This is a genomic window from Kushneria sp. Sum13, from assembly GCF_052692355.1.
This window is the reverse complement of record NZ_CP199847.1, coordinates 973,207-1,030,732: the sequence shown is the minus strand read 5'-3', so window position 1 is coordinate 1,030,732 and position 57,526 is coordinate 973,207. Positions and strand designations below refer to the sequence as shown.

The 57,526-nt window shown below is 58.1% G+C and carries 52 protein-coding genes, 1 tRNA gene and 1 pseudogene (2 of these 54 running past the window's edge); 19 read left to right on the top strand and 35 right to left on the bottom strand.

Features of this window, described 5'->3' with window-relative positions:
• A protein-coding gene (pgi, locus tag ACUN8C_RS04780) for a glucose-6-phosphate isomerase (protein ID WP_445621155.1) crosses the window boundary here: on the bottom strand, positions 1–406 show its beginning. Its footprint begins 1,238 nt before the window's first position; 406 of the gene's 1,644 nt are visible here — the first part of the coding sequence; it begins with the start codon at positions 404–406; its stop codon lies off the left edge, out of view.
• Between the two features lie 189 nt (positions 407–595).
• On the opposite strand from pgi, the gene cmoA reads away from it, so the two are divergent.
• From cmoA to ACUN8C_RS04765, 3 genes are all read left to right on the top strand, one after another.
• Positions 596–1,330, top strand: a complete 735-nt coding sequence (gene cmoA, locus ACUN8C_RS04775) for a carboxy-S-adenosyl-L-methionine synthase CmoA (RefSeq protein WP_445621154.1) — start codon at positions 596–598, stop codon at positions 1,328–1,330.
• Between the two features lie 38 nt (positions 1,331–1,368).
• Positions 1,369–2,352, top strand: a complete 984-nt coding sequence (gene cmoB / locus ACUN8C_RS04770) for a tRNA 5-methoxyuridine(34)/uridine 5-oxyacetic acid(34) synthase CmoB (protein ID WP_445621153.1) — start codon at positions 1,369–1,371, stop codon at positions 2,350–2,352.
• A 144-nt stretch (positions 2,353–2,496) separates the two neighbouring features.
• Positions 2,497–3,471 carry a hypothetical protein gene (locus ACUN8C_RS04765; RefSeq protein WP_445621152.1) on the top strand — a complete coding sequence of 325 codons (975 nt, stop codon included), beginning with the start codon at positions 2,497–2,499 and terminating at the stop codon, positions 3,469–3,471.
• Here ACUN8C_RS04765 and ACUN8C_RS04760 read toward each other — a convergent pair.
• The 8 genes from ACUN8C_RS04760 to ACUN8C_RS04725 form a co-directional block, all read right to left on the bottom strand.
• The gene (locus ACUN8C_RS04760; RefSeq protein ID WP_445621151.1) at positions 3,406–3,966 is read right to left on the bottom strand and encodes a methylated-DNA--[protein]-cysteine S-methyltransferase; all 561 of its coding nucleotides are present in this window, start codon (positions 3,964–3,966) and stop codon (positions 3,406–3,408) included. The two genes, ACUN8C_RS04765 and ACUN8C_RS04760, sit on opposite strands and share 66 nt — an antisense overlap.
• Positions 3,963–5,486 carry a DNA-3-methyladenine glycosylase 2 family protein gene (locus ACUN8C_RS04755; protein ID WP_445621150.1) on the bottom strand — a complete coding sequence of 508 codons (1,524 nt, stop codon included), beginning with the start codon at positions 5,484–5,486 and terminating at the stop codon, positions 3,963–3,965. Before ACUN8C_RS04755 ends, ACUN8C_RS04760 begins: the two co-directional genes overlap by 4 nt.
• 74 nt (positions 5,487–5,560) lie before the next feature.
• Positions 5,561–6,715, bottom strand: coding sequence for a porin (locus ACUN8C_RS04750; protein WP_445621149.1), 1,155 nt, complete (start codon positions 6,713–6,715; stop codon positions 5,561–5,563).
• A 214-nt stretch (positions 6,716–6,929) separates the two neighbouring features.
• Positions 6,930–8,354: a sulfate adenylyltransferase subunit CysN gene (gene cysN / locus ACUN8C_RS04745; RefSeq protein WP_445621148.1), complete on the bottom strand. Its 1,425-nt coding sequence runs from the start codon at positions 8,352–8,354 to the stop codon at positions 6,930–6,932.
• A gap of 7 nt (positions 8,355–8,361) precedes the next feature.
• Complete coding sequence (gene cysD / locus ACUN8C_RS04740) at positions 8,362–9,273, bottom strand: sulfate adenylyltransferase subunit CysD (RefSeq protein ID WP_108843251.1); 912 nt, start codon at positions 9,271–9,273, stop codon at positions 8,362–8,364.
• 191 nt (positions 9,274–9,464) lie between these two features.
• Positions 9,465–10,214, bottom strand: coding sequence for a metallophosphoesterase (locus tag ACUN8C_RS04735; RefSeq protein WP_445621147.1), 750 nt, complete (start codon positions 10,212–10,214; stop codon positions 9,465–9,467).
• 117 nt (positions 10,215–10,331) lie between these two features.
• Entirely contained in the window at positions 10,332–10,781 is a 450-nt protein-coding gene (locus tag ACUN8C_RS04730) for a DUF1249 domain-containing protein (protein ID WP_108843249.1), read from the bottom strand.
• Positions 10,782–10,785: 4 nt separating this feature from the next.
• Positions 10,786–11,415 (bottom strand): NUDIX domain-containing protein, encoded by a 630-nt coding sequence (locus tag ACUN8C_RS04725; RefSeq protein WP_445621146.1) that lies wholly within the window; start codon positions 11,413–11,415, stop codon positions 10,786–10,788.
• Between the two features lie 217 nt (positions 11,416–11,632).
• On the opposite strand from ACUN8C_RS04725, the gene greB reads away from it, so the two are divergent.
• The gene (gene greB, locus ACUN8C_RS04720) at positions 11,633–12,166 is read left to right on the top strand and encodes a transcription elongation factor GreB (protein ID WP_445621145.1); all 534 of its coding nucleotides are present in this window, start codon (positions 11,633–11,635) and stop codon (positions 12,164–12,166) included.
• Here the strand turns inward: greB and ACUN8C_RS04715 are convergent.
• The 3 genes from ACUN8C_RS04715 to ACUN8C_RS04705 all read right to left on the bottom strand — a co-directional run bounded on the left by ACUN8C_RS04715 (position 12,163) and on the right by ACUN8C_RS04705 (position 15,220).
• Complete coding sequence (locus tag ACUN8C_RS04715; protein ID WP_445621144.1) at positions 12,163–13,350, bottom strand: glycosyltransferase family 4 protein; 1,188 nt, start codon at positions 13,348–13,350, stop codon at positions 12,163–12,165. The two genes, greB and ACUN8C_RS04715, sit on opposite strands and share 4 nt — an antisense overlap.
• 12 nt (positions 13,351–13,362) lie before the next feature.
• Entirely contained in the window at positions 13,363–14,337 is a 975-nt protein-coding gene (locus tag ACUN8C_RS04710) for a methyltransferase (RefSeq protein WP_445621143.1), read from the bottom strand.
• Positions 14,338–14,449: 112 nt separating this feature from the next.
• Entirely contained in the window at positions 14,450–15,220 is a 771-nt protein-coding gene (locus ACUN8C_RS04705; protein ID WP_445621142.1) for a methyltransferase domain-containing protein, read from the bottom strand.
• A gap of 74 nt (positions 15,221–15,294) precedes the next feature.
• On the opposite strand from ACUN8C_RS04705, the gene ACUN8C_RS04700 reads away from it, so the two are divergent.
• A tRNA-Arg gene (locus ACUN8C_RS04700) sits at positions 15,295–15,371 on the top strand.
• 32 nt (positions 15,372–15,403) lie between these two features.
• Here the strand turns inward: ACUN8C_RS04700 and ACUN8C_RS04695 are convergent.
• The gene (locus tag ACUN8C_RS04695) at positions 15,404–15,826 is read right to left on the bottom strand and encodes a GNAT family acetyltransferase (protein WP_445621141.1); all 423 of its coding nucleotides are present in this window, start codon (positions 15,824–15,826) and stop codon (positions 15,404–15,406) included.
• A gap of 274 nt (positions 15,827–16,100) precedes the next feature.
• On the opposite strand from ACUN8C_RS04695, the gene ACUN8C_RS04690 reads away from it, so the two are divergent.
• Positions 16,101–16,418, top strand: coding sequence for a carboxymuconolactone decarboxylase family protein (locus tag ACUN8C_RS04690; RefSeq protein WP_445621140.1), 318 nt, complete (start codon positions 16,101–16,103; stop codon positions 16,416–16,418).
• 1,300 nt (positions 16,419–17,718) lie between these two features.
• The gene (locus ACUN8C_RS04685; RefSeq protein ID WP_445621139.1) at positions 17,719–21,453 is read left to right on the top strand and encodes a hypothetical protein; all 3,735 of its coding nucleotides are present in this window, start codon (positions 17,719–17,721) and stop codon (positions 21,451–21,453) included.
• A 237-nt stretch (positions 21,454–21,690) separates the two neighbouring features.
• Here the strand turns inward: ACUN8C_RS04685 and ACUN8C_RS04680 are convergent.
• From ACUN8C_RS04680 to ACUN8C_RS04670, 3 genes and pseudogenes are all read right to left on the bottom strand, one after another.
• Positions 21,691–22,044 (bottom strand): annotated as a pseudogene (locus ACUN8C_RS04680) (GNAT family acetyltransferase); the annotation flags it as partial.
• Positions 22,045–22,188: 144 nt separating this feature from the next.
• Positions 22,189–22,686: a GNAT family N-acetyltransferase gene (locus tag ACUN8C_RS04675; RefSeq protein WP_445621138.1), complete on the bottom strand. Its 498-nt coding sequence runs from the start codon at positions 22,684–22,686 to the stop codon at positions 22,189–22,191.
• Between the two features lie 134 nt (positions 22,687–22,820).
• On the bottom strand, positions 22,821–23,201 hold the full coding sequence (locus tag ACUN8C_RS04670; RefSeq protein WP_445621137.1) for a hypothetical protein: 381 nt from the start codon (positions 23,199–23,201) through the stop codon (positions 22,821–22,823).
• Between the two features lie 146 nt (positions 23,202–23,347).
• Here ACUN8C_RS04670 and ACUN8C_RS04665 point away from each other — a divergent pair, with 146 nt between their 5' ends.
• Positions 23,348–23,953: an HAD family hydrolase gene (locus ACUN8C_RS04665; protein ID WP_445621136.1), complete on the top strand. Its 606-nt coding sequence runs from the start codon at positions 23,348–23,350 to the stop codon at positions 23,951–23,953.
• 30 nt (positions 23,954–23,983) lie between these two features.
• Here the strand turns inward: ACUN8C_RS04665 and uraH are convergent, their stop codons facing one another.
• Positions 23,984–24,409 (bottom strand): hydroxyisourate hydrolase, encoded by a 426-nt coding sequence (gene uraH / locus ACUN8C_RS04660; RefSeq protein WP_445621135.1) that lies wholly within the window; start codon positions 24,407–24,409, stop codon positions 23,984–23,986.
• 257 nt (positions 24,410–24,666) lie between these two features.
• Between uraH and ACUN8C_RS04655 the strand changes: the two genes are divergently transcribed.
• The 3 genes from ACUN8C_RS04655 to ACUN8C_RS04645 are packed head-to-tail and all read left to right on the top strand — an operon-like array spanning position 24,667 to position 27,973.
• A complete protein-coding gene (locus ACUN8C_RS04655) occupies positions 24,667–25,353 on the top strand; it encodes a heavy metal response regulator transcription factor (RefSeq protein WP_445621134.1) in 687 nt (228 codons plus the stop codon).
• Positions 25,350–26,726 (top strand): heavy metal sensor histidine kinase, encoded by a 1,377-nt coding sequence (locus ACUN8C_RS04650; protein WP_445621133.1) that lies wholly within the window; start codon positions 25,350–25,352, stop codon positions 26,724–26,726. The genes ACUN8C_RS04655 and ACUN8C_RS04650 overlap by 4 nt, the downstream gene beginning before the upstream one ends.
• Before the next feature lie 56 nt (positions 26,727–26,782).
• A complete protein-coding gene (locus tag ACUN8C_RS04645) occupies positions 26,783–27,973 on the top strand; it encodes a CynX/NimT family MFS transporter (RefSeq protein ID WP_445621132.1) in 1,191 nt (396 codons plus the stop codon).
• Between the two features lie 88 nt (positions 27,974–28,061).
• Here the strand turns inward: ACUN8C_RS04645 and nspC are convergent, their stop codons facing one another.
• Positions 28,062–29,219, bottom strand: coding sequence for a carboxynorspermidine decarboxylase (gene nspC, locus ACUN8C_RS04640; protein ID WP_445621131.1), 1,158 nt, complete (start codon positions 29,217–29,219; stop codon positions 28,062–28,064).
• Between the two features lie 6 nt (positions 29,220–29,225).
• On the bottom strand, positions 29,226–30,425 hold the full coding sequence (locus ACUN8C_RS04635) for a saccharopine dehydrogenase family protein (RefSeq protein ID WP_445621130.1): 1,200 nt from the start codon (positions 30,423–30,425) through the stop codon (positions 29,226–29,228).
• Between the two features lie 335 nt (positions 30,426–30,760).
• On the opposite strand from ACUN8C_RS04635, the gene frmR reads away from it, so the two are divergent.
• Positions 30,761–31,036: a formaldehyde-responsive transcriptional repressor FrmR gene (frmR, locus tag ACUN8C_RS04630; protein WP_445621129.1), complete on the top strand. Its 276-nt coding sequence runs from the start codon at positions 30,761–30,763 to the stop codon at positions 31,034–31,036.
• A 46-nt stretch (positions 31,037–31,082) separates the two neighbouring features.
• On the top strand, positions 31,083–32,192 hold the full coding sequence (locus ACUN8C_RS04625) for an S-(hydroxymethyl)glutathione dehydrogenase/class III alcohol dehydrogenase (RefSeq protein ID WP_108843233.1): 1,110 nt from the start codon (positions 31,083–31,085) through the stop codon (positions 32,190–32,192).
• A 173-nt stretch (positions 32,193–32,365) separates the two neighbouring features.
• Here ACUN8C_RS04625 and ACUN8C_RS04620 read toward each other — a convergent pair whose 3' ends face one another.
• Complete coding sequence (locus ACUN8C_RS04620; RefSeq protein WP_445621128.1) at positions 32,366–34,690, bottom strand: putative bifunctional diguanylate cyclase/phosphodiesterase; 2,325 nt, start codon at positions 34,688–34,690, stop codon at positions 32,366–32,368.
• A gap of 182 nt (positions 34,691–34,872) precedes the next feature.
• On the opposite strand from ACUN8C_RS04620, the gene ACUN8C_RS04615 reads away from it, so the two are divergent.
• The gene (locus tag ACUN8C_RS04615) at positions 34,873–36,279 is read left to right on the top strand and encodes a methyl-accepting chemotaxis protein (RefSeq protein WP_445621127.1); all 1,407 of its coding nucleotides are present in this window, start codon (positions 34,873–34,875) and stop codon (positions 36,277–36,279) included.
• Positions 36,280–36,385: 106 nt separating this feature from the next.
• Here the strand turns inward: ACUN8C_RS04615 and ACUN8C_RS04610 are convergent, their stop codons facing one another.
• Positions 36,386–36,952 (bottom strand): gamma-glutamylcyclotransferase, encoded by a 567-nt coding sequence (locus ACUN8C_RS04610; protein ID WP_445621126.1) that lies wholly within the window; start codon positions 36,950–36,952, stop codon positions 36,386–36,388.
• Between the two features lie 74 nt (positions 36,953–37,026).
• Positions 37,027–37,392, bottom strand: coding sequence for a hypothetical protein (locus ACUN8C_RS04605; protein ID WP_445621125.1), 366 nt, complete (start codon positions 37,390–37,392; stop codon positions 37,027–37,029).
• 385 nt (positions 37,393–37,777) lie between these two features.
• On the opposite strand from ACUN8C_RS04605, the gene ACUN8C_RS04600 reads away from it, so the two are divergent.
• Positions 37,778–38,167 (top strand): hypothetical protein, encoded by a 390-nt coding sequence (locus ACUN8C_RS04600; protein ID WP_445621124.1) that lies wholly within the window; start codon positions 37,778–37,780, stop codon positions 38,165–38,167.
• Positions 38,168–38,430: 263 nt separating this feature from the next.
• Here the strand turns inward: ACUN8C_RS04600 and ACUN8C_RS04595 are convergent, their stop codons facing one another.
• From ACUN8C_RS04595 to lgt, 8 genes are all read right to left on the bottom strand, one after another.
• A complete protein-coding gene (locus tag ACUN8C_RS04595) occupies positions 38,431–40,527 on the bottom strand; it encodes an FUSC family protein (RefSeq protein WP_445621123.1) in 2,097 nt (698 codons plus the stop codon).
• A gap of 2 nt (positions 40,528–40,529) precedes the next feature.
• A complete protein-coding gene (locus tag ACUN8C_RS04590) occupies positions 40,530–41,507 on the bottom strand; it encodes an efflux RND transporter periplasmic adaptor subunit (RefSeq protein WP_445621122.1) in 978 nt (325 codons plus the stop codon).
• A 13-nt stretch (positions 41,508–41,520) separates the two neighbouring features.
• Positions 41,521–41,754 (bottom strand): DUF1656 domain-containing protein, encoded by a 234-nt coding sequence (locus tag ACUN8C_RS04585; RefSeq protein ID WP_243409230.1) that lies wholly within the window; start codon positions 41,752–41,754, stop codon positions 41,521–41,523.
• 321 nt (positions 41,755–42,075) lie between these two features.
• On the bottom strand, positions 42,076–43,257 hold the full coding sequence (locus ACUN8C_RS04580; RefSeq protein WP_445621121.1) for a porin: 1,182 nt from the start codon (positions 43,255–43,257) through the stop codon (positions 42,076–42,078).
• A gap of 379 nt (positions 43,258–43,636) precedes the next feature.
• A complete protein-coding gene (locus ACUN8C_RS04575) occupies positions 43,637–44,416 on the bottom strand; it encodes a ProQ/FINO family protein (RefSeq protein WP_445621120.1) in 780 nt (259 codons plus the stop codon).
• 99 nt (positions 44,417–44,515) lie between these two features.
• Entirely contained in the window at positions 44,516–45,043 is a 528-nt protein-coding gene (locus ACUN8C_RS04570) for a dihydrofolate reductase (protein WP_445621119.1), read from the bottom strand.
• A gap of 20 nt (positions 45,044–45,063) precedes the next feature.
• The gene (locus ACUN8C_RS04565) at positions 45,064–45,858 is read right to left on the bottom strand and encodes a thymidylate synthase (protein WP_445621118.1); all 795 of its coding nucleotides are present in this window, start codon (positions 45,856–45,858) and stop codon (positions 45,064–45,066) included.
• A gap of 13 nt (positions 45,859–45,871) precedes the next feature.
• Positions 45,872–46,675 carry a prolipoprotein diacylglyceryl transferase gene (gene lgt / locus ACUN8C_RS04560; protein ID WP_445621117.1) on the bottom strand — a complete coding sequence of 268 codons (804 nt, stop codon included), beginning with the start codon at positions 46,673–46,675 and terminating at the stop codon, positions 45,872–45,874.
• 174 nt (positions 46,676–46,849) lie between these two features.
• Here lgt and ACUN8C_RS04555 point away from each other — a divergent pair, with 174 nt between their 5' ends.
• Positions 46,850–48,388: an ATP-binding protein gene (locus ACUN8C_RS04555; RefSeq protein WP_445621116.1), complete on the top strand. Its 1,539-nt coding sequence runs from the start codon at positions 46,850–46,852 to the stop codon at positions 48,386–48,388.
• Positions 48,385–49,725 (top strand): sigma-54-dependent transcriptional regulator, encoded by a 1,341-nt coding sequence (locus ACUN8C_RS04550; protein WP_445621115.1) that lies wholly within the window; start codon positions 48,385–48,387, stop codon positions 49,723–49,725. Before ACUN8C_RS04555 ends, ACUN8C_RS04550 begins: the two co-directional genes overlap by 4 nt.
• 44 nt (positions 49,726–49,769) lie before the next feature.
• On the opposite strand, the gene ACUN8C_RS04545 is transcribed toward ACUN8C_RS04550, so the two are convergent.
• From ACUN8C_RS04545 to ACUN8C_RS04535, 3 genes are all read right to left on the bottom strand, one after another.
• Positions 49,770–50,804, bottom strand: coding sequence for an acyltransferase family protein (locus ACUN8C_RS04545; protein ID WP_445621114.1), 1,035 nt, complete (start codon positions 50,802–50,804; stop codon positions 49,770–49,772).
• A 225-nt stretch (positions 50,805–51,029) separates the two neighbouring features.
• A complete protein-coding gene (ptsP, locus tag ACUN8C_RS04540; protein ID WP_445621113.1) occupies positions 51,030–53,291 on the bottom strand; it encodes a phosphoenolpyruvate--protein phosphotransferase in 2,262 nt (753 codons plus the stop codon).
• Between the two features lie 79 nt (positions 53,292–53,370).
• Complete coding sequence (locus tag ACUN8C_RS04535) at positions 53,371–53,871, bottom strand: RNA pyrophosphohydrolase (RefSeq protein WP_445621112.1); 501 nt, start codon at positions 53,869–53,871, stop codon at positions 53,371–53,373.
• A gap of 174 nt (positions 53,872–54,045) precedes the next feature.
• On the opposite strand from ACUN8C_RS04535, the gene ACUN8C_RS04530 reads away from it, so the two are divergent.
• A complete protein-coding gene (locus ACUN8C_RS04530) occupies positions 54,046–54,726 on the top strand; it encodes an HAD family hydrolase (protein ID WP_445621111.1) in 681 nt (226 codons plus the stop codon).
• Positions 54,727–54,970: 244 nt separating this feature from the next.
• Complete coding sequence (locus tag ACUN8C_RS04525; protein WP_445621110.1) at positions 54,971–56,440, top strand: FAD-dependent oxidoreductase; 1,470 nt, start codon at positions 54,971–54,973, stop codon at positions 56,438–56,440.
• An 85-nt stretch (positions 56,441–56,525) separates the two neighbouring features.
• Here ACUN8C_RS04525 and ACUN8C_RS04520 read toward each other — a convergent pair whose 3' ends face one another.
• The gene (locus ACUN8C_RS04520; protein WP_445621109.1) at positions 56,526–57,053 is read right to left on the bottom strand and encodes a disulfide bond formation protein B; all 528 of its coding nucleotides are present in this window, start codon (positions 57,051–57,053) and stop codon (positions 56,526–56,528) included.
• Between the two features lie 34 nt (positions 57,054–57,087).
• Positions 57,088–57,526, bottom strand: partial view of a glutamate--cysteine ligase gene (gene gshA / locus ACUN8C_RS04515; RefSeq protein ID WP_445621108.1) — the 3' end only. 1,217 nt of this gene lie beyond the right edge of the window; the window shows 439 of its 1,656 coding nt (coding positions 1,218–1,656); its start codon lies off the right edge, out of view; its stop codon occupies positions 57,088–57,090.

Below are 57,526 nucleotides of genomic sequence, written 5' to 3'. Positions count from 1 at the left end.
CACGCCACTGACCGGCCTGAAGCTTTTCGACCATCTGTTGCATGCGGTCGAGACTGTCATGCACATCGGCCTGAACGTCTTCCCCTTCAACGTGAAACTCGCCGCCCTGCGGCAGACGCAGCGCCGTATGCAGGGCCGGCCGATCTTCGGTCAGGTTGACACGACGACCGGACAGCAGGCGCTCAACGGCGGCTTCCACCCCGGCCTCACGGGCCAGGTTCAGCAGCAGATCCAGGGTCTCCTGACGAATGCGCTGCTTGGAGAAATCAAGCGTAAGTCCGGCAGCCTGACGGGAGAAGGCGTCAAAGCGCCCATCCTGTTCAAACAGGGTGGTCAGGTGCACATCGCGCATGGTATCGCGATGACTTTCCAGCGCTTTCCAGGCCGTGTTTTGACGAATTGACATCCTTGCTCTTCCTCCGTGATAGGTGCAGCTTTCATGCTCAAAGCGTAACATGGTCGGCCATGAAGACCGCCCCTGTTTGATGTTCATTCTGACAGACGGTGCGTCCGACACGCAGCGGGTCTCTATCAGACCACTGTCTGCATGACCGAACAACCTTCTCTCAGAGTCTGATAGATCGTGGGTACCCCGATGACCGACGTCTCCCGACGCGACGCCCTTTTTTCGACACCGCTGGATCAGGTTACCGATTTTTCCTTTGACGAACGCGTGGTCGACTGCTTTCCCGACATGATCCGCCGCTCGGTGCCAGGCTATGCCCAGATCACCAGCATGGCCGGTGTTATCGCTGCACGCCACTTGAGCCCCGGTGCCCACATTCTGGATCTGGGCTGCTCGCTGGGCGCCTCGACCCTGTCCATCTGTCAGCGCCTGGGGCCCGAGGCTTTCACTCTGCAGGCGATCGATCTCTCACAGCCCATGGTCGACAAGGCCCGCGGCCTTCTCGCACAGCAGGCGCCCGAGCATCGCATCGAGGTACTGCAGGGCGATATCCGCGACTGTCCGCTGCCCCGGGCCGGAATGATCATGGTCAATTTTACGTTACAGTTTCTTGACCCGAGCGAGCGTGACCAGGTGATTCAACGCCTGTATGACGCCCTCATGCCCAGCGGGGTGCTGCTGCTGTCGGAAAAGATTCTGGGCGAGCCGGGCCAGGAATCGCTTTTGATCGACCTGCACCATGACTTCAAGCGCGCCAACGGCTATTCGGATCTTGAGATCAGCCAGAAACGTACGGCGCTTGAAGACGTCATGATTCCGGACCGGCTTTCCACCCATCATGAGCGACTGGCCCACACGGGCTTCACGCGCCATGACACCTGGTTTCAGTATCTCAACTTTGCCTCGATACTGGCCTTTAAATAAGTTATCTCCCTTTTATCCTCACCAGCCCGGACCTCTGCATGTCGATTGATGCGCGTCATCTTCCCCTTTATCACGCCTTTCTCGAACAGGGGCTGGAAAGCTGGCTTGCCCGCCTGCCCGAGCAGCTGGCACGCGGTCTGGATCGTCAACGATTCGGCGATCTTCCCGCCTGGGAGCGCGCGGTCAAACGCCTGCCCGCACTGGAAGTGGAACAGGTGCATCTGACGCAGGATACGGTGAGCGTGGAGGCCATCATGGACGCCTCCAGCCGCCGGCAGTGCGACAATCTTTTGAAGATTCTGGCCCCCTGGCGCAAGGGACCCTACCGGGTCGGCGAGATCACCATCGATACCGAATGGCGTTCGGACTGGAAGTGGCAGCGTCTGGCGCCGCACCTGAGTGATCTCAAGGGTCGGCGCGTGCTCGATGTCGGCGGCGGCAACGGCTATCACGGCTGGCGCATGGCCGGGGCCGGGGCTGACTTTGTGCTCGTGATTGACCCGTCACCGCGCTTTTACTGGCAGTTTCATGCCATTCGCCATTTCATGGGGGAAGCCGGGCGCAATGTGCATTTTCTTCCGGTCGGTATCGAGGAAGTGCCTCCGCGGCTGGCCGCCTTTGATACGGTCTTTTCCATGGGCGTGCTCTATCACCGCCCGTCCCCCATCGATCATCTGCGCGAACTGTATGACACGCTGCGCCCGGGCGGTGAGCTGGTGCTTGAAACGCTGGTGGTGGAAGGCGATGAGCATCAGGTACTGGTCCCGGGCGAGCGCTACGCACAGATGCCCAACGTCTGGTTTCTGCCCTCCTCAAAAGCGCTTGTACACTGGCTCGGCCGGGTAGGCTTTCAAAACCCGCGGGTGGTCGATGAAGCCAACACCACGCTGGACGAGCAGCGCGCCACCGAGTGGATGACCTTCCAGTCACTGGCCGATTTTCTCGACCCCGAGGATACGAGCCGTACGATCGAAGGCTACCCGGCGCCGAGACGGGCCGTGGTCATCGCGACAAAACCCTGACACGGCGCTGAAACGCTCGACATTCGATCAGGGCCAGCGACCTGCTGAACGATACGCGTGGTTTTTGCTTGATGGCTTTTTGCAAATGGTTATCATTAGCAAAATAAACCCTGTATCCATCCATCACGCTGCGAGGGTTGCCGCATGCACCAGGCCGACGTTGTGTTTGAAGCGTTTGAGGAAGCACGTCTGCGGGCCCCGCATCTGGAATGTCGCACGCTGGCAGCGCTGCTGGACTGTAGCGAAGGGGACATTCAGGCCTCGCGGCTGGGGCGTGGAGTGCACTCACTGGCCCTGACGCCCTGTGATCTGGTCATGATGCTGCCGCAGCTGGGCCAGGTTCAGATTGTAACCCGAAGCTCGCACGCGGCACTGTCGAGCCGGCTGGAGGGCTGTCACATTCACGCCGATCAGCGCCATGCCAGTCTCTGGAATGATCGGGCACTGACCATGCAGCTTCTGCTGCCCTGCTGGTACTGGGTCAGCCTGTCCCGTGAACGGCCCTCGCCAACGGCTGAGGAAGTGCCCTGCCTGCAGGTGTTCGACCGTTTCGGCCATGTGCTGCACCAGCTGTATGGCCTGACGCCAGAAGCCTCCGGCTGGACCATGCTTGAATACTTCGCCACCCTCAAACGCCCCGGTTTTACCCGCTGCATCGACATTGCCCACGACTGCCCGAAGGCGCATCGTCCGGCACTGCTCGCGTCATGGCGTGCCCTGTGCGGCGCAGAGGATTTCTCGCGGCTGCTGTCGCATCACCGAATGCGACGCGTGGAGGCCAACCGCGCCGTAGCAGGACACTTCAGCACGTCAGTGGCGCCCGAGCGCTTCATCATGGCGCTGGCAGCTGCCTGTCGGCGTACGCAGCCCACCCGGGCCAGTCTGATCCACGCCGGCGGCGCCCATCATCATCGCGCCCGTTTCAAACACTTTCATCAGGGCAGCCGCGACACGCTTCGCCTTGAAAGCGATCACCTGACCCTGTCTCTCGACAGCAGCGCCCTGTATGAGGCCTGGCAGGTTGTGCGGCCCGGTCCCGAAGGGCTTACCACCTCACTGGAAGCGTTCGACGCCAGCGGCGAGATGATGCTCGCCCTCGATCTGGCGGAGTGCCGCTGACCCTTCCGGGCGCCCTTCCAGCGCCAGCAGGTGCGCCTTGCGCGCCAGCCCGCCGGCGTAACCGGTAAGCGCACCGCCACCGGCCAGCACACGATGACAGGGCACGATCATCGAGATCGGATTGCGGCCGACCGCACTGCCCACTGCCCGCGCATGGCCTCGCGACAAACCAAGTGACCGCGCCAGCGCGCCATAGGTGAGAATCTCGCCAAACTCGATGCCTTCCAGACGCTGCCAGACGCGCTGCTGGAAGGGGCTGCCCGGCAGCGACAGCGGCAGCTCAAAGCGCTGTCGAGCCCCCGCGAGATATTCTTCGATCTCCTCGCCGGCCTGACGCATTACCGCTGACGAACTCTGTTTGATCGGCATAAAGGGCCCCTGCGCCGAGCTCGGGAAATGCTTCTGATCATGGAAAAAAACGCCGGTCAGGTACTCCGACTCGACGCGCAGCACGATATCCCCCAGTGCCGAGGGCATCACGGCATATTCCATCATGATGGTGACTCCTCGTTCGACGGCGCCGGCTCGATATCCACCGGCTCCGCCAACGGTAAAATGGCATTGTTCGAATGGGCAGCAGATGACGCAGCGTGCCAGAGCCGAATGGCCGCATAGGCACGCCACGGCGACCAGACAGCAGAGATTGCCGCTGCCTCCCGGGCGCTGCGACAGCCCATGGCCCTTTTGAGTACCAGATCGCCCGCCGGGAAGGCATCCGGCCAGGCCAGCGCCCGCATGGCCACATATTGCGCTGTCCAGTCACCGATACCACGAATGTCCTGCAGACCTGCCATGCCTGCCGCCACCGGCGCGCCCGGACTCAACACCAGCGCCCCGCTGTCCATCGCTTTCGCCACGGCGATGATGGCCTCGGCCCGAATGCGCAACAGCCCCAGTGCGATCAGGGCCTCGGGCGCCTGCGCCGCCAGCACCACGGGGGGTGGGAACACAAAACGCCCCGGATGCTCCTGCAGCGGCTCACCAAATCTGGCCACCAGTGCCTCCAGCACCTGCCGCGCCCGAGCGGTCGTGATCTGCTGGCCAACGATGGCGCGCACCGCCATCTCGAAGCCGGTGACGGCGCCGGGCACCCGGATGCCGGTGCTCGCAGGCACCAGTCCCTTTAGATGCGCCTCGACCAGCGCCATGGGCGCGTCCAGATCAAACAGGTGACGCACAATGTTGAGTACCTCTCCCATGACCGGCACCAGCGTGACCGGCAGGGTCAGCGCCAGCTGTCCCGGGGCAACATGGGTCACGGATATCCAGCCAGTGTGTTTGATCCGCCCGCCGACACTGTCCTTTTCGATCATCAGACTGCGCTGCCAACACCCTGTCTCGATCTGCTCGAGCCCCTCGACCTGTCGGACCGCCAGAAAGTCGAGCATGGCCGCCCAGTCCAGCGGCGGCTGATAGGCCATCGCCAGCGTGATTGATGAGCCGGCAGCCCCGGCACACCCACCCCGACGAAGACGACCGGGCGACATGCGATAGTGTGTTTGGAAAAGCGCATTCAGCCGACGCTGGCTGCCAAAGCCCGCGGCCAGCGCAATCTCGCTGATGGGCAGTGCGGTATCGGTCAGCAGTCGCTTGGCCAGCAACAGGCGTCGGGTTCTGGCCACATCGAACATTGTCACACCAAATGTGGCCCTGAACAGACGCCGCAGATGACGGTCGCTGACCCCGATCCGGCGCGCCAGCGCGGCACTGCCGTCGTGATCCAGAAAGCCGTTGTCGATCATGACCATGGCTGCCTGTGCCAGCTGATCACGGGCATCCATCATCGCAAGCCCTGGCGCCAGTTCCGGGCGGCAGCGCAGACATGGGCGAAACCCGGCCTGCTCGGCGGCGGCCGGGTGTGTAAAAAAACGGCAGTGATCAGGTTTCGGACAGCGCACACGACAGATCGGCCGGCAATAGATACCGGTCGACGTCACCCCGACGACAAACTGACCGTCAAAGCGGCGGTCGCGGGAGGCCAGAGCCTGATAGCAGACATCGGGAGCAAGGTTCATGCCCCCAATATATCGCGTCTGATGCTCAGGCATTGGCCGTTTACGGACATGTGATTGGCGACGTGCAGCGGTGCTCAGAAGTCGTAGCGCAGTCTGGCCAGTACCGAGTCGGGCTCACTGTCCGAAGTGTTGGCAAAGATGCGCTCAAGATCCAGGCGGAAGCCGTGGTTGAACTGGGTGGTCACCCCCAGCACCTGATGGTTGGTCTGGCTGTCGGCGCTGCCCAGCCGCTTCAGGCGATCGCCGGCCACAAAGGGCTTGATGCTCTGCACCCAGTCGTTGTCGAGCTGGAAACTGTAGCGCGCGATGTACTCTACCCCGTAGGCGTCGCTGGCAAGGTAGTCATTGAGCCCATCAGCGGCAGGGTCGGGCACGAAATCGTCGTAATAACCCGCACCTACGGCGAGATACCAGTCACCGCCCGTCCAGGTCAGGGAACTGCCGGTGAGCTGCTGACGAAAGGACTGCTGATCGCCGCTGCCCTTGATCTCGGCGGAGGTATTGGCATAGGCCGCGCCCAGCGTCAGATCATCGGTCAAATGCCATCTGAAGCCGATGGAGCCCCCATTGCGACGGCGATAATCAAACGGTCCGTCCAGATGCAGGTCATCATCGGGAAACAGCCAGCCCGCAAAGACCGTGAAGTCTTCAGTGCCGTTGGAATAGCGCAGGCTCTTGCGGGCGCGATAGGAGCCATCGTAGCTGCCATCGATGCCCACCCCCGGCGCCTGAGCAAACTGGTTGTAATCCCAGACGTCCGTGCTGACCCCAACGGTGTCGTAATAGACACTGTTCTGCTTGCCGGCGGTCAGCCGGCCGTAACGGTCGCTTTCAAACCCGAAATAGATCTGTCGGCGGGTCGTCGCACTATCGGAGCTATCCTGATCGTAGTGATCATCCCAGCCCATGACCTTCGCCGTGTTCACGCCCAGCTCGCCATAGCTCAAAAGCGTCAGATCATCACTGACGTGATAGTTGACGTGCAGCCGAAAGCGCGTGCCGCCGTCATAGCCGCGATGCTTGTAGCTCCCCTCATCCGACCCGCCCAGTTCATTGAAATACTGCGCCCGCACACTGCCGCCGACCTTGACCTCGACACGATCAAGCCCGGTCTCCGGGGACTCGGTGGGTGACAACAGCGTGACTTCCGCCCGGACAGCACCTGCCTGCATCAGTACCAGACCGCCCGTCAGCCCCAGCACTACCCCCCGCCCTTTCCCGATATTCATGGTCAATCCCGATCATCACGATAAAAAACGCCGAGCAGGTCAGGGCGCACGCTGTCTGACGGCTTGAGAAGCGGGGGGAGTATAGTGAGACAACACAACGATTTGAAACCGGACACGCCAACGAATTGACCGCGGGTTACCTCGCCGCTGCGCAAAGACACCAGCAAAAACGCCCGGCACAGGGCCGGGCGTCGTTCGAACGATTGCTACAGCGTCAGCGCTTGAAGATGTCGCGCACGTCACGCGCTTCCCAGTGCGGGAAGTGGCGACGGATCAGGTCGTTGAATTCGACCTCAAAGGCCTGCCAGTCAACAGCGCCACTACCTTCAGCATTATCAGCGGCCTTGCGAATCATGCCGGCGCCGACCGTCAGATTGGTCAGGCGGTCGATGACAATAAAGCTGCCGGTACCGGGGCTGGTGTCGTAGGCATCCACCGGCACGGGCTGGGTCAGCGTAACCTGACAGCGGCCGATCTCGTTGAGCGCCAGCCGCTCGGTATCGTAATGCTCCAGCGTATTGACGTCGATACTGTAGTCAATCGCGCTGATCTGGCCGCTGACATCCCGCGTGGCCAGCTTGAAGTCATAGCCGCGACCGGGCGTCATTTCGCGCTCGTTCATCCAGACGATGTCGGCCACAAAGGCATTGGACATCGGCAGTTCGGTGTCAGAGGCCACCAGCCAGTCACCGCGGGAGATATCAACCTCATCGGCGAGCGTGACGGTAATGGCCTGACCGGGCCACGCCTCGTCAAGATCGCCATCAAAGGTCACGATGCGCTCGACCGTGGAGACCTTGCCGGAAGGCAGGACCTTCACCTGCTGTCCCGGGCGCAGTACGCCGGCCTGCAGCGTGCCGGCATAGCCGCGAAAATCCAGATTGGGACGATTGACGTACTGCACCGGAAAGCGCAGATCGGTCAGGTTCTGGTCGCGCGAAATTTCGACGTTTTCAAGCTGTTCCAGCAGCGGCACGCCGTCATGCCAGGGCATGTTGACGCTCGGGTTGACGACGTTGTCGCCTTCCAGCGCCGACATGGGCACAAAGCTGATATCACGCGCCTTGAGGTTCTCGGCAAAGCCCAGGTAGTCGCGCTTGATCTCTTCAAAACGGTCCTGCGAGTACTCGACCAAATCCATCTTGTTGACCGCGATCACCAGGTGCTGAATGCCTAAAAGATCAGCGATGAAGCTGTGACGACGGGTCTGCACCTGCACGCCATAACGTGCATCGATCAGGATCACCGCAAGGCTTGCCGTCGAAGCACCGGTGGCCATATTGCGGGTGTACTGCTCATGCCCGGGCGTGTCGGCGATGATGAACTTGCGCTTGTCGGTCGAGAAGAAGCGATAGGCCACATCGATGGTGATGCCCTGCTCGCGTTCGGACTGAAGCCCGTCAACCAGCAGCGCCAGATCCACGCGCTCGCCGGTGGTGCCGCGGGTTTTTGAATCCCGCGTCAGTGCCGCCAGCTGATCTTCATAGATCATTTTCGAGTCGTGCAGCAGTCGCCCGATCAGGGTCGACTTGCCGTCATCGACGCTGCCACAGGTAATGAAGCGCAGCAGATCCTTGGCTTCATGCTCCTTGAGATACGCCTCGATGTTTTCGGCTATCAGGGATGATTGGTGTGCCATATGCGCCTCAGAAGTAACCTTCGCGTTTCTTGCGTTCCATGGAACCGGCCTGATCGTGATCGATGGCGCGCCCGGAACGTTCACTGGTACGGGTCAGGAGCATCTCCTGAATAATGTCGGGAAGCGTTGCCGCCTCGGATTCCACGGCGCCGGTCAGCGGATAGCAGCCCAGCGTTCTGAAACGCACGGACTTCATCTCGGGCACCTCGCCCTCATTCAGCGGCATGCGCTCGTCATCGACCATGATCAGCGTGCCATCACGCTCGACGACCGGACGCTTGGCGGAGTAATACAGCGGCACAATCGGAATCGATTCGAGATAGATGTACTGCCAGATGTCCAGCTCGGTCCAGTTGGACAGCGGGAAGACGCGAATCGACTCGCCCTTGTTGATGTGGCCGTTGTACAGGCTCCACAGCTCCGGGCGCTGATTTTTCGGGTCCCAGCGGTGGTACTGATCGCGAAAAGAGTAGACACGCTCCTTGGCACGCGAGGCCTCTTCATCACGACGTGCCCCGCCAAAGGCGGCATCGAAGCCATACTTGTCCAGCGCCTGCTTGAGCGACTGGGTCTTCATGACATCGGTGTACTTGGAGCTGCCGTGATCAAACGGGTTGATGCCCGCCTCGCGGCCTTCCTCGTTGATGTGCTCGATCAGCTCCATGCCGGTCTCGGCCGCCATGCGATCGCGAAACTCGATCATCTCGTGGAATTTCCACGTGGTGTTGACGTGCATCAGCGGGAATGGCGGTGTACCGGGATAGAACGCCTTGCGGGCCAGATGCAGCATGACCGAGGAGTCCTTGCCGATCGAATAGAGCATGACGGGGTTGCGAAACTCGGCCGCCACCTCGCGAAGAATATGAATCGACTCGGCTTCGAGCTGTTTCAGATGTGTTTGCCGCTCGGGAGAAAGCATGCGTATCACAACCTCTCATGACCAAACGCCATCGCCGAATGACGATGACGCTGTAAACGGGGTTCTCGTGAAAAAAACGTCACGAGCAAATAAAGATGCGCTCACGTTAGCGAGCCGCCTTCATAACGTCAAAGAATCAACGTTTCTTCCTTTAGACGTTTGAGCTATAAAGTTGTCGCAAACGCTTTCTGCTACCCGGGCCGTTGGACTGGAACGTATTCAACCCGCGTCGATAAACGGGGCCGCCCGGCGTCATCGACACCCAGATGTATGAGACGAAAGCCGCCCGGGGCGTGGCTATCGACGGCAAACTCCTGACTTTCAGGCACAAACTGCGCGGCAATGGCCGGTACCGACATGACCGGTACGCCCTGATGCAGACAGGTCATCTCATGGTGAATGTGGCCACACAGCACAGCCTGCAGATGATCAGATCGGCCAGGTCCGGCCCAGAAGGCTTCGCGATCTTCCAAGCCAATCTCGTTCATCCAGTCGGCCTCAACGCTTACGGGGGGATGATGCAGCACCAATAGCGCCGGTGACGCATCTCCGGCCAGCTGCGCGTCAAGATGCGCCAGCTGCTCACTGCCCAGCCGACCACCCTCCTCACCCTCGATCCAGCTGTTGAGCAGCAGGATCTGCCAGCCCGCCAGATAAATGACGGGCTCCAGCGCGCGCACCTCGGCCATGGTCGCCGGATGATCATGATTACCGGGCAACCAGATCCAGCGACAGCCCATTGCATCGAGATGCTCGGCGGCGCGCTGATAGGAAGCCAATGAACCGTCATCACTGACATCACCGCTGACTACGATCAGGTCAGGCTGATAAGCAGCCACCACGGCCAGCATCGAGGTCAGCCGCGCGTCTACCTCAACGTCTCGATATACCCCGGCGGGGTCTGCCTTTAAATGGCTGTCCGACAGCTGAATGATCAGCATGGCCTTCTCCTGACAGGGGCATTCCCGGCGACAGTATCAGCTCAACACAAGAGCACAACACGAGGGCGCAACAGGGCGAGGATTTAAACGAGGGCGCATCAGCAGGCGCTGTGCGACTCAGGGCGTTTCAAAAATACGGGTATCGTGGCCATGGGCCAGACCATGCTCCAGCCATTCGCCCAGAAAGCGATTGAGCTGCAGTTTCTCATCGGGCTGATGCATATGGGCATTGGGGTAGCGATAGCGCCCCTCGAAGTGGCGCTTGCGCTGAAAGTCAGTCACCTCGGCCATCTGCACATCGTGATACAGATGCACCATCATGCGCGGCGCATCGATCATGCCATCCAGCACGCCACTTTGAAAAACGCGTACGACTGTTGTGTAGGGTGCGCGCTCGACAACCTCGAGATGCAGGGTGCCAAAGCGGGCGGTATGGCTTGCCAGCGGCAGCTCTACGCGCTCGCCGGCGGCGGTATCGCCCAGCAGCCGGTCAAGACGCACGAAATTGGCCGTACACTCGGCCTGTAGCGTCCTGAGATCGGTAACGTAAGCGGTTCGTCTACTCAAATGATTAACTCCTTGCTCTGAGGGACGGGCGTTCACGCGCCAGCCAGTACAGCGCAATCAGTAACATGGCATTGTTGATGGTACCGTTTTCCAGCATTCCCCAGACGTCACGGAAGGGTAGCACACGCACCATAATGTCCTCGTGCTCCTCTTCAAGCCCGTGTACGCCGCCCACCTCGGTCGAATCCACCAGCGCACAATACAGCGTAATGTACTCGTCACAGGCCCCGGGGCTGGGGAAATAACGGTGAATCTCCATCAGCTGTTCGGTATCGCATCCGGTTTCTTCGTGTACCTCGCGACGGGCCACCGCTTCCGGTGACTCATCTGAGTCGATCAGACCGGCGGCAGGCTCCAGCAGCCAGGGGCTGAAATTGCGCCCCATGGCGCCGGCGCGAAACTGTTCGACCAGCACGACGGCGTCACGTTCCACGTCATATAACAGCACGCCAACGGCGTCATGATGACGAAATACCTCACGCGAGACGGTCTCGCTCCAGCCGCCCTGATACCGGCGATGGCGCACGTCCACGCGGTCTAGATTGAAAAATCCGCGATGCAGCGGCACGTCTTCGATGTGCTCGACGTCAGCGCCGTCAAAACGTGGCACGGACGTTGTCTCCTGAGTGGTCATCAGCTTGTCCTTGAAATACATGAGCATGGCCGCCGGATGGAAATGGCAGACAGTCTCGGGTGACGGGAAGACGGAATGCGCCGGGCCATAAAGGAAGTGTTGGCAGGTTTATGGGCACTGCGCCAGAAACTTTCAAGCGCGCGCCGGCAGCCGGCCTTGGCAGCACAATACGAGGCGATTATGGTAATGGCCCCACTGTCATACGGCCACCGCCTGCATGAAAGGACGCAACATGACTCGCTGGCGCGATCCCGCCAAGGATCCGCGTCAGGAGAAAAAGACCGACCTGATCACACCGGAAGGCTACGCCTCGATGCAAAGCCTGCTGGATCATCTGGTGCGCGTACGCCGCCCGGAACAGTCCCGCAAGACCGGAGAAGCCGCCGCCCAGGGCGATCGCAGCGAAAACGCCGACTACACCTACAACAAGAAGGCCCTGAACGGCACCATCGCCCGGATCGCCTATCTGCAAAAGCGCCTGGACGCACTGACCGTGGTCGACCGGCTGCCGGCCGACCGCGAGCGGGTCTTTTTCAGTGCCTGGGTGACGCTGGAAGATGACGACGGCGAAGAGATGCGCATCCGCATTGTCGGCCCCGACGAGACCGACAACAAAAAGCACTGGATCAGTGTGGATGCCCCACTCGCGCGTGCCCTGCTCGGCAAGCCACTGGACGCCGAAGTCACCGTCGACGCCCCGGGCGGCGAGACCACCTATATCATTACCGACATCGCCTACGCCGAGCGCTAGAGTGATTTTCCGGTCAACGCATTCGTAATGCGCCGGTAATACGCTTCGAAACCAAATCGTTCAACGCCGTCGTGCAACGCCTGTCGTTGCAGCCTTGTCAGTTCACCAGGCGTTTGCACTATCGCGATTGTACGCTCAGCCAGAGCCTGTGGATCGACCGCCATGGGCGCTCTGAGCTCGTCAAGATCAGGGTCATACACCTGTGTGGCGATGCCGGTAATATCCTCAAGCCAGGGCCGACTTTTCAAAGGCTGGGTACAGCAGAGTGTATAGCCGGTTTCTCCCTCACGGATCTGCTCAGGAAATCCGTCCACACGGCTGGCAATGACCGGCACGCCATAGGAGAGCGCCTCCAGTGTGGTCAACGGACAGGGGTCTCTTACGGCCGTGCTCCAGAAAAGATCCAGCCCATGATAGAACTGTCCCATATGACTGACATGGCCCAGCAGCGTAACGGCATGCTCAAGCCCCAAAGATGCCACTGAGGTCTCGATAACGTCTCTTTGCTCACCACTGCCGGCAATCTCAAGACGGGCCTTGATTCCAGCATCAAGAAGATGGCGCATGGCCTGCAAAGCAATCAACATACCCTTGACCGGCGTCAAACGTCCTGCCATGCCAATCACCAGCGTATCGTCTGTTTTTTGCCTGTCAGATATTTCCGATACACCAAACCTGTGCTCGATCAGGCTTCGGCGGGAAGGGTTGAAGCAGACATCCATGGGAACATCAGTCACACCCAGACGCAGCTCGATCATGCGTTTGCCTGCATGTGACACGCAAACAATACGATCTACTTCCTTGAGCCAGCGCTGACCTCGCATCACATCAACGGACCAGGCAGAACCGTGGTCATAATGTACAACCGGCCGCCCACGTTTTTTAAACGCCCGTGCCAGATCCTTTCCTTTGAACTGAGACCACGAGATCAGCAGATCGCTCTCCCCCAACACACGCTGCCAGATCGCAGGACGCATGGAATTCAGAAAGCGTGGCAGGTGTACGCCCAGTGGCGCCTTGTGTCGATGTGTCTGCCACTGTGGCTTTACCTCGACCCTGACGTTATCAGGGATACGAGTAGTGGTGACAATACGATGATCCGCCTGCCAGCGTGACAAGAGCGAAAAAAGCATCATTTCTGTGCCAGCCAGCTCCTGCAACCGAATAAAATGCGTGGGGTTCATGATGACGAGCCCTTAACGCCGGCTACAGCGATAGACCCGAAAGCGGCTGTTTTCCTCAAGCACATCGACCCGACCGAAGTGCTTTTTCATCAGGACCATGTAGGGCAAAAAGCTGTTGGCCACGATATACAGCGCCCCCTTCGGGGTCAGCTTCTTGCTGGCCTGCTCGATCAGCTTGCGGGCCGGGTCGATCGAGACGTGACGCTCCTGATGAAAGGCCGGGTTGCTGATGATGGCGTCAAAGGGCCCTTCAACACCGTCCAGCATATCGCTGGGCAGCACCTCGCCTTTCAGGCCATTGGCCTCAAGCGTACGGCGAGTGGCTTCCAGCGCCAGATGGTTGATGTCCACGGCCGTGACGTCAGCGCCCTGACGGGCCACCCAGGCACTGATCACGCCATCGCCGCAGCCGGCATCCAGCACGCGCCCTTCCTGAGCCGGCAGAACGTCCAGCAGCATGCGGGTGCCATCATCCAGTCGCCCGTGACCGAAGATACCGGGATGGCTGACTAGGGTGAGATCCAGCGCTTCGAACGTGGACCAGTGATCCCCCGCCTCCCGCTCAATGGTGGTGGCCTCATACAGCGAGCAGCGCCGCGCATTATCGAGACGCTGATGCGACATGCCGCGGGCTTTCAGCTCGCCCGGCACGCGCTTGCCGCCGCCGTGATGCTCACCGACGATGCGCAGTGTACTGCCCACATTGCAGTGCGCATTGAGCTGATCCAGCCACCAGCGCCCCAGATCCATCGTCTTGGGCCAGAACAGCAGCGCCGCCGTCATGCCTTCCGGCGGTGTCAGCCCTTCGACCACCTCATGGCCATGCTTGCGCCACACCTCGGCGATCAAGTGATCCAGACTCCAGATGCGGTGTTTCGCGCCGCTTAAAAGCCCTTCATCCAGCGGCGGGGCGATCAGCCATTCCCCTTCTCTGATGGCGGGTGACTGTCGGTCCAGTAACTGCCCCATGGGCGTGGAAAAACTCATGAATCCCCTGCTTTACTCAAATAATGGCTGGCCTGTCCCGTGACATGGCCATAAAGATAACGGTATATCTCCGAGCAAGCCCGGAAACACCCCTGCGATGAGGTGAAGAATATCAGCTCGGACGATAAACGCTGTAATGAAGATAGCGACCCAGGCGCCAGTAGGGTTCCTGCCGGCAATAGCGATGCTCGAGCTCAAAAAGCCTTTCCAGCGTGGCCTCATCCGGGTCGCGCTCGCGCAGATAATCATGGAACACGCGAATGCCGGTCACGGCCCGAACCTCCAGTCCGGCCTCATTCAGCCAGCGCACCACCTCGTCATGGCGCAGCGGGGAAATCGGCGTCAGGCGCTTGCGTTTACCAAAGCCTGCCAGCTGGTCATCAAGCACCTTTTGCAGATTGCCCTTCACCACGTTGGAAAAGCGCAGCGCATCCTCATTGAACACCATCAGTGACAGCCACCCGTTCGGTGCCAGCTGCTCGGCCAGCCGATGAACCGCCGCTTCGGGATCGATCAACCACTCAAGCACGGCGTGACAGAACATCAGCGGCCACGGCCCGGGCGCCACATCAATCAGGCCCTGCAGATCGCGCTGATAAAAGCGGACATCATGACCGGTCAAACGTGTGCGCGCAGCGGCGAGCATATCTTCGGCCGGCTCCAGCAGCGTGACCGGGTGGCCCTTTTCTGCCGCCCAGTGCGCCATCTGGCCCAGCCCCGCGCCGACATCGACCAGCGGCTGCCCGCTCAGTGGAATGGAAGACTCGATGGCGCGGGTCAACAGCGCCAGGCGCAGCCGTCCGCGGGAGTGATTGTATAAGGAGTGTTCGAACTTCTCGGCCATGCCGTTGAAGTGGCGGTCCGTGGTGATGCGTTCTTTCATGCGGGCTCGATTGGCGGCGTTAATGCGTCAGGGTTTTACTATACGCGGGAAATCCCTATAATGGCGCCCGCTTCGCCCCCATAGCTCAGCTGGATAGAGCGTCCCCCTCCTAAGGGGAAGGTCGCACGTTCGAATCGTGCTGGGGGCGCCAGCGCTTTTCCCCCTATCGCAAAAATCGCAAGCCTAGTCATCCTCGATCAGCCGCTTGCCCATCGTCACGACCTCGTTTTCCTCAAAGCCCATCGATTCATAATACGCCTCCAGCTCCGGCTGACCGCGGCGCACCATCAGCATGATTTTCGGACACCCCCGCTCGATCAAAAGCCTTTCCGCCTGCTCCATCAAAACACGGCCATGGCCGCGTCGACGCTCGTCGGGATCAACCGCCAGGTAATAGAGCCAGCCGCGGTGACCGTCAAATCCCACCATCGCTGACGCCATCACACGACCGTTTTCATCGGTGCCAATCAGAAACAGCGCCGGGTCTTCACTGCGTTTGCGCTCGATATCCAGGGCGGGATTATTCCATGGGCGCGCAAGTCCACAGCGCTGCCAGAGCTCGATGACTGCCGCCTGATCCTCGGGCCTGAAGGTTCGAATCTGCATGTCTATCCCCTTGTTTGTTCATCCCTGCGGCCCCCACCCCATCCTCTCAAAGTGCAGACACTGCAACCGCCAAATCACAACGCAAACATTGCCTTCGGACCAACATATCGCATCAGCTTTGAAAGATATTTCTTCTTTCACGCCGGAGCCAGTCCATGAGTACCCTTCGCCTGCGCCTGCCCTACCCCACTCTTTCACCGGAAGCCTATAAAGGGCTGGGTGCCACCAAAAAACACTGGATCACAGCAGCCTTGGACAGGAACTGATCGAGCTTATGTATTTGCGGGTATCGCAGATCAATGGCTGTGCCTTTTGCCTGAAGATGCACGCCAGTGCCCTGCGTGCCAAAGGCGTGTGTGATGCCAAACTGGACAGCCTTTCAGGATGGCGCGTCAGCGCTCGCTTTGATGATCGGGAAAGGGCCGCGTTGGCATGGGCAGAGTCGCTGGTCAATGTTGCAGAGACGCATGCTCCCGATAAGGACTTCGAGCCGTTGAAAGTGCATTTTTCGGACGCCGAAATCAGCGACCTGACCTTCGCCGTATCACTAATGAGTGCCTTCAATCGTCTGGCGATCGGAATGCGTCAGTAGAGGGCGATCCCTGACACCCTTTCGCTCGCCAAGGGAAAGGATTGGCAAGGCTGCCGGCCCTGAAGATCAGACCACCCTCTCCTACTGCTGGAACGGCAAGGAAGCCGCGTTACAGGAACCTGAATCGAGTGGCAACAGTGGCAACAAGGCAACACATCTCTGAAAGCCGCGTCACAGGCGGGCTGACGCGTTGCCAGTAAAACACTAAAGAGTGGCAACAACTGGCAACACCACACCATAAGAGGGGTTTTCACCCTGATTCTGTTGCCAGTGACTTTTTGACTGGCAACAGTGTTGCCGCGCTGGAACCCGCATGGTTGAGCCTTGTTGCCACTGTTGCCACCCAAAAATCACAGGTGTGAAAACGGATAAGCGTATCGCGCTTATACGAGGCTTTTTTGTGTGGTGGCCACGACCCCAAACCCCTTTCGCCTGCCAGAGAGAAGGATCGACAAAACCGGCGGTGATAATGGCCAGAAGACCCTCATCGAGCGCTGGAACGGTGAGGAAGGTTTTCACAGGGACCTGAAAACGACCGGGAACAGCGGGAACAGTGGGAACATCTCGCTGAAAGCCGCGCCACAGGCTGGCTCGCTTGTTCCCGGTAAGACACTAAAGAGTGGGAACAAACGGGAACACCTACCTATATAGGGGTGTTTTTATCTTTTTCTGTTCCCACTCGATTTTTCAGTGGGAACAATGTTCCCACGCTTGAACCCGCATGGTTGAGCCTTGTTCCCACTGTTCCCGGTGTTCCCACTCAAAAATCACAAGTGTGAAAACGTATCAGGGTAATTTGAATCATTCTCAACAAGAGAGGGGCAAGAAAAGGCTGGATTGGAGCCTGATCATTTCATTCTGGCGAGCGAAAGGGGTTCGTAATGCGTGCTGCTTTTGTCTCACTCTCTCGTTACACAACTTTACTTAATCAGTGCGCTCGAATATTGTGCTGAAAAGACCTGTTGAGCTTGCCGAGAATCGCAAGAGACACCCGTTTTCAGGTCAGCGCGGCAACGTGTATCACAGAGCCGGCTTTTGACCCCACGCTACTGGATGTGGCCGGTGTGAAATGCAAGGAAACGCAAGGTTTTTGGACGTCATAAAACCGCCGCGCGGTCCAGTACAGGCGCGGCCCGGCGGCCCTTGCAAGGGTGCAATAAATCCGACCCATTTAGCGCGCAGGCGGGGCGGGGAGTCGACAGCGCGCTGGGGGCGATTACTGTTTACGACCAGTGTCACTGTGATCAATAGTTATTTCGAGCCTGATAAGACAATGAACTTCGCAATAGAGTAAAAATCGATGAAGTGGATTACGGCCATAGATCTCGAGGCTTGGGGTCGCACTATAGATGCCGCGCTCATGCTGCCTGAACTAGTCGCTGATTTAATTAGCGCAACAGCACCAGAGATTAGGTCCATACGCTTTCCAAGTGGTGGTAAAGGACAGGTACGCGGATTCGATGGCGTGCTAGAAAGCATGAGCGGTATGCCCAACGTTCCTCAAGGCCGCTCGGTTTGGGAGTTTGGCACCTCTGTTAACTATCAGAAAAAAGCGCAAAGTGACTTTGATTCACGCACTAACTCCATCTCAGAAGATGACCAAAAAGATTTAACCCTTGTGCTTGTAACTCCATTCACTTGGGACTCGTCAAATGGTCAGAACAAGATTGAGGATTGGGTACAAGCGCACAAAGAATCATCTAGCTGGAAAGATTTAATTCTGATCGATGGTGTGAAACTAGAGCATTGGTTAGATCAAGCGCCTGCCGTAGCTGCAAAGCATGCACGCCGGACTTTAAAGACCGCACCTATCCATGGTGTACGTAGCATTGATGAATTCTGGAGCGATTTTTCATCGCGATTCGACCCACAGCTCATCGAGAAGATTTTAACGGCTGAGCGTGAAGCCTTGGTAGAGCGGCTGCTAGGTCAGTTAATGGGCCCTCCTCAGGTAATTAAGCTGATTGGCGATGCGCTGGACCATGTTACTGCTTTCGCAGTAGCTGCGATCCGAAGCGCTCATCCTGAAGCGAAAGAATATCTTGAGGCACGCACACTGATTGTGGATACGCATGAAGCTGGGCGGGCACTATATAGTAAATCTAATCTTGTTTTTCTATTGCGTGGCGAAGCTGCTCAAACACCTATAAAACTCAATGAGCCCGCTCCAGTTATAGTGCCTCTCGCAAGGTCGCAACGTATAGCCGAAGGCACATCATTACCACGCCAAAGTAATTTTGCTATCAGCCGCGCGCTTATCGATATGGGTATCGAAGAGCTTAGAGCCGATCAGCTTGCACGAGGTTCGGGTAGCAGTCTTGCCGCTTTAGAACGCAGCATCCCTGGAGGGGCTTGCAATACTCCCCCTTGGATCAATAGTGCTCGACAACTGGTTCCGGCTTTCTTAGCAGGTGGGTGGGATTCGGCAAACTCACTCGACAGAGAGATTTTAGAAACCCTGGCTGGCTACAGCTCTTATCATAGGTATGAGCAAGAGATCCGGGGATTTATCAATCAGGAGGATGCTCCTTTCGAACGCGAGGACACTATATTCAAGGTTCGTGCACCGCTAGATGCATTCATTCATGCTGGTGACCAAATCGGTGAGGAATATCTCGATTTACTTCGACCAGTTATGCAAAAAGTATTTAGTGAATTAGATCCTGACCCCGACCCGAACCAGCCAATTTACATGCGCGAAACTAAAGCTCGCTATAGTGACTGGCTGCGCGATGGCCTAGCTACAGCTTTACTGATGATTGCAGTATGGGAACAACAGGCGAGACTTCCAATTAGATGTGGAGCTGGCCAAGCTTTCGCGAATGAAATTATTGAAAGCCTACCAGGCCTTGGGAAGGATCCGCGCATCCTCACTAGCCTTAAAAATGAACTACCACTATTAGCAGAGGCCGCTCCAAGCCCTTTTATTGAAGCCCTTGAGCAAATGCTTGAGGGCGATGGGGAAGCAATTCGTCCGATTTTTGATGAAATTGAGGGTTTCGCTTTTCCAACTTCGCAGCATACCGGCTTACTTTGGGCGTTAGAAACTTTAGCGTGGCATCCAAAATGGTTCCGTCGAGTGTGTTTGATTCTTGCTCGTATGGCTGAGATTGATCCGGGCGGTAGACTTACCAATCGCCCAATTAATAGCTTAATTGACATATTACTACTTTGGAGTCCTTCAACATTAGCAGGTCCAGAGGCGCGCTTAGCGCTATTAGACGAAATTATCAAACAGAACTCTGAGATCGGATGGACGTTGCTTTTAAAACTTCTTCCGGGAGCAACACAGTCAACCAGCGGCACATCACGGCTACGATTACGCGGCACTGAAATCCCCCCGCCACGTACCATCACTCATGCTGATCTTTGGAAATCGCAGCGCGAGGTAATTGAACGTGCGATTATATTTTGCTCGGGTGATCTCAAGCGGATGCAAGAATTAATTGCCCCTATGATGCGCTTTCCGGATGTTCAATATAAAGCAGCCGTCAGCGAGCTTGAGGCTGTATTAGCTATTTCGTCAGGTAAAGATCGCGGAAATTTATGGAGCACACTTAATGATGAGGTAAAACACCAACGTCGATTTGTTGGAATGGATTGGGCACTTAATGAGGCTGACCTTGCTTCGCTTGAGATGATTATCGAAAAACACCCTCCTGCTGACCCTGTTATTTCAATAGCGGGACTGTTTAACAATTCATCAATTAATCGTGATAGTGAAAAAGACTCAAAATCTCGCACCAATGCTATATCTGAATTAGCAAATTCAGATAATAGCGAAGCTATATTACGTTTAATTAAATCCGCGCGCTCACCTTTTCTTGTCCTACGTGCGATCGATGATTCAGAAATAGAATATGAATTTATTTCTAAACTAGTTCGCGACGCCTTCTCCATTGAAGGTTACAAAGATGCAGCGGGAAGAATCTTCGACATTTACAGAAGAAAGGTAGGCATACCGAAAGCAATTTGTTTAGCGAAATCGCTTTATCAGCCTAACAAGAATGAAAAAGACTTAACAGCTCTTTTTTATACTTGGCCAACTAACACTGATACTTGGCGAGCTATTGCTAAGTTAGGCGATCAGGTTCTTGATTTTTTTTGGTGGAATTATCCGGCACTACCAACCATCGGAACTCGTCGTGAATTAATCTCAGTCGCGTGCGCGTTATTACGCAGAGGTCGAGCTACTATCGCACTTGAGTCGATACAACATCGACTTGAAGAAGTTCCGACACACTTACTCCTTAAAACCCTTGACTTGATAATAATAGAATTAAATTCTGAACATTACCCAACTCACACTTCTTTAATAGACTACGAGATAGGCCAATTATTTAGTGAGCTAGATGATCGTCAACTTAGCGATACTGCTATAGGCCAACGCGAATACGCTTTGCTACCACTACTTCGCAATCATCGACGCAAGCTCAAGCTGTATCTTATTCTCGCTAGCGATCCTGCAACATTTCACTACATTGTTCGTGATGTATATCGAGCAGAAAACGATACAGAACCTACTGGCAATTTGACCGAAGAAAAGAGAAATCGCTGGCGCCAAGCCTATCAGGTTCTCTCCGATTTCGATTTAACGCCAGGGTTTCTAGACACACCTGCAAATTCTGAATTACTTAAAAATTGGATTGATCAAGTAAGAGCGCTTGGTCAAACGCATGACCGCGTTGAAATAACTGAAATTGTTATAGGCAATGTATTAGCGCATGCACCTGAGGACGATATAGATACGGGTTGGCCTCACCGCTTCGTTCGTAATGAGATTGAGCGCAGTCCTAGTAATGCATTGATGCGAGGATTACGCACGGAGAGATTCAATATGCGTGGTGTTACTACACGAGGAGTATTTGATGGTGGTCAGCAAGAACGCGACCTTGCTATCGAGTACCGCCGGCATGCAGTAATCGCTCAAACTTGGCCACGAACATCTAATCTATTGTCCGATATAGCTGAAAGCTGGGACCAAGAAGCCGAGCGAGAAGATCTGGTGGCGCGTCAACAAGCACTACGTAATTAAATGGCTAATAAAATTCCGTTCTACCTCGAAGAGTCTGACCAAGTTCAATAACATATGACTTCCTCTTTCCTTAAGGGAAAAAGGAAGTCAATGTTGAAAGCCGAAAATCTCTGGCATACAAAAAGGTATATCAAGCTCTGATTTAAAATTTTTATTTATTAAAATCAAAGACATGTATATTTTATAGAATCCTGACGGGGGCGCCAGCGCTTTCCGCCTATCGCAATGATCGCAAGCCTAGTCATCCTCGATCAGTCGCTTGCCCATCGTCACGACCTCGTTTTCCGTAAAGCCCATCGATTCATAATACGCCTCCAGCTCCGGCTGACCGCGGCGCACCATCAGCATGATTTTCGGACACTCCCGCTCGATCAAAAGCCTTTCTGCCTGCTCGATCAAAACACGGCCATGGCCGCGTCGACGCGCGTCGGGATCGACCGCCAGGTAATAGAGCCAGCCGCGGTGACCGTCAAACCCCACCATCGCTGACGCCATCACACGGCCATTTTCATCGGTACCAATTAGAAACAGCGCCGGGTCTTCACTGCATTTGCGCTCGATATCCAGAGCGGGATTGTTCCATGTGCGCGTGAGCCCGCAGCGCTACCAGAGCTCGATGACGACCGCCTGATCCTCGTGCCTAAAGGTTCGAATCTGCAAGGTGTTCTCTCCTCCTCGCTTCATGCTCACCGATGGCCACCTTGGTCGATAGCAATACCGGGTTCACCCCCTGACTCAATCCTCCCCACACCACAATTCAAACACCTTCTGCTGCCCCATCTCTCCCATGATGGTTCTGCCCGTGTCTTCAAATCCTGTTTTCTCGTACAGGGCCTGGGCCGCCCTATTTTTGACATTGACCCCAAGCACAATGCTTTTGATCTCCGGCCACTGCCTTTCGACATAGTCTTTCAACAGGATCATCCCCTGCCCGGCATACCCCTTGCCCTGCTCGGAAGCATTCACGGAGAGCGCCCCCAATACGAGTGCCTCATGTTTTCTGTACGGGCTCAGGTGGGTGGGGTCGTGCTTGAGGGCAAAAAATCCGACCGGCTGTTCATCTTTTAAAATCACCATGAAGTGGTCTTCACGATGTTCTGCCATGTTGTCCAGAAGCGTGGCCGGCAGGTCGGTATAGCGTTCCTGCTCACGCGGCAGTGAAAACGCTCGTAGCGCTGGCGCGTGCCTTTCCTCGTAGGTCTGGAGACTGATATTGGGACGGTCAGAGGTCATGTGGCTCCTTGTGCCTCGGCCCGAAGAAGGTGTCAGGTGGCGCGGATGGGTGCCAACGATACCAGAATTTTCGATAGCCCCTTTATGATCAGCCACCTGCACAGAATATCGGTTCTGACCTGATCCGCATCCGGTCAGGTGGCCTCAACCTGGCCATCCTGTCCATCGGCCCCGTCGCGGCCATCCTGTCCGTCGATGCCGTTGCCGCCTGCGCCTCCATCACCGCCGTCACCGCCCTTGCCACCAGCGCCGCCGTCACCACCATCTCCCCCTCTGCCACCGGCACCGCCCTTGCCGCCAGCACCGCCGTTACCGCCATCAACGCCGTTTTTACCGGCCACGCCGTCACCGCCATGGCCACCCTGCGGACAGTCCGCCGTGCCGGTGTTGCCGTCTTTTCCCGGTGCGCCGTTTAACTGGCTGCAATCCGCGGGGTTATCAGCGGCGAGCGCCGGTCCGGACGCTGCCGCCAGCAGCAGGCCACTCGTCAGCAGTAGTTTTTGGGCAAGGTTCATCGAAGCCTCCTTTCACATGGCAGGGGTTGTCTCAATGATGATCTGCCCTGCGACTGTCTCTCTAACGGAAGAAATCTTCAAGACGACCCTGCCAATATCGCGCCGGCGTGCCACCATGACATCATCCCCCCGACCATTGGTGTTTCATGACCCTCGCTTCTCTCAACGATTGCCGGCACTGGGTATTCGACATGGATGGTACGCTGACCGTGGGCATTCATGACTTTCAGTTCATTCGTCGCGAGCTTGAGGTGCCGGATGACCGCGATATTCTCGAGTATCTCGAGTCACTGCCCGAGGCGCAGCGCCGGGACAGCCATGCCTGGCTGATGGAACACGAACGCGAACTGGCCGCACGCGCCACCCCGGCAGAAGGTGCGGTGGCCCTGATACGCGAACTCTGCGAACGGGATTATCGGCTGGGCATCCTGACCCGCAATGCCCGCGAGCTGGCGCATATCACGCTGGAGGTCATCGGCCTTGCCCAGTGCTTTGAGCGTGTCGACGTTCTGGGCAGGGAGGATGCGTCGCCCAAACCGCATCCGGGTGGGCTGGAACATTTCATCAGCCACTGGGGTGTGGCGCCCTCGGAAGTCGTGATGGTGGGCGACAGCCCGCTGGACATGCAGTGCGGGCGCGCAGCAGGCACCCGTACCGTGCTGGTCAATGTGCCGGAAAACTCATGCCCCGAGGCTACCGACCATCATCTGCCGGACTGTCATGCGCTGATGGCGGCGCTGCGCGGGTCATGAGGCGGCCGGCATGACTGGCCCGGTCTTCTGTCAGCTTCCGCGATAGGTCGAATAGGCGTACGGACTCAACAACAGCGGAATGTGATAGTGCGCCACCCCCGATTCGACCTGAAACGGCACCGGAATCTCGGGGAAAAAGGTCTCGGTGCCCTGCCGCTCATACCAGTCGCCGGTTTCAAACACCACTCGATAAACGCCCGCCTCCATGGTCTCGCCCTTCGGATAGAGCGCCGGGATGCGGCCATCGGCATTGGTGGTCTGCGTGGCCAGTGTTTGCCAGCCGCTGTCGGTTTTCTGCTCAAGCATGACCTCAACGCCGGAAGACGGTGTCCCCGTCTGCGTATTGAGAACATGCACGCTCAGCGGGTTCTTGTGGGTACTTGCGCTATCCGCAGCCTGTGACAGCGTGGGTACGGCGCACAGCAGCAACGCGGCACCGGTCATCCATTTGATCATGTTCATCTCCGTGGCAAAGCCTTGTCTGGACCCGATTGAGTCCCTTTATTTCCCGCCCCGAGCGCAAGGCAGGAGTGCGTGTCAGCGAAGGCAAGCTTGCGCCATGGCAAACGCCGTCACCATTACGCCCACATGACAATGTTGTAATGGTGCGATGTTGTCATGGTGCGACGCACCAAAATGGCTCAGGATCACGCCTTCACCGGGAGCACGCCCCGTCGGGAGAAAAGCGGGGAAAAAACGTTGAGGAAAATGACGTGCGCATTCTGATCGTTGAGGACGAAATCAAGACGGCTGACTATCTGCACAAGGGGTTGAGCGAGTCGGGCTATACCGTGGATGTTGTCCATGACGGCCTGCTGGCTCGCGAGCGCATTCTCGAAGGTCATTTTGATCTGTTCATTCTGGATGTGATGGTCCCGGGCATGGATGGATGGCAGCTGCTGCAGTTCATTCGCAGTCGCTGGCAGACGCCGGTGCTGTTTCTCACCGCGCGCGATGCGGTCGCCTATCGAGTGCGTGGGCTGGAGCTGGGCGCCGATGACTACCTGATCAAGCCGTTCTCGTTTGTGGAGCTGCTGGCGCGGGTGCGCACGCTGCTACGCCGGGGGCCTCCACGTGAGGTCCATCTTTTTCGCGCCTCGGACCTTGAGCTGGATGTTCTGCAGCGTCGGGTCGTACGTCAGGGGCAGGTCATTCATTTGACCAATCGGGAGTTCGCCCTGCTGCACCTTTTGATCAGTCATGAAAACGAGGTGCTCTCACGCACGCATATCGCCTCTCAGGTCTGGAACATGAACTTTGACAGCGATACCAACGTGGTGGATGTCGCCATTCGCCGTCTGCGCAGCAAGATCGATGAGCCCTTCGACATGCGCTTGATTCATACGGTACGCGGCATGGGTTACTGCCTTGGGTCCAACCCTGTAAGCACGATGCCATGAGGATGATTCCTCGCTCGCTGGCCTGGCGGCTGGCGCTCATGTTTGCCCTGGCCACCGCGCTACTGCTCGGCGGTATCGGGGTGTATCTCTATCACGCGCTGGAGCATGAAATTGTCTGGCGCGATGATCAGGCGCTCAAGGGTCGGCTCGAGCGGATGACAGCGCTGCTCAACGACAGCGATAGTCTTGAAGTGCTGCGCCAGCGCCCCGGGCTGTATGCCAACATGCTGGATAACCGCGAAAGCCTGTTATGGCTGCTGGATGCCCGGGGTCAGGCATTGCTGGAGGTCAACCCGGTACAGCGTACCGTACCGCAGCTGCCCCGCACCCGGAGCATTCGACTCGAGACACTGAAGACACCTTCGCCGGCGCGTCTGGCCTGGGTAACGGTGCATTTTCAGGGACAGCCGGTCACGCTGGTGGCGGGGCGCGTGCTGGACGAGCGTACCCGCATGCTCGGTGATTATCGCCACCGGCTGCTGGCCTCGCTGCTGGGCGGTGCCTTGCTCGCGCTGATGCTGGGCTACTGGATTGCACTGCGCGGGCTGGCACCGGTCCGACGGCTGGCCGAGCGTATCAGTGACATCGATACCCGTCATCTTCATCATCGCCTGCCGCATACGGGCGAGGTCAGCGAGCTGCGCGTGCTGGGACGTGATCTCAACGTCATGCTCGAGAGGCTCGAACAGGGTTTCATGCAGCTGTCACGATTTTCGGAAGATCTGGCGCATGAGATGCGCACGCCCCTGAGCAATCTGATGGGTCAAACCCAGCAGGCCATGCAGCGAGACAGAAGCATCGAGGCCTATCAGAGCCTGCTGGGCTCGCATCTGGAAGAATATGAGCGGCTCTCACGCATGATCGACAGCATGCTGTTTCTGGCCCGCGCCGAGCAGCCCGATGCCACCTTCCATCACGCCCCGGTGGATTTACAGGCGCTGGTCGCGCAGCTATGTGACTACTTTGAGGGCATGGCCGAGGAGCGGGCGCTGACGCTGGTGCCCTGCGCTTGCGGGTGGGTCAATGGCGATGTCGACCTGCTGCGCCGGGCGCTGGCCAACCTGCTCGCCAATGCCCTGCGCTACGCAAACGCCAACAGCACTGTGACCATCGGCACGCGCGCTCATGATGACGTCACCGAACTTTATGTGTGTAATGACGGCCCACAGATCGAGGCGAAACATCTGCCGCTGGTATTCGAGCGTTTTTATCGCATCGATGCCTCCCGCCAGACACCGGATGATTCCGGCGGGCTGGGGCTTGCCATTGTGCGCGCCATTGCCGGTCTGCATGGCGGCACAGCGTCGGTGGACAATCACAGCGACGGGGTATGCTTTTATCTGCGACTGCCGGTCGCACAATCGCTATCCTGACGCGACGCACTGTCCCAGAATGGGGCACTTTTTTGTTCTAAAGGGAATGTCGTGGCATGTCATCGGTGAGCTATACAAAAAAGGGGTATCAGGCGGCCCTGGCGCTGGTCGGGCTGTTGCTGGTGGCCATCAACCTGAGACCGGCGCTGACCAGTGTTTCCCCTGTCCTTAAAAATATCGCCGCCGGGCTGTCGCTGTCGCCGGCCGCTCAGGGCGTTCTGACCACCCTGCCAGTGGTTTGCCTCGGGCTGGCAGCACCGCTGGCGCCCAAAATGTCGCGTCGTATTGGTCCTGAGCGCACCATCTTCATCATTTTGATCCTGCTGGCCGTAACGCTGATGGTGCGCCCCTTCAGCGGTATGCTGGGGCTTTTCGTGTTCACGGCACTGGCGGGGGCCTGCATCGGCATCATGAACGTTCTGCTGCCGGGCATCGTCAAGCGCGACTTCCCGACCCGGGTCAGCCTGATGACAGGGCTTTATACCGTCGCGCTCAACCTGGGCGCCTCAATGGCGGCCGGGGCGACCGAGCCGCTGCGTCAGGCCTTTGGTGATCAATGGCAGCCATCGCTGGCTTTCTGGCTGGTGCCGGCCGTGATCGCCGCGCTGATCTGGATTCCTCAACTTCGGATTAAACATACCGTTCGCATCCGCCCCCGGGGTGGCCACTCGCTGTATCGCAGTGGCCTGGCCTGGCAGGTCACGCTGTTCATGGGGCTGCAGTCGTCGTTGGCCTATACGGTATTTGGCTGGCTGCCGACCATTTTGCAGGACCGCGGCGTGGCACCGGTGACGGCCGGCCTTGCGCTGTCGGTCTCGATTCTGTGTCAGGTGATCACCGCCATCGTGGCGCCGCTGACCGGCGGGCGTATGAAGGATCAGCGTGCGGTATTGATCGGGGTGATGATGCTCACCCTGTGTGGCCTGGCGGGCTGTCTGTATGCATCCACCGACAGCCTGTGGCTGTGGATCGTGATTCTGGGACTGGGCCAGGGGGGCACGTTCAGCATGGCGCTGACGCTTCTCGCCCTGCGCGCCCCGGATGCCGATACGGCCTCCGAACTCTCCGGCATGGCGCAGGGCTTTGGCTACGTGCTGGCCGCCTTCGGGCCGCTGCTGGTGGGGCTGTTGCATGACTGGTCGGGCGGCTGGGACGTGGTGGGGATCCTGCTGGGCCTGATCGGGCTGGCTGCCATGATCGTGGCACTGGGTGCCGGTCGCAATCGCCTGGTCCGACAGCCCGACTGAGCTGCTGCCCTGCTCACAAGTAACCGCGCTTCATAAAAAAACGCCCCGCTGGTGCGGGGCGTTTGGTTTTGCCATGACAGGGGCCCGATCAGCTCAGGCGCTGCATGTAGTCGATATAGCCGAAGGTCCTGACCGTTCGAACCTGGCGGCTTGTTTCATCGATCCGGCAGATCGAGGGCAGGCGAATGCCGTTGAAGGTGGTGGTTTTGACCATGGTGTAATGCGCCATGTCGGTGAACACCAGCCGGTCGCCAATCTCGAGCGGCGCGTCAAAGGCGTAGTCGCCGATCACGTCACCGGCCAGACAGGTCATGCCGCCCAGCCGATAGGTATGCGCCTTGTCACCCGGATGCGCGCCACCAATGATCTCGGGACGGTACGGCATCTCCAGCACGTCCGGCATATGGGCCGTGGCAGAGGTGTCGAGAATCGCGATCGGGCCGTTGTTATCGACAATATCCAGTACAGTTGCCACCAGGTATCCGGTATTGAGCGCAATGGCTTCACCCGGCTCCAGATAGACTTCCAGATGCGGATAGCGCGCGCGGAAATCACGAATCACACGCACCAGTCGCACCACATCGTAATCCTCACGCGTGATGTGATGCCCGCCGCCGAAGTTGACCCAGCGCATCTCGCCGAGATATTGACCGAACTTTTGCTCAAATGCCGCCAGCGTCTCTTCCAGCGCATCACTGTTTTGCTCACACAGGGTGTGAAAGTGAAGCCCTTCGAGACCCTCGAGATCACCCGGCGCGATATCGCCTGCGCGGGTGCCCAGCCGGGAGCCGGCGGCGCAGGGGTCATAAAGCGCCACGGCGCCGGTGGAGTGCTCGGGGTTAACCCGCAGTCCACAAGAGGGGCGTCGCGGCGACGATGCGACCGTGTCGCGATGACGCCGCCACTGACCGGGCGAGTTGAAACTCAGATGATCGGCATAGCGCAAGACTTCCGTCATCTCGGCTTCGGTAAAGGCCGGCGAGTAGACATGCACCTCGCCGCCGAAGGTCTCGGCTCCCAGACGCGCTTCATCCTGCCCACTGGCCGTCGTGCCGACCAGATACTCTCGCACCAGCGGGAAGCTGTCCCACAGGGCAAAGCCCTTCAGCGCCAGCAGGATTTTCGCGCCGCTGTCCCGTTGCACCTGTCCAAGCCGCTCGAGATTGCGTTTGAGCAGCGCGTCATCGACCACGTAGGCCGGTGACGGGCAGGCATGGATGTCGAAGTCGATTTGGGTATCGCTCATCAATGCTCAGCCCAGCGGGTCATGGTCGGGGTCAAGCTCGACCATCTGCCAGGGCAGGCCCATGTCGCCGATGCGTTCCATGAAGGGATTCGGATCGAGCTGCTCGACGTTGAACACGCCATCGCCCTTCCAGAGACCTTCCAGCATCAGCATGGCACCGGTCACTGCCGGGACGCCGGTCGTGAACGAGATCGCCTGGGACTGCACTTCGGCGTAGCACTTCTCGTGATCGCAGATGTTGTAGATATACACCTTGCGACGCTTGCCATCCTTGATGCCATCGAGGATGACGCCAATGTTGGTCTTGCCTTTGGTGCGCGGGCCAAGCGATGCCGGGTCTGGCAGGACGGATTTCAGAAACTGCAGCGGCGAAATTTCACAGCCGTTGACGTTGATCGGCTCGATGCTGGTCATGCCGACATTTTCCAGCACCTTGAGATGTGTCAGGTATTTCTCGGAGAAGGTCATCCAGAAGCGAATGCGCTCGATGCCCTTGATGTTACGGGCCAGTGATTCCAGCTCTTCGTGATAGAGCAGATAAAGATCCTTTTCACCGATACCGTCGAAATCAAAGGTACGCTTTTCCGACAGCGGCGCGGTTTCGACCCATTCGCCCTTCTCCCAGTAGCGACCGTTCGCGGTGATTTCGCGAATGTTGATCTCCGGGTTGAAGTTGGTGGCAAACGGATAGCCGTGGTCGCCGCCATTGGCATCAAGGATGTCGATGCGGTGGATCTCGTCAAACAGGTTCTTCTGGCCATAGGCGCAGTAGATGTTGGTCATGCCCGGATCGAAGCCGCAGCCGAGCGTGGCCATGTTGCCCGCTTTCACATAGCGATCCTGGAAGGCCCACTGCTCCTTGTACTCGAACTTCGCTTCATCGGGATGTTCGTAGTTGGCCGTGTCCAGATAGGGCACGCCGGTACGCAGGCAGGCTTCCATGATGGTCAGATCCTGATAGGGCAGTGCCACATGGATCAGGATATCCGGCTTGAAGGATTCAATCAGCGCAACCAGAGCCTCAACGTCATCGGCGTCGACCTGCGCGGTCTGAATGGGACGCGACAGCTGATCGGCAATCGCCCTGCACTTTGTTTCGTTGCGGCTGGCCAGACAGATCTCGCCAAACACTTCAGGGTGTTGTGCACACTTGTGGGTCACAACCCCACCGACGCCACCGGCGCCAATAATCAGAACCTTGTTCATGGAGTCAATTCCAGATCGGGAAAGTCAACAGTGGTAAGGGTCTTATCGGTAGTGGGCAACCAACTTTTCACCAGGAAAGATTCAGCACACCCCGACCCGATGCCACCCCGGTCGTGGTCTCACCTGCCCAGAAGGCATTGCGGCAAGAAGGCGCCGATGATGGCCTTGCCGGCCGCCGGTCTCAAGTGTTTTTACATTAATATGTGAGGACAGACGGGCACCAAAGGGGCTGGCGCCGTCATCGAGTCAAGGAGGCCCGGCTGTCACCAACGAGGGGATGCATCCGCATCGAAATGTCTTTACCATACTGGGGTATAGTATATAGAGACGTTGTCATGCCGCATTCTCCCGCTGCAAAAAAGCGTGTTCTTACCCGGGTGCGTCGCATTCGAGGCCAGTGTGAGGCGCTGGAACGTCAGCTGGAAGCCGGCGCCGAGTGCGCCCCGATTCTGCAACAGATCGCGGCCATGCGCGGTGCCATCAACGGCCTGATGTCGGAGATGATGGAAACGCACATCCGTGAGACCTTTGGTGAAGGTGCTGCCAGCGACGAGGCGCGTAATGCGCGCGTCGATGAGACGGCCTCACTGATCCGTTCCTATCTGAAATAGCCTGTGGTCCGATCATCAAACCCTTCGCAACCTCAAGGAGAGTCACTTGAAATCACGTGCTGCTGTCGCCTTCGGGCCGGGCAAACCGCTCGAAATCGTTGAAATCGACGTTGAACCGCCCCGCAAGGGCGAAGTACTGGTGCGCATTACGCATACCGGCGTGTGCCATACGGATGCTTTTACGCTCTCCGGTGAAGACCCGGAAGGTATCTTCCCGGCCGTACTGGGCCATGAGGGGGGCGGTATCGTCGAGGCCGTCGGTGAAGGCGTGACCAGCGTCAAACCGGGCGATCACGTCATCCCGCTCTACACCGCCGAATGCGGCGAGTGCAAGTTCTGCCGTTCCGGCAAGACCAACCTGTGCTCGGCCGTTCGCGCCACCCAGGGCAAGGGGCTGATGCCGGATGGCACCACGCGCTTTTCCTACAACGGTGAGCCCATCTATCACTACATGGGCACCAGCACCTTCAGTGAGTATACGGTCGTTGCCGAAGTGTCACTGGCCGTGATCAACGAAGAAGCGCCGCTGGAAAAGGTGTGTCTGCTGGGCTGTGGCGTGACCACCGGCATCGGTGCCGTGCACAACACTGCGAAGGTCAAGGAAGGCGATACCGTCGCCATCTTCGGTCTCGGCGGCATCGGGCTTGCGGCCATTCAGGGCGCCGTTCAGGCGAAGGCCTCACGCATCCTGGCCATCGACACCAATCCGGACAAGTTCGAGCTGGCACGCTCCATGGGGGCTACCGACTTCATCAACCCAAAGGATCATGATCGTCCGATCCAGGAAGTGATCGTCGAGATGACCGATGGCGGCGTGGACTTCAGCTTTGAGTGCATCGGCAACGTTGATGTCATGCGCTCGGCGCTGGAGTGCTGTCACAAGGGCTGGGGCGAGAGCATCATCATTGGCGTGGCAGGCGCCGGCAAGGAGATCAGCACCCGTCCCTTCCAGCTGGTGACCGGTCGGGTCTGGAAAGGCTCCGCCTTTGGCGGCGTCAAGGGTCGCTCGCAGCTGCCGGGCATGGTCAATGACTATCTGGGCGGCAGGATTGACCTTGATCCCTTCGTCACGCATACCATGCCGCTGGAACAGATCAATGAAGCCTTTGACCTGATGCATGACGGCAAATCGATCCGCACGGTCATTCACTACTGATCGAGCGCCAGTGCACAGGCGTCACTGGCCATCATAAAGGGGCGGGACAGCGAAGATGCTGTCCCGCCCCTTTTATGCATGCCCTGCTGCATCAACGTATTGCATCAGCGTCTCATGCCGGCCAAATGCCCTGTTCACCGCTGACGACGATCGTTCCACGTATGGGCCGTTGGTCAGGCACAGCCGCCCGCATCAGCGTCGGGCATAGGCCAGGGCGTCAAACGCGGCAATGCCGAGCGAGCCCCGGCAGGCGCCGAGTCACGTTTTGCCAGCAGCAGATCAATCTGATCGGGGGTCATCGGGCGAGAAAGAAAATACCCCTGCGCCAGCGGACACCCGAGACGCTGCAGCATCTGTAACTGCTCCAGGGTTTCCACACCTTCAGCCACGATGTCCAGTTCAAGGGTCCTGCCCAGCCACAACAGACTTTGCATGATTGCCATGGAGCGCTTGTGAAGGACCATGCGCAGCACAAAGGCGCGATCCACCTTGATGGCGTCAATCTCGTACTGATCAATATAGCTCAGCGCCGAATAGCCGGTGCCGAAGTCATCCAGCACGATGCTCACGCCCAGTGCGCGGATATCATGCAGGATCTGACCGATAACGTCGGGGTGATAACGAAAAACGCCTTCGTTGATTTCAAGCTGCAGTAGATGCGCGGGCACCCCGCTGCTTTCCAGCGCCGACACCAGATCACTCTTGAAACTGTGATGCTTGAGCTCCTGGGCCGAGACATTGATGTTCAGCGTCAGCTGGTCACAGACCTCGGGATACGCCCGACGCCAGACCGCCAGCTGCTGACAGGCTTCATGAACGACCCAGTGACCGATATCCCGCAGGATACCAAGCTCCTCGGCCATGCCAATAAAGACTTCCGGTGCCACCCTGCCACGCTGGGGATGCTGCCAGGTCAACAGGGCCTCGATGCCCCTGATCGACCGCGAATGCGGCTCATGAATGGGCTGATAGCACAGCGTAAACTCGTCACGCTTCATGGCATGGCGCAGATCATTTTGCAGCGCCAGCGCCTCGACCACGCTTGCACGCATCGAGGGCGTAAAGAAAACATAGCGCCCGACGCCCTCTTCCTTGGCCGCATACATGGCGGTGTCGGCATCACGCAGCAGCTCTTCGGGTGTGTGGTAATGCGCCTCCAGCAGCACAATCCCGATGCTGCTGGAGGAAAAGATATTCTGCCCCTGAATTCTGAAGGGCTTTTGCAGACACTGAGCGATGCGATGGGCCACCTCACCGGCGGCCCGCCCCGGCGAAACATCCTCGATCAGCACCACGAATTCGTCCCCGCCAACGCGGGCCAGGGTATCGACGCTGCGCAGACAGGATTCGAGCCGGCGCGCCATGTCCATTAACAGCTGATCGCCGGCGCGATGACCGAGACTGTCATTGACGAGCTTGAAGCGATCCAGATCCATGAACAGTACGGCGGCTTCAGGCTGCGACGGTGGCGTTCTTGAAAGCAGCTCGCGCAGCCGACCCATGATCCAGGCCCGATTGTAAAGCTCGGTCAGGTTGTCATGGGTCGCCGCCCAGGACAGCTCCTGTTCGATACGCTGACGCTCCAGCAGCCTTGCCTCCAGCGCCATGTTTTCCGCCTGCGCCCGGCGTGCCTGCTGCTCGATCGACTCGGCGCGCTTACGCTCGCTGATGTCACGCTGCACCGAGATCCAGTGAGTGAACCACCCTTTTTCGTTGGCCACCGGGACAATGCTGAGCTCGACCCAGAACTCACTGCCATCACGGCGGGAGTTCAAGAGTTCGACTTCCACGGGCTGCCACTTTTCCAGCGCTGCTCTCAGGTGGTCCAGCGTGGCGCGATCGGTCTTCCCGTTTTGCAAAATACGTGGGGTCTTGCCCAGCACCTCGGCTTCGCTATAACCGGTCGTGCGAGTAAAGGCGGCGTTGCAGTAGACGATGCGCGGCCCGGGCAGGCCGAACGGCTCGGCTTCGGTAATCAGGATGGCATCGTTGGCATGGACCACAACCGACTCCAGCAGCCTGAGGCGTTCACGCCCGCTGGTATTGACAATATCGATCGGTTCACGAATCTGCTGACAGTCATGATGACGGCCAAGCTGGGCGGCGTGCGTATGCAGCACGTAGCACTGCGCCGTACTCAACCCCCGCCGAGGACGCACGTCACAGACCATCAGCAGGCCCAGCAGCTCATCGCGTTCCGAGCGCACGACGTTCAGTGCCGCAAAGGCAATGCCTTCCGGCCAGGGCAGGTCCGACAGGGGCGCCTCGGTGCGACGAACATCCTCAAGGGATAAATATCCTTCACTGCTGCTGTCAATCAAATGACACAGCATGGCGATATTGTCGCGCGATAAAGAAACGGTCAGGCCACTTCCATAACCGGCCATGACGTCACCACAGGTGCCGTAAAAAACGCTGCGGGCACAGTCAGTGGCATGCGCTGCGCTGCGCAGCAACTGTTGTAAGGGGGCACCCTTGCGGTCGTAGGATACGGTCATGGTTGGTCCATCATCTCTTTGGAGCCTGCTTCGTTGATAACGGCCTCAATGCATTTTCCTGAAGTGACCTTAAACATTATCCCATAACATAAGTTCCATTGGCTTAAGGTTTATCAGTCATGGCCGATAAGACGGCATCATCAGGCAACCCCCCTCGACTGCAATAAGGGTGTAGAGCGAACATGAAGCTGATCGATGACATGACCGTCAAAACAAGCTGGACACTGGTGATTGCCGTTTTCGTGGCATTGATCATGGGGGTCAGCGCCCTCGGGCTTTATGGTCTTCATTATAGCCAGTCCACCCTTTTGCAGCTTATGGCCGAGGAAGGCAGTCGCAACAGTCAGTTACGAGCCGATTTTGAAACCACGGCGCAGGTGCTGCGAACGATCATGGTGCTGGCCATCGTGATGGCGATCCTCGTCAGTGCCGTGGTGATGTGGGGGGTAACCGTCAACGTCATCAATCCGCTCAAGCGACTCGTCACCCACTTTGAACGCATGTCGAAAGGCGACCTTTCCATGGCCGCCGAACAGCGCGGTGACAACGAAATCGGTCGACTCTTCAATGCCCTTTCCAGCACCCAGCGCAGCCTCTCTCATACGGTCAATACCGTGCGCCAGGGCAGCCACCGCATTAACGACAATGCGCGCCTGATTGCCCGCGACAACACCGACCTGTCCGCCCGTACCGAACAGCAGGCTGCCTCGCTCGAGCAGACGGCAGCCAGCATGGAAGAACTGACGGCCACCGTGTCACAAAATGCCGAAAACTCCCGTCAGGCCAGCCAATTGGCTCAGGAAGCGTCACATCAGGCGCAGCGCGGCGGCGAGGTCATTGTCGAAGTACAGCAGACCATGGAAGGGATCAGTCAGAGTTCACAGCAGATGGGCGATATCATTGCCCTCATTGACTCGATTGCCTTTCAGACCAACATTCTGGCGCTTAATGCCTCTGTCGAGGCCGCGCGGGCCGGTGAGCAGGGCAAGGGATTCGCCGTCGTGGCCGGTGAAGTACGGGCACTGGCGGGTCGCTCAGCCAGCGCGGCCGGCGATATCCGCGAGCTGATCGATAATTCTCTCAAGCGGGTCAACAGCGGCTCGACCCTGGTGGAGCAGGCCAGCACGACCATGCAGGGCATTGTCGAGTCCGTCCAGCGTGCTACCGGCCTCATCAGTGAAATTGCCTCGGCATCGCAGGAACAAAGCAGCGGTATCACTCAGGTCAATCAGGCCATCTCACAGATCGATCAGGTGACGCAGCAAAACGCCGAACTGGTGCAAAACGCAGCCCAGGCAGCCAGCGAGCTGGAGCGTCAGGCGCACGCACTGCGTGATTCGGTTGACCTCTTCGTGCTCCCTGAAGAGCCTGGCCTGCAGACCGAACCAAAGGCCTCAAACGTTCATACGGCAAAGTCTGCACATCCCATCAGGCAGATGACCAGAATCTCCGAAACGCCCGACACTGACAAACCCGCCGCACCGGTCACCAGACAGTCTGCACTGTCGCCGGCAAAGGCCCCTGCTCCCACGACGCCAGCACGCAGTACACGTGTCACCAGTGACGAGGATGAATGGGAAACCTTCTAGCGGGGTCTGCAACAGCGCATGAACGCCTGTCGCCATGAGGGATACAGCCTGCAGTAAAAAGGACCGCGGATGCGGTCCTTTTTGCAGGCGGGCATATCGTCACGGATCATGATCGATCTATCCCCGCCTCCAGTGCCAGTAACGCCTGTTCGATGGCTTCTACATGGGCATCGTCATGGCCCATATCGCGTATCGAGTCCGCCAGCATCAGCAGATAGTCGCGATTGGGGCCGCTGGGGCCGACCGCCGTCGAAATCTGTTGGGCAATTTCCAGTGCCGAGGCTTCCCCGAGCCAGGCTTCGTTGCCTTCGGTGGCCATGTAAACCAGTGCTTCACTGCGCTCACCGTCATCAAAATAAAGATCAGTCACAACACGCAGATAACCGTTTTTTTCCCGGACATCGAGTCCTTCGAGCACATCAGGCGTAATCAGATAGGCCATGCCATGACAGACGGCATCTTCCCGCGGTACCAGGGTGGCCACCCGGCCCGGCCATTCGAGCGTACCGCGATGGTCATGTGAGCCCTGCCAGAAACGACGCGTCCATCCCCTGATGCTGGCAGGTCGACGCGCCTTGAAGGCAAAACCGGTCTTGTAGATCAACGAACCGTAGCCAAACAGCCACAGTGGCGCATCAGACACATCCGTGCGGATGCGGGAGGTCGCGTTCATTGGTGTCTCAGGCATGGATACATCACGACATTGAAAGTGGGCAGTCAAGGATTAAAGCCGCGCAGGCCCCATGGTCAGCCGGTGCTTTCAACCTCCTCTTCATCATTGTCTGCCACCAGCGCGCCCGTGCGCGACAGAAGTTGTTCCACCTCGGGATGGCCGGGTACTTCAGTGACGTCATCGGACTCCAGAAGGGCATCAACATCGTCAATGGTACAAAGCATGCCCTCAACGACGACATAGGGCACGCTGCCGCGTTTTTGTACCTGTCGCACCAGCTTCATGGAGGCCGGTACACATTGCAGTAGAGGACTGGCCTGCCACGCCTGCGGGACGCTGGCCATCGCAGCCTGCTCATCGCAGCCAGCCGCCACAATATGCTCTCCTTCAAGCACAACGACGCCTGCAGCAACCACGCTTGTAGTAGAAAGGTCGTCCATGGATTTTTCCTCAAGTGCCCGATAAGAATGACTATTCTAAACGGCCGGAGCCAAATCATCATCTTCCGATCCCGTTGAAGGACACCCTTGCGTCTGCGACTGCCCTGCGTCAACGGCCATCATCCATCGGCATCGCTCAGACTCGCCCTCGCAGCGTAGGGCCACTGGCCGCTATCGCGGTGGCTTTTGCCGTGCATCAGATACTCGAAGGTCTCGTCTGTCCGGACATCGATGGCATTGATTGGCCCAGCCACTGTGCTCATCTGGAAGAAGGCGTTGAAGAAAAGGACACGAGCCACCACATCAACGAGGGGTAATGGCCTGCAATGTTCTAGACTCAGGGCAATGGATGTCGATCATCCCCTGACAACGATGGAGAGTACTCATGGATGAGCAAAAGAAGGGCCCCACTGATGACCGCCCGGCACGTGACAGCGGTGAGGTGACCGCCGCCACATCGGAAACGGATGCATGGACGCGGGATCTGGAAGATATCAATGACGGCACGGGCTCTACGGAAAATGCCTCTGTGCTGCCCGATGAAAATGACGAGTACGCCGATCTGACAGAGACCGGCGCGCTGGATGAAGACGAACGCCTTCTTGAGGAAAAGGAAGCCGAGCTTGAAAACGAGCTGGAGGTGACCGAAGCCGACGAGGAAGGGATCGAGGCCAACATCAAGGCACTTGATTTTGAAGAGCCCGAAGGCGGTGATCACGTCGACCCGCAGCGTACTCGCCCGGATCTGGAAAGCCGTGACCCGGATGACCTATAAACCCTGACCGGTTCGGATCAGGGAACACCCTCTATTTTTGGCACGTCAAAAATCATCAAAGGGGCCGATCGCAATCGGCCCCTTTTTGCGTTCAGCGCGGCCGGGAGGCTAAGCCTTTTACCGCGGGGCCTGGACGGCGCTCCAGCGCCATGCAGTAATTTCCGGGATATCCTCGAAGTGCTGGCGGATTAAAGGTCACGCATTAAAAAGGCGGTGCACTATCGTGCACCGCCCGAGACCGTCATGGGTCACCGCGATATTTTTTACAATGGCTGCTGCAGTACGCGGTCGATATCACTTTGATCGCGGCTGCTGCTCATTTTTGCAAAGCGATGCAGCGTGATATCCAGACGCTTGATCATGCCCTCGACCAGCTCGATCTGTTCTTCTTCCATTTCACCGGAGGCGCGCAGCTGACTCAAAAGCGCCTGACTGGCGTCGGTGAAGCGCTCATCGAAATCTCCCCAGGCGCAGGCCTGATAGGCATGGGCAAGTGCGGTCTGCCACTGCTTCAGGGCTTCCCGGGTCGATGGCGTATCATCCAGACTGACCACACGACGGTAGTTGGCCAGAATCAGGTGCCCCAGATTCAGACCGGTCATGCCCAGATCCAGCAGATAGCGCTGATCTTCCGGCAACTGGCTGTCAAAGTTGGCCAGGCGCTGTACGCGCTCCACCATGCGTCCGTTGAACCAGTCGGCCGCCCGTTCTCGCGAATGCCTGCAGGAACGCGCCCAGAGCTGGTTCATGTCATCGGTAATGGCACGGATGACACGCCGGCGCAGCACCAGTGCATTGGGAGAAGGGATAACCCGAAAAACGGTATAGAGGATGGTCAGTCCCAGAGCGATGGCCAGCGTGCGGTCCATGAAACTGCTGATGTCGAAGGCCATGTTGTTACTGGGCATGGTCAGAATGGTGTAGATGATGCAAAAACCCAGCCCATTGGCCAGAACCGGGCGGTTATTGAGCGCCATCAAACCCAGAAAGAGCGGTGCCCCGAAGACCATGATCAGCATAAGGTATTCATGAGGCGCCTGTGCCAGCAGGATGTTACCAAACACCAACGCGGCGATGGCGCCGACAGCGCCCCCTTTCATGACGTTTTTCAACATGACCGTCGGGGAGGGAAAAGAGGCAAACATGGTGCCGAAAATCACGGGCAAGACCATCATCAGCACCCCGGAGCCCCACTGGGTCGCGACATAGATGATTGAGCCGATGGCAAACAAAAGGCTGGATCGAATGCCGATGGTCAGCGCCGGCATGTAGTCACGATGACGTGACAGGCGCGGCGCCTTGAGTCGGGTATTTTCAGCGTCATTGATGGCGTGATGCGCCTCGACCATCACGCTGGCATAGCCCAGCAGCATCATCAGCCCCTGGGCCATGCGCCTTGCCAGCGGCGTGCCATGGCGGTGCAGCTCGGCCTTCTGAATACGCTGTCGCAGAGCGTTGATTTCGCGTTTGCGCTCGCTATAGGTCTGGCGCGAACGGACCCGCTCCATGGTGTCGCGAATGTCCTTGAGGGCTTCTTCGAACGCCTCGCTGGAAAGCGTCGGGTGCTCGCGCACCAGACGTGCGTAGGTCTGCATTTCAGCCATCATGGACAGCGCCCGCTGCGACAGAAGGTAGGCCGCCCGGGCACGCCCCGGGCCGTGCGGCCCTTCATAGACCACGGCACTGCTGTCATTATTAAGCGTCAATGCCTGTTCCAGCGCGGACATGATCTGCGCACGGGCATCAGCCATCGAGACACTGGCGTCAAGATGCATGACGAGCGCCTTGAACGTCTGGTCGATTACCGTATTGGCATGGCTATAAATAATGTGTCGAACCCGATTGGGCCACAGCAGCATGCTGACCAGCGTGGCACAGGTCGCGCCCAGCACGATCTCGCTGACGCGCGCGACGGCAATATCAAAAACGCCCTGACTCGAGTTGTTGTTCACAATGGTCAGCACCACGACAAGAATGGCGGTGGCCGCCCCCATCGCAAAGCCGTAGGTCAGGTTAAAGTTACGGGTCAGTGCCGAGGAGGTGGCACAGATAAAGATCCAGATCATCAGAAGCATCAATGCCATGGCCGGCATCTGCATGCTCAGCGCCATGATCAAAATCCCGATGCCCCCACCAATCACGGTGCCACCGATCTGGCAAAAGCCCTTCTCGATGACCAGTCCACTCTGGGGGCGAATCTGCAGGAAGACTGCAGAGATCAGCGCCCAATAGGGCCGGTCCAGCTGCATTTCCATGGCGAGATAAAGCGCCAGGGTCATGGCCACCAGGCCCTTGGTCGCAAACTTGAGGGTATTGATGTCCGGCGTCAGGTAAACGCGCGCCCAGGGGCCAAGAGCCATGATCAGGGATCCCGCTGCTCGGCGTCACTGGCCACCGCCGGCGGAATATCAGGATCACGGGCCTGCTCACCGGCGTTGCCCATACCGTGCGGGCGCACGCCATCCACTCCGTCATCCTTCTGATGCGGGTCGTCAATGCGCACACTGGCGGTCATGCCCGAGCTCAGATAAACGCCGTCGGGGATATGATCGATGGCAATATCCACGGGAATTCGCTGGGACAGACGCACCCAGGTAAAGGTCTGCTGCACCTGCGGCAGGAGCTGCCCATCGGGCGTGGTATTGGTATTGGCGATCCCGCGACCGATACTGGCCACGTGGCCATGCATTTCCTGGTCGCCGCCCATCAGCCAGACACTGGCGCCATCACCGATATCGATCGAGGGAATCTTGGTCTCCTCGAAATAGGCCGTGATGTAGAAGGAGCCATTGCGCACGATCGACATCTGCGCATTGCCCTGGCTGACATAGTTGCCCTGGCGCAGATGCAAATTAATGACCGAGCCATCCACCGGTGAGGTCACCACGCTACGCTCAAGGTCAATTTGGGCACTGTCGAGCTGCGCCTGTGCCAGATCACGCTGAGCTTTCGCAATTTGCGCATTGAGTCGCGCGGTTTCGCGATCTTCGGTACTGATGGCGTTGCTGCCCAGATTGCGGCGGCGCTCATACTCATGCTCGCTGAGCTGGTACGAGTACTCTCGATTGGCAAGCGTCGCCTCGGCCTGACGTACGGCCGCTTCGTAGCGCTCGTGATTGACGGTAAAGAGTACGTCGCCGGCCTTTACCTGCTGATTGTCATGGGCATCGAGATCCATGACCCAGCCCGAGACATCGGGGGCGATGGTGACGATATCGGCGCGAACGCGGGCGTCGCGCGTCCAGGGCGTATACATGTAATACTGCCACAGCCAGACACCCAGCGCGATGGCAATGGCGGCCAGCACCAGCGTAATGAAAACTCTAATAATCGTGCGCATTCAGATTTCGCTTCTACAACACATGACTTGAAAGGTAGGTCACCACGGCCAGCACAATCACGAACAGACTGACGTCAAACCACGCTTCCTGCCACACCCAGCGTGTCAGACCTGCCTTGTGCATCATGGTTCGCAGCAACGCCGAAATCACCAGAGACACCAGCGCAAACAGCAGCATCGGACTGATGAAGACACCGCCAATGGAAAGTTCACGCAGTAACACGCCCTTCTCCTGTTTCTGTTCCATCAAGGGCCTTCGTCATGAAAGCGGTGCTCATGATGGCGGACTCACCGTCAATATCGGTAATGAAGTGCCAAAAGCATAGTGCAGTACCGCTGACCCGGCGCTGTTGAAAACCCCGTTTTTGTCAAACAAACCGGTCAACAACCGCGGCATTGTACGCGTCATGCCTTGTGAAGGCATCGCAGAAAAAGGCACGCCTTCCTACTCTCGCTCATTTGGATGGAGCGTACAGCGCCTGATAATCGGCATCAAAAAAGCCGGCCTCCCAAAGGAGGCCGGCTCATTATATGTCGCAAGCGTCACGGGGACGATCAGGACAGGCGCTTAGAAGCTGTAAGCGATACCAGTGCCAAAGCCGTCACCTGTATTGGCTTCACGGTCATACTTGGCGCCTTCGAGCCAGACATACATCTGGCTGCTCAGGTTATAGGTTGCGCCAAGCACAAACTCGTTGTAGCTCTTGTCGCTGCCCTGATCGACACCGGCGAAGGAGTCCGGATCGGTAAGGGCAACAGCATTGCGCTCGGCATCGACATACTGGTAAGAACCGTACAGATCGCCCGAGCCATAGCTGTAGCGAGCACCAATGCCGTAGCGGTCAGCATCGGCATCGTCTTCCCACTGGCCGTGTACCTTTTCCCATTTGGCAGCTACGCGCAGGTCATCACTCATCTGCCAAGTGGCATTCAGACCAAACTGCTGACCGTAGTCATGCTCATCACCGTCTGTAGTGATGTACTTGAAGTTTTTCAGATCGTCATAAACGGCAGCCAGAGTCCAGTCACCGACCATGTAACGCAAACCACCAAACATGGCAGCGCTACCGCCGTCATCGACTACAAATCTGCCGTTTTGATCACCATTGATCGGGTTACCATCATCGTCTAAATCTACAGTGCCGTTAAGGTACTGGTCCTGAAATTCCTGCGTATTTTCAGCGTCGCCGAAGTAACGAGTACCAACTGCGAACTGCAGACCACCAGTGATTGGTGAGGTGTAAGTAACCTTGTTGGCTTCGCGATAGGTGGAGCCACCAATGTCACTGCCGCTGGTCGTGTTGCTGAAGTATTCGTTGTTGGAAACGGGATCCTGAACCCAGTCATTCAGCAGGTCATCCCAGGAACCAATGCGAACATCACCGAAGTCGCCAGTCAGACCAAGATAAGCCTGGTCACCCTTGGACAGGCCGGAACCATTGGAATTCGAGCCGCCCTGATTATAATAACCTTTCTGACGGTCGGCGTTGAATTCGAACTCTGCACGGAAATAGCCAGTCAGGTTCGGATTAATGATGTGTTCGCCACGGAACCCGACAGTGGAACCGTTGTCGAAGATTTCGTCGTTATAATCACCATCACCATCTTTAACATTTTTCCAGCCCAGCTGAACGTTACCGTAAACGTCCAGTTTGGAACCGTCCTGATTGTAAACCGTGGCCGCCTGGGCACCAGCCGCCATCGTGCCGAGCGCACCGGCAATCGCAGTCGCTAAGAGCGTCTTTTTCATCTTGGTTTTTCCTTAACTGGCTAACTGTTCGATTGTCTGCCGTGGCAGATGCCCGACGCCGGTGGCGTTCGAGCTTTTATTGTTTGTTGCTCGCCGGGCTACCTTATAACGGCGTTTTCACTAACGCAACAAGAAAAAAACAGCGTTTCCGTTCTTTTTACTATTGGACTAGAACGCCGCTCTCAGGCCGGTATTTTGGGATAAAACCATTACTTTTATATGACATCTTCTTTTTCGTAATCAAAAAAAGAGCGCCCTTTCGGGCGCTCTTTTTGGTAAAAACAAAAAACATCAAAGCGTTACATCATACAAAGTTTTATTGGCAAAACACATGCCACTTAGTTTGCAGCGTAACGATTAATGTCTTCCATTTTTTTATTTAACGCTGATGCAGATGGGCCAGCTCGGACATCTTTTGTGCCAATCTGCGCTTTTGCTTTTCGGCCTCTCGCTCCTGCTGACGATCCTGCAGGCGCTTGAGCTGCTCCTTTGCATGCTGGGCATCTTCTTCTTCAACCCGGCCGGCCTCTTGGCCTTCCAGATCGATACGTGCGGCATTGACCCGCACCGACTTGAGATAACGCGGCAGGTTGACATAGCCCGCCAGCGCCCGGCGAATCAGCTTTTCATTGTAAGGTTCGCGAGCCGAAAGGGCCTCGTGAATCCCGATGGCCAGCGGCCGGGTATGACGCTCGAAAAAGGTTTTGGGATAGCGACGATACCACTGCTTGAGAAGCGCCTGAGGAGAGATCTCTTCCTGAGCAGGCTCAATCGGTGCGGTTTCAACAACTTCGGACATGTTCTGCTCTGTAGGCGGGATTGATTCATCTGGCGCCGGCGACAAGGCGTCGGGTTCTGCTGTCACCTCGGAGATGGGCAAACGAGAGACATCACTATCGGGCGCCTCCGTACTGCCGGCTTCTGCCCCCTCTGCAGTCATGGCAACGCTCTCTGAAGGACTCTCCGTCAGTTCAGGCTGCGCAGACGGGGGCTCAGGGTCGGCACCCGACATCTGCTGAATGCGTGTCAAGCGAGCCATCAGTTCCCGATTGGTGCTTTCAAGCTCCCGAATACGGGCTCCTGCACTTTCCAGACGTGCTTTCAGATCGCCTGCCTGCTGCTCAAGCGTGCTGAACACTTCATCTAAACGATCGCTCACGCCCATCTCCCAAGCCTTTTCATGATGGTGTCTGTCTTCGACACCATCGAACCATACATTATTTTATGGGACCTGCAGCCAGCATCCGGCAAGCCAGTATCAGGCCTGTGCAGCGTCGTTTCTTTCATAGCGCACAAAATCGTAGCCGGGCTGCCCCTCAGTGGGCGAGCCTGCTACCCGCTCCACTTCTTGCCAGTGCTCATCCAGCGAAGGGAAATGGGTATCCCCTTCCACCTCGACATCAATTTCTGTCAGATAAAGTCGGGAAGCGCAAGACAGTGCCTGCTGATAAATCTCGCCCCCTCCGATGACCATGATCTCCTCATTGCCTTCAATCATGGCCTGATCGTCTGCCAGCGCCAGCGCGCTTTCCAGATCATGACATACCCGTACGCCGGGATGCTCAAAGCTCGTATTGCGTGTCACCACAATATTGAGACGGTTGGGCAGCGCCTTGCCAATGGAGGTAAAGGTAGCGCGTCCCATCACCACCGGCTTGTGCAATGTGACTGCCTTGAAAAACTTCAGATCCTCGGGCAAATACCAGGGCAGCTTGCCCTCGACGCCGATCACACGATTGCGTGAAACCGCCGCAATCATGGCAATGGGGACCAGTGTTTCCTGCATTTTATCGCTCTCCGGTCGCATTACACGGCCACCTGGGCACGAATGTGCGGGTGGGGGTCATAGTCATCGATGGCGATGTCTTCAAAGCGGAAGGCAAAAATGTCCTTCACCTCAGGGTTGAGCCTGAGCGTGGGCCTTTGCCTTGGGGTACGCGTGAGCTGAAGACGCGCCTGCTCCATGTGATTGCTGTAGAGATGCGCATCACCCAGCGTATGGATGAATTCCCCCGGTGCCAGATCACACACCTGAGCCACCATGTGGGTCAACAGCGCATAGCTTGCGATATTAAACGGTACTCCCAGAAAGATATCGCCACTGCGCTGATAAAGCTGGCAGGAGAGTTTGCCATCCGCCACAAAGAACTGAAAAAGCGCATGACAGGGCGGCAACGCCATCTCATCGACCAGCGCCGGATTCCAGGCCGAGACGATCAGGCGCCGCGAATCGGGGTTGGTCCTGATCTGCTCGATGACCCGGCTGATCTGATCCACTTCTCCGCCTTTGGGCGAGGGCCAGCTGCGCCACTGATAGCCGTAGACCGGGCCCAGCTCGCCGTCATCATCGGCCCAGGCATCCCAGATCGAAACACCATTGTCCTTGAGATAACCAATATTGGTATCGCCGCTTAAAAACCAGAGAAGCTCGTGAATGATCGAGCGCAGATGCAGCTTCTTGGTGGTCAGCAGCGGAAAGCCCTGCGAGAGATCAAAACGCATCTGATGGCCAAAAATGGCGCGCGTCCCCACGCCCGTACGATCATGCTTTTCCACGCCATGATCGAGCACCTGCTGCATGAGTTCGAGATAGGGCTGCATGTACTTGAACCGTTTATACCTGTGAAGAAGAACGCGCGTCGTCAACGTTTTGACGACGCGACCAGACGACCAGCACCGCGCCCAGAAGCAGCATGGGAACGCACAGCAGTTGACCCATGGTCAACCAGTCAAAGGCGATAAAGCCAAGCTGCGGGTCGGGCCGGCGGAAAAACTCGACAAAAAAGCGAAAGGTGCCATAGCAGATCAGAAACAGTCCCGAGATCAGTCCGCGCCGACGCGGCGTTTGCGAGGCGCTCCAGAGAATGCAAAAAAGCACGACACCTTCAAGGGCGAACTCATAGAGCTCGGAAGGATGACGCGGCTCGGGGCCATACAGTGGATACACCATGCCCCAGGCCACATCCGTTACCCGTCCGGGAAGCTCCTGATTGATGAAGTTGCCCAGTCGCCCGGCACCCAGACCGATGGGCACCATCGGTGCAATAAAGTCGGTGAGCTGAAAAAAGGTCAGCTGATGACGTCGCGCATAAAGCAGCGACGCGATGAGCACGCCGATAAGGCCGCCATGAAAGCTCATGCCCCCTTCCCAGACCTTGAAGATCCAGAACGGGTTGGCCAGAACCTGCTCCCAGCCGTAAAAAATCGCGTATCCGATACGCCCGCCCAGCACGACGCCCAGGGCGCCATAAAAGATGATGTCGCCGACCTGGTCTTTTGTCAGCCCAAGCCGCGCCGCACGCACGCGGGAAAGCCACCAGGCGCCGACAAACCCCACCACATACATCAGGCCATACCAGTGAATGGCCAACGGCCCAAGCGAGACCGCTACCGGATCAAACTGCGGATGATGAAACATGCAACCTTCCCTGCACAGGAGCCTATCAGACCCGACAACACCGCCCCTTTTCGGGGGATGCCAACGACAGCGGCGAGTCTACCATGAAGCCATCAGGCCTCGCGCCTTTACACCAATGCTCGTCTGCCCGTGTCGGGCGCGTTAAGGTAGCCGCCTGACGACCAGGGGCCCGTTATGAGACTGCGCACCACCATATTGATGACCATCATTTGCCCCCTGCTACTCACGCTGGTCACGTTCAGTGCCGTGGCCCTGTGGGTACTGGAAGACAACATGCAAAAGCGCCAGCAGGAAGAGGTGCGACTGATTGCCCATGGGCTACGCCTGCCCCTGACCCGAGCGCTTTCCCATCATGACCCGCAGGCCCTGCAGGAAGGCTTGAGCACCACCTTTTCACTTTCAAGACTCTATGGCGCCTTTGTCCTGTCGACGTCCGGTCAGCAGATTGCCGGCGTCGGCCTCGCCGGCGGTCTGCAGAACACGGCCATGCTGCAAAAGGCGATCAGCACGGCCAGGGAAGCAGAAGGCTATTCACAGCAAAGCGGACAGAGCTTCTATACCTATCTGCTGCCGATGACGAACGCTCAGGGTGACGTGCTGGGCATTTTGCAGATCAACCGGCTGACCACCGGCATCGAGCGCTACATGAGTCTCATGACCACCGTGGCCCTGCTGCTGGCCGCGGCTGTGGGCATTCTGGTCGTGCTGATGGTGTGGTGGGGCTTTCGCCGCTATGTGAACCGTCCGGTTAACCGCCTCTATCGCAGCATGAAGGCCGTTCAGGGCGGGAATCGCCTGCACCGCATGACGCCCGGGGGTGCCCGGGAATTTCGCGAACTGGGGGAGGCGTTCAATGCCATGCTCGACGCCGTGGCCCACAAGGAACAGGAGGTCCGCGCGCAGCAGCAGCAGCAGCTTGCACTGGAGCGCAGCCTGAAAAAATCCCGACGACTGGCAGAAATTGGCGTACTGGCCGCAGGGGTGGCCCATGAACTTGGCTCACCGCTCACGGTCATTGATGGACAGGTTCAACGTTTGCAGCGCCGCGATGACCTGCCCGATGACGCCCGCCAGCGCCTGACGAGAATCCGCCACGAAACCCGGCGCATGGAGGCCACCATCCGTCAGCTGATGGACATGGGCCGTCGCCACACGCTGCATCCAGGGCAATGCTCCCTGGGAGAGATGATCCATGAGGCCGAGCGGCTGGCCCGCGATGCCCTGCATCTTGAGAAGGCGCATCCACGACTTGCGCTACATCTCCCCCCAAGGGATGCCATTACCGTGGATCGACAGCGTTTCCAGCAACTGCTGGATAATCTGATCAAGAATGCCTTTCAGGCCGGCGGTGATGACGTGGTTATTTCAGCGCACTACTCAGCCACTGGCGTGGTAATGCGCCTTGAGGATAACGGACCAGGCATTGACGAAAGACACCGCAGTCAGATCTTTGACCCCTTCTACACCACCCGCGGTGCCGGCAAGGGAAGCGGCATGGGCCTGACGATCGTACACCGCGTGGTGGAAGATCACGGCGGCCACATCACGCTGGAAGAAAGTTCAATGGGCGGTGCTGCCTTCGTGATCACCCTGCCCGCCGAAACCCTGTTGCCGCCGGACGCCATCACGCCCGAGGACACAACGTTTGATAACGACAGGATGGAAAACACGGACCACACCGAGGATGCCATGCCACGGAAATTACGGCCATGACTGATCAGATCCTGATTGTCGAGGATGATGCGGCCATTCTCGAACTCCTTACCGAGGAGCTCGAGGAGGCCGGCCATATCGTCACCGGTGTCGACAGCGCCGAACAGGCCATGAGGCTGTCTGAAACCACCAGGTTTGACGTCATCATCAGCGATATCCGACTGCCGGGCATGGATGGCATGGCGCTGCTGGCGTCACTGGCACAGCAGCCCGACCGACCCGCCGTGATCATCATTACCGCCTTTGGCAGCATCGAACAGGCCGTGGATGCCCTGCAGCGCGGTGCCGACGATTTTCTGACCAAGCCGCTGGATCTTGATCAGGTGCGCGCCAGCGTCGCTCGGCTGAGCCAACGGCGCGTGCTGCAAAATCGCCATCAGGTCGGTGAGCATCGCGAGACCTTTCATCTGGACGAGCTTTCCAGCTGCACGCCTGCCATGTCCGCCCTTTTTGAGCAGGCGCGCCGGCTTGCTACGCAACAGGCCGCCGTCCTGATTCTGGGAGAAAGCGGTACCGGCAAGGAATTGCTGGCGCATGCCCTGCATCGGGAAGGCCCTCGCAGGGACGGTCCCTTTGTGGCCGTCAACTGTGCCAGCATCGCCCCGGATGTCATGGAAAGTGAGTGCTTTGGCCACGTCAAGGGCGCCTTTACAGGGGCCATCGCCCATCGCCGCGGCCTGTTTCAGCAGGCGCATGGCGGAACGCTGTTTCTTGATGAAGTCGGCGACATGCCGCCGGCCCTGCAGGCCAAGCTGCTGCGCGTTCTGCAAACCCATTGCGTCAGACCCGTGGGCAGTGAAGAGGAGCAGCAGATCGATATTCGCATCGTGGCGGCCACCAACCGCGCGCTCGCGGAGCGCATCGAGGCAGGGCTTTTTCGCGAGGACCTGTTTTATCGACTTGAGACCTTCAGCCTGACCCTGCCGCCGCTGCGTGAGCGCCCTGATGACATCCCCCTGCTGGCGGAGCACTTTATCGAACGCTACCGCCGGGAACAGGGACGCCCCCCCATGACGCTATCGCCTTCGGCCCTGTCACTGCTGTGGGCCTATCCCTTTCCCGGCAATGTCAGGGAGCTGGACAACGCCATTTTACGCGCCGTCACCCTGGCCCAGGCAGATGTCCTTGAACCCGATGACTTCCCTGAACGCTTCCGCCAGGCGGCCGGCACTTTCGAAGGCCATGACGCTCAGACCCAGGAGTGGCTCAGTCTTGAGCAGATGGAACAGCGCTACATTCAACGCGTGCTTGACGCCGTAGATGGCAACAAGCGCCGTGCCGCCGACATTCTGGGGATCGGCCGCAAGACGCTCTATCGTCGTCTGGAAGATCGGTAGCCCCCTGATCTGGCATTATTCCACCAGGAGATCAGGACATCCTCTCAGTATTGACTGGACGCCAGCGCATACCCTTTCTGGCGCTGCTCATGTCGGCGAGCGCGCCGTTCGGACAATACCGTGGGGTCCCCCAGACACATTAGCCGTGTCCAGCCGTTATGACGCACCAGCAGATACATCAGCACCGGCAAGGTCATCATCAGGCACCAGCGCGGCGCCAGCGCCTCTACCATGCCATGCTGATCGAGTGTGACCTGAATGCTCAGGTGCACAAACATGATCACCATGGAGGCTTCTCCCACCAGCCCCACAAGGGTGGCAACGAGCGGCAGGCGCGCAAGCTGTCGCGACAGCGCCATCAACACCAGCGTAATGGCAAACGCGCCCAGAAGGCTCAACACCGGCACTCCGTAATCGGCATACTTCATGTCCATCGTGAAATGTGGATCGGCGTGAACACACCACATCGACAGTACGCTAATCCCTGCGGTCAGCAGCAGCACGCGCGGCCTTTCGAGATCAATCCGGTAATGCGCCACCAGATGCCCCAGATAAAAGCAGGGCGCGGCCATTAAAACCACGTTGAGGTTGCCGATCAGCCAGAGCTCTCTGAACCCATACTGATTCGCCATGGCAAGGCCCAGCATGCCCAGCATGATGATGCCGGTGGTGCGCAATGACAGCCGCGTCATCAGTACATTGACCAGCTGCTGCGTGGCCCAGAAACAGGTCACGAACCAGAATGGCGACAGCCCCGACTCCAGATCCCGCCCACCCAGTACCATCGCCAGCAGCGCACTGGAAAGTGCCTTCTCATCACCCAGCGCCTGATAAAGGGACGGTGCGTACAAAAGCGCCATGAAAAAGCCGTAAGGCACCAGCAGGTGCAGGCTCTTGCGGCCGAGATACGCCCTGAGATCGGCGCAGGGCCTGAAGAGATAGCCGGCAATGATGAAAAAAAGCGGCATGTGAAACAAAAAGAAAAAATCCCGCACAAAGCCGGACGTCATGTGGGCATACACCACCATCATGATGCCGAGACCTTTCAGGACGTTGATCCATTCAAGTTTTTTAACCATGGTCAGCCACTGTCTGTTGACGTCATTGCCTGAGACAAAAGCAACGATCGTGCCAACACTGGCCACCATAATTAAAAGATTCAAGCCATTGTTTTACACATGCTTTTATGAAGACAGCCAGTAACAGACAATGCTGATCAGGCAGATGGCGTGTGTCACGACGACACATGAGTCGCCACGACACACGAGGGGCAGGGGTCAAAATGACACGTTCCAGCGTCTGAATCAGTCCCGCGGCGGCAGCAGATGGGCCAGCTCCCACTCCTTCATGCGCTGATAAACCAGCTCGCGCGTCTCGGTCAGGGAGTGCAGCGCCAGCACATCGCTGACCAGACCCTGCGCCCCTTCCATCGACACGCGACGTATTGCGGCGCGCACCCGTGAAAGATTGGGCGCGTTCATCGACAGCACCCGATAGCCCATGCCCATCAACAACAGCGCGCCGATCGGGTCTCCCGCCAGCTCGCCACAGACCGAGGCAGAAATGTTCAGGCGCCGACTTTCCCGCGCGATATAATCCAGCGCCCTGAGCACTGCAGGCTGACAGGCATCATAAAGCCCGGAGACACGCGCGTTGTTGCGGTCCACGGCCAGCAGATATTGAATCAGGTCGTTGCTGCCCACCGAGAAAAAATCAACGCGCGAGGCGAGCGCCTCCAGCTGATAGATCACCGCGGGCACTTCAAGCATCACGCCCAAGAGCGGACGCTCAATCTGAACGCCATCATCACGCATCTCCTGTATGGCGCGATCCAGCAGGCGAGAGACAGTATCGACCTCTTCAACACTGGTGATCATGGGCAACAGGATACGAAGGTTATCCAGGCCCTCGGCGGCCCTGAGCATGGCCCGCAGCTGCACCATCAGCACTTCAGGGTGATCCAGCGTCACCCGAATGCCACGCCAGCCCAGAAATGGGTTGTCTTCCTCAATAGGGAAATAGGGCAGCGACTTGTCACCGCCGATATCGAGCGTTCGCATGACCACCGGCAGCGGCGCAAACCCCTGAAGCTGCTCGCGATAGATCCGCGTCTGCTCTTTCTCGCTGGGAAAGCGCTGATGCATCATGAAAGGCACTTCAGTGCGATAAAGCCCTACACCATCAATGCGCGCCGCGGGTGAGCCGCTCATCTCCACGGCCAGCCCGGTATTGATCATCAACCGAATCCGAAATCCGTCGCTGGTTTCACTGGGCAGCGACTGCTCGCTTTCGAGCATCGAGGTAAGCGCTTCCTCCTCCTCGATCATGCTCTCATAGCGCACCAGCAGGTCCGGCTGCGGACGCAGGATCAGCCGACCGCGGTAGCCATCCACGATCATGGGCGTGCCGGCCAGTCGGGAAATGGGCAGGTCGTTCATGCCCATCACGGCCGGAATTCCCATGGCCCGGGCCAGAATCGCCACATGAGAGGTACTTGAGCCGCGCAGCGCTACCAGCCCTGCCAGCTTCTCGCGCGGAATTTCACCCAGCTGTGCGGCGCTGATTTCATCACCGACCAGAATGGTGCGCTCGGGATAGACCGGCTTGCGGGCGTTGCTGTCCTTTTGCAGATGCGCCAGAACGCGACGCCCCAGATCGCGAATGTCCGCGGCGCGCTCGCGCAGATAGTTATCATCCACGCGCTCGAGATAGTTGACGTGGCGCTGTACTACCCGCGACAGCGCATAGGGCGCCCACTGCCCTTCCCGGATACGCTTTTCGACCTCATTGCCCAGCGCCGCGTCCCCCAGCATCTGCTGGTAGACATCAAAAAGCGCCTGCTCCTGCGCCGAAATGCGACTGGCCAGCCGCTCCGCCGCCTGGCGGATATCATGACGCACGCAGTCGATGGCCTCACGCAGCCGGATGACCTCGGCCTCGATATCATCGGGAACACGCTCGGGCACGGCCTCCAGATTGGCCGACGGCACTACCACAAAGGCCTCCCCGATGGCCATGCCGGGCGCCGCCGCAATACCGTTGAGAAGGGCCTGGGTGCCGGTGTCACTCAGTCGCGCCAGCGCACCGGTTGACAGGGCATGTACCAGCACGCCGGCCAGCTGGGCTGCCATGGTGATCAGAAAGGCTTCTTCACCCTCGCCGAACTGGCGCTTTTCGCGCTGCTGCACGACCAGCACGCCCAGCACGCGACGCTGATGAATGATGGGTACGCCAAGAAAGCTTGAATAGCGCTCTTCACCGGTTTCGGCAAAGTAGCGAAAATGGGAGTGCGACGGCGCCTCCTCGATGTTGAGAGGCTCTTCGCGCTGGCCGACAAGGCCCACCAGCCCTTCCCCCGGCTTCAGGGTGACCTGACCGATGGCCGAGGCATTCAGGCCGATGGTGTCCATCAAAATGAAGCAGTCACGCTCGTCATCGCGCAGATACACCGAGCAAACGTCGGTCTGCATGGCCTTGCGTATGCGCCGCACAATGATCGACAGCGCCGCATCCAGGCTGCGGGCGCCATTAACCTCCTGAACGATGCGGCGAAGAATTTCGAGCATGGCGTTATATTTTCATCCCTGTATATCTGCCATGCCCGCTCGCCTGTACACAACAGACGAACGGACACGTCAATGGCCGCTATTGGCCGGCCGCATCCACCGAGCTCTCTCCTGGCAGACGCGGCGCCAGCTCTCGCAGGGCGCGCCGATAGACGTCACGCTTGAAAGACACTACCTGACCCAGAGGATACCAGTAACTGACCCATCGCCAGCCGTCAAACTCGGGCTTGGGCGTGGTATCCACACAAATGCTTGATTCCTGACAGCGCATACGCAACAGGAACCACTTCTGCTTCTGGCCAATGCAAAGCGGACGCGAATGGGTGCGAATCAGTCCCTTTGGCAGTCGATATCTCAGCCAGCCACGCGTACAGGCCAGTATATCGACGTCATCGGGATGCAGGCCGATCTCCTCTTTCAGTTCTCGATACAAGGCGTCATGAGGTGTCTCATCTTCCTTGATCCCACCCTGTGGAAATTGCCATGCATTCTGTCCTACCCGTCGTGCCCACAGCACCTGACCACCGCAGTTGGCAATAATGATGCCAACGTTGGGCCGGAAACCGTCGGGATCGATCACGACTTGCCACCTTTTGAAAATAGATTACAGGCATTCTTCCACAAAGCGCGAAAGCGCATCAATATGCTGCGCGCAGGCAGATGCGAGTTGTTGCGTGCGCATATTAAAGCGTGGTCATCTTTGTAATAATGAAATTAAACAAACCGACCCTTGCCCTTGATGGGAGCCTTGCCCTTGACGCTGGCCATTTTTGATCTCGACAACACACTGCTTGGCGGCGACAGCGATCACGCCTGGAACGATTTTCTGGTCGAACAGGGCATTGTCGATCGTGATCATTTCCGTCGTGAAAATGATCGCTTCCATCGCGCCTACGATGCCGGCACGCTGGATATCCACGAATATCTGGCCTTTGCACTCGAGCCGCTGACCCGCCATAGCATGGCAGAGCTTGACGAGCTGCACCGCCGCTTCATGAAAGATCGTATCGATCCCATCATTTTGCCCATGGGCGAAGCGCTTCTGGAGCAGCATCGGGCCCGCGGTGATCTGATTTTAATCATTACGGCCACCAATCGCTTTGTGACCGGCCCCATCGCCAAAAGGCTGGGCGTTGAGCACCTGATCGCCGTGGAGCCCGAGATGGAGGGGAATCGCTACACCGGGCGCGTGGCGGGCACCCCAAGCTTTCGCGAGGGCAAGATCACCCGCCTGGAACACTGGATCAAGGCGCATGACGTCTCGCTTGAGGGCGCCTTTTTCTACAGTGACTCTCAAAACGATCTGCCGCTGCTTGAACGGGTCGACAACCCCGTGGCCGTCGACCCGGACCCGGTACTGGCTGACCTCGCCAGACAGCGGCACTGGCAAATCATTACCCTGCGGGATCGCGACGAACGGCGTGATTCCCTATAATCAATATATCCATCGCGGAGTGTGTCACTTTGACACCATTGGTTGAACCGGACGGGCATTGACAAGCGCCCTCCCCGATCGGGGCCCGCCCTCCGGCCAGACCATGGAAGTGCCGTTCGACCCAGCGCGTCCTGTTTGTCATCGACCCATCCGTGACGATGACCCCTCGGTGTGTAATGCCCCGTGTCATGTCAAGATGACGGATCAGGACGCAAATCTCGCATCAAACCGAGCGTGAGAAGCCATGGCAGCAACGACGTATGATGTCCTTATCGTGGGTGGCGGCGTATCAGGCACTGCCCTTTTGTATGAACTGGCTCGATATACCGATGTGAACGCCATCGGTCTGATCGAGAAGTATGACAAGGTTGCCATCGTCAATTCGCATGGTCGCAACAACAGCCAGACCATTCACTGCGGCGATATCGAGACCAACTACACGCTGGACAAGGCGCGCACGACCAAGCGCACCGCCGGCATGGTCATCAATTTCGGCACCAAGCTGGCCCCCGCAGAGCGCGACAACATCATCTATCGCTATCCCAAGATGGTGCTGGGCGTTGGCGACAAGCAGTGTGATTTTTTGCGCAAGCGCTTTGACACCTTCCGTGAACTTTTCCCGAACATGCGTCTTCTGGAGCGCGACGATATCGCCGCTCAGGAGCCGAAAGTGGTGGAAGGTAGAGACCCCGCGGAAAAGATTCTGGCGCTGGGCTCGTCCGATGAATACACGGCCGTCAACTACACCACGCTGTCCGAAGCCTTTGTGAAATATGCCGAGCAGGATGCCGAGAAAAAGGGCATGACCTGCGATCTGCATCTTTCCACGCCGGTTCACAAGATCGAAAAGGAAGGCGACCTTTTCAAGGTCACCACGCCCAACAAGGGCACCCTGCAGGCACGCTATGTCGTGGTCGCCGCCGGCGGCCACTCACTGCTGTTTGCCCACCAGATGGGCTACGGTCTGGACAAGTCCTGCCTGCCGATGGCCGGGTCGTTTTATTTCACACCCAGGGTGCTCAATGGCAAGGTCTACACCATTCAGAATGAGAACCTGCCCTTTGCAGCCGTGCACGGTGACCCGGATGTACTGGTGGAGGGCAAAACCCGCTTTGGCCCCACCGCTCTGATGCTGCCGCTGCTTGAGCGCTATAACAGCAAGACCTTTACGGAATTTCTGCGCGTTTTCCGCTTCGACGGCAGCGTGGCGAAGGTCTTCTGGGATCTGCTCAAGGTTCGCGATATTCGCAACTACGTGTTCAAGAACTTCATGTATGAAGTGCCAGTACTGCGCGAAAGGCTCTTCCACCAGAGCATCAAGAGCATCGTACCAAGCCTTCGTGCCGAGGATGTGACGTTTGCCAAGGGTTTTGGTGGCGTGCGCCCACAGCTGATCGACAAGACGGCCAAAAAGCTGGTCATGGGCGAGGCCAAGATCGACCCGGGTACCGGCATCGTGTTCAACATGACCCCCTCACCCGGTGGTACCAGCTGTCTGGGCAACGCCGAGAAGGACCTGTATCTGGCGCAGAAATTTCTGGGTTTCAACATCGACAAGGAAGCCTTCGAGCGTGACCTGCTGATGGGTGAAGTCGAACTTCGAGGGCTTGATGAGGCCCCGCAGATGTCGCCCGAGAAGTCATCTCACGGTGAAGATCTTGATGCCGAGCAGCAAAAGGAAAAAGAGAATAAAAGCGTTGGCCCCGGCGCCTGAGGGTCGGTAAGCCACCGCTGGCATCAAAAAAGGCACCCCAGGGTGCCTTTTTTGTGTTGACCACAATGCTGTCAATACAGGGTGATCAGGCGCTGGCGTTCAAACGCTGGCGCTTGAGGGCACTCAAGATCAGGCCGATCGTGATCAGGGCCAGCACAACGAATCCGACCAGCGTCCATCCGGGCAGCGACACCCCCAGAAAGCTGCCTTCGATGTCGGCGCACTCTCCCGACGAGCTTAACACGGTCGCAATCACGCTTTTCAGCGGCAGCACTTCCATCATGTAATCCAGCCCAGGTCCACAGCTGGGTACCTGATCTGCGGGAAGATGCTGCAACCAGACATGTCGACCGGCCAGAAAGATGCCCGCGCCGGCACCAATCAGTGCCAGCAGACCATAAAGGCTGCCACCCCATCCTCGGGGGTTATGCAGCGCGCCAATGATCAGCGGCACCAGCGCCGCCAGCACGGCCACCCGCTGAAAGGTACACAGCGGACAGGGCTCAAGCCCGAAGCCATACTGCAGTACCAGCGCGAAGGCCAGCATGGCAATACAAAAGACGCTACCAACAAGACACCATTGGCGTGCTGACCGATTCAACAGATTCGTCATGCGTGATTCCCACCGATTTTACGTTGTCATTTCATTATTGAGCGCCATTATTGACCTTCAATTGACGCGCATGTTCGAAATAACGCCGCATAAAGGTCGAAAAATCAACATCGTCGCCCTCTTCCGTTTCACGCTGCTGCTGATGGGAGGTTTCCACCAGCTGATCAAGCAGCGTGTCACGCGCCTGATCCATCGGCGTCTGCGCAAACCATTGCGCATGTTCACGGGCACGCTCCAGCGACCAGGTCACGAAATCGCTACCGCTTTCCCGCATTTGCTGATGCATGCGCCCGGCCGGCGTCTTCTCGGGGTGATGAATCAACGCACGCAGCTCGGCCAGCGCCTTTTGATGGGAGGCGCTGTCATCAGCGCTGTCCATCAGCTCGGCGATGGGTGCCATGGCCTCAAAAATCTCCTCCAGGCACTCGTGCAGGGGACGATCACCGTGGGCAAAGGACAACATCAGTGATGCA

Coding starts and splice junctions, on each gene's coding strand:
- cmoA (WP_445621154.1), top strand. CDS start 596: ATGACCGACGTCTCCCGACGCGACGCCCTTTTTTCGACACCGCTGGAT.
- cmoB (WP_445621153.1), top strand. CDS start 1,369: ATGTCGATTGATGCGCGTCATCTTCCCCTTTATCACGCCTTTCTCGAA.
- ACUN8C_RS04765 (WP_445621152.1), top strand. CDS start 2,497: ATGCACCAGGCCGACGTTGTGTTTGAAGCGTTTGAGGAAGCACGTCTG.
- ACUN8C_RS04760 (WP_445621151.1), bottom strand. CDS start 3,966: ATGATGGAATATGCCGTGATGCCCTCGGCACTGGGGGATATCGTGCTG.
- ACUN8C_RS04755 (WP_445621150.1), bottom strand. CDS start 5,486: ATGAACCTTGCTCCCGATGTCTGCTATCAGGCTCTGGCCTCCCGCGAC.
- ACUN8C_RS04750 (WP_445621149.1), bottom strand. CDS start 6,715: ATGAATATCGGGAAAGGGCGGGGGGTAGTGCTGGGGCTGACGGGCGGT.
- cysN (WP_445621148.1), bottom strand. CDS start 8,354: ATGGCACACCAATCATCCCTGATAGCCGAAAACATCGAGGCGTATCTC.
- cysD (WP_108843251.1), bottom strand. CDS start 9,273: ATGCTTTCTCCCGAGCGGCAAACACATCTGAAACAGCTCGAAGCCGAG.
- ACUN8C_RS04735 (WP_445621147.1), bottom strand. CDS start 10,214: ATGCTGATCATTCAGCTGTCGGACAGCCATTTAAAGGCAGACCCCGCC.
- ACUN8C_RS04725 (WP_445621146.1), bottom strand. CDS start 11,415: ATGACCACTCAGGAGACAACGTCCGTGCCACGTTTTGACGGCGCTGAC.
- greB (WP_445621145.1), top strand. CDS start 11,633: ATGAAAGGACGCAACATGACTCGCTGGCGCGATCCCGCCAAGGATCCG.
- ACUN8C_RS04715 (WP_445621144.1), bottom strand. CDS start 13,350: ATGAACCCCACGCATTTTATTCGGTTGCAGGAGCTGGCTGGCACAGAA.
- ACUN8C_RS04710 (WP_445621143.1), bottom strand. CDS start 14,337: ATGAGTTTTTCCACGCCCATGGGGCAGTTACTGGACCGACAGTCACCC.
- ACUN8C_RS04705 (WP_445621142.1), bottom strand. CDS start 15,220: ATGAAAGAACGCATCACCACGGACCGCCACTTCAACGGCATGGCCGAG.
- ACUN8C_RS04695 (WP_445621141.1), bottom strand. CDS start 15,826: ATGCAGATTCGAACCTTCAGGCCCGAGGATCAGGCGGCAGTCATCGAG.
- ACUN8C_RS04690 (WP_445621140.1), top strand. CDS start 16,101: ATGTATTTGCGGGTATCGCAGATCAATGGCTGTGCCTTTTGCCTGAAG.
- ACUN8C_RS04685 (WP_445621139.1), top strand. CDS start 17,719: ATGAAGTGGATTACGGCCATAGATCTCGAGGCTTGGGGTCGCACTATA.
- ACUN8C_RS04675 (WP_445621138.1), bottom strand. CDS start 22,686: ATGACCTCTGACCGTCCCAATATCAGTCTCCAGACCTACGAGGAAAGG.
- ACUN8C_RS04670 (WP_445621137.1), bottom strand. CDS start 23,201: ATGAACCTTGCCCAAAAACTACTGCTGACGAGTGGCCTGCTGCTGGCG.
- ACUN8C_RS04665 (WP_445621136.1), top strand. CDS start 23,348: ATGACCCTCGCTTCTCTCAACGATTGCCGGCACTGGGTATTCGACATG.
- uraH (WP_445621135.1), bottom strand. CDS start 24,409: ATGATCAAATGGATGACCGGTGCCGCGTTGCTGCTGTGCGCCGTACCC.
- ACUN8C_RS04650 (WP_445621133.1), top strand. CDS start 25,350: ATGAGGATGATTCCTCGCTCGCTGGCCTGGCGGCTGGCGCTCATGTTT.
- ACUN8C_RS04645 (WP_445621132.1), top strand. CDS start 26,783: ATGTCATCGGTGAGCTATACAAAAAAGGGGTATCAGGCGGCCCTGGCG.
- nspC (WP_445621131.1), bottom strand. CDS start 29,219: ATGAGCGATACCCAAATCGACTTCGACATCCATGCCTGCCCGTCACCG.
- ACUN8C_RS04635 (WP_445621130.1), bottom strand. CDS start 30,425: ATGAACAAGGTTCTGATTATTGGCGCCGGTGGCGTCGGTGGGGTTGTG.
- frmR (WP_445621129.1), top strand. CDS start 30,761: ATGCCGCATTCTCCCGCTGCAAAAAAGCGTGTTCTTACCCGGGTGCGT.
- ACUN8C_RS04620 (WP_445621128.1), bottom strand. CDS start 34,690: ATGACCGTATCCTACGACCGCAAGGGTGCCCCCTTACAACAGTTGCTG.
- ACUN8C_RS04615 (WP_445621127.1), top strand. CDS start 34,873: ATGAAGCTGATCGATGACATGACCGTCAAAACAAGCTGGACACTGGTG.
- ACUN8C_RS04610 (WP_445621126.1), bottom strand. CDS start 36,952: ATGAACGCGACCTCCCGCATCCGCACGGATGTGTCTGATGCGCCACTG.
- ACUN8C_RS04605 (WP_445621125.1), bottom strand. CDS start 37,392: ATGGACGACCTTTCTACTACAAGCGTGGTTGCTGCAGGCGTCGTTGTG.
- ACUN8C_RS04600 (WP_445621124.1), top strand. CDS start 37,778: ATGGATGAGCAAAAGAAGGGCCCCACTGATGACCGCCCGGCACGTGAC.
- ACUN8C_RS04595 (WP_445621123.1), bottom strand. CDS start 40,527: ATGGCTCTTGGCCCCTGGGCGCGCGTTTACCTGACGCCGGACATCAAT.
- ACUN8C_RS04590 (WP_445621122.1), bottom strand. CDS start 41,507: ATGCGCACGATTATTAGAGTTTTCATTACGCTGGTGCTGGCCGCCATT.
- ACUN8C_RS04585 (WP_243409230.1), bottom strand. CDS start 41,754: ATGGAACAGAAACAGGAGAAGGGCGTGTTACTGCGTGAACTTTCCATT.
- ACUN8C_RS04580 (WP_445621121.1), bottom strand. CDS start 43,257: ATGAAAAAGACGCTCTTAGCGACTGCGATTGCCGGTGCGCTCGGCACG.
- ACUN8C_RS04570 (WP_445621119.1), bottom strand. CDS start 45,043: ATGCAGGAAACACTGGTCCCCATTGCCATGATTGCGGCGGTTTCACGC.
- ACUN8C_RS04565 (WP_445621118.1), bottom strand. CDS start 45,858: ATGCAGCCCTATCTCGAACTCATGCAGCAGGTGCTCGATCATGGCGTG.
- lgt (WP_445621117.1), bottom strand. CDS start 46,675: ATGTTTCATCATCCGCAGTTTGATCCGGTAGCGGTCTCGCTTGGGCCG.
- ACUN8C_RS04555 (WP_445621116.1), top strand. CDS start 46,850: ATGAGACTGCGCACCACCATATTGATGACCATCATTTGCCCCCTGCTA.
- ACUN8C_RS04550 (WP_445621115.1), top strand. CDS start 48,385: ATGACTGATCAGATCCTGATTGTCGAGGATGATGCGGCCATTCTCGAA.
- ACUN8C_RS04545 (WP_445621114.1), bottom strand. CDS start 50,804: ATGGTTAAAAAACTTGAATGGATCAACGTCCTGAAAGGTCTCGGCATC.
- ptsP (WP_445621113.1), bottom strand. CDS start 53,291: ATGCTCGAAATTCTTCGCCGCATCGTTCAGGAGGTTAATGGCGCCCGC.
- ACUN8C_RS04525 (WP_445621110.1), top strand. CDS start 54,971: ATGGCAGCAACGACGTATGATGTCCTTATCGTGGGTGGCGGCGTATCA.
- ACUN8C_RS04520 (WP_445621109.1), bottom strand. CDS start 57,053: ATGACGAATCTGTTGAATCGGTCAGCACGCCAATGGTGTCTTGTTGGT.